At 68.7% G+C, this 51,180-nt stretch carries 56 protein-coding genes and 2 pseudogenes; 27 read left to right on the top strand and 31 right to left on the bottom strand.

What is annotated here, in order from left to right:
* Nucleotides 1–91 precede the first annotated feature (91 nt).
* Both DI276_RS20920 and DI276_RS20915 read left to right on the top strand, forming a co-directional pair.
* Nucleotides 92–952 (top strand): TIGR03619 family F420-dependent LLM class oxidoreductase, encoded by an 861-nt coding sequence (locus DI276_RS20920; RefSeq protein ID WP_112265969.1) that lies wholly within the window; start codon nucleotides 92–94, stop codon nucleotides 950–952.
* Complete coding sequence (locus DI276_RS20915) at nucleotides 949–1,389, top strand: nuclear transport factor 2 family protein (RefSeq protein WP_112265967.1); 441 nt, start codon at nucleotides 949–951, stop codon at nucleotides 1,387–1,389. Before DI276_RS20920 ends, DI276_RS20915 begins: the two co-directional genes overlap by 4 nt.
* Nucleotides 1,390–1,430: 41 nt before the next feature.
* Here the strand turns inward: DI276_RS20915 and DI276_RS20910 are convergent, their stop codons facing one another.
* Nucleotides 1,431–1,784 (bottom strand): hypothetical protein, encoded by a 354-nt coding sequence (locus tag DI276_RS20910; RefSeq protein ID WP_112265965.1) that lies wholly within the window; start codon nucleotides 1,782–1,784, stop codon nucleotides 1,431–1,433.
* Between the two features lie 70 nt (nucleotides 1,785–1,854).
* Nucleotides 1,855–3,081, bottom strand: a complete 1,227-nt coding sequence (locus DI276_RS20905; protein WP_112265963.1) for a cytochrome P450 — start codon at nucleotides 3,079–3,081, stop codon at nucleotides 1,855–1,857.
* A 123-nt stretch (nucleotides 3,082–3,204) separates the two neighbouring features.
* Here DI276_RS20905 and DI276_RS20900 point away from each other — a divergent pair, with 123 nt between their 5' ends.
* Complete coding sequence (locus tag DI276_RS20900; protein WP_112265961.1) at nucleotides 3,205–4,332, top strand: steroid 3-ketoacyl-CoA thiolase; 1,128 nt, start codon at nucleotides 3,205–3,207, stop codon at nucleotides 4,330–4,332.
* Nucleotides 4,333–4,530: 198 nt separating this feature from the next.
* On the opposite strand, the gene DI276_RS20895 is transcribed toward DI276_RS20900, so the two are convergent.
* The 4 genes from DI276_RS20895 to DI276_RS20880 form a co-directional block, all read right to left on the bottom strand.
* A complete protein-coding gene (locus DI276_RS20895; RefSeq protein ID WP_232836798.1) occupies nucleotides 4,531–5,013 on the bottom strand; it encodes an RICIN domain-containing protein in 483 nt (160 codons plus the stop codon).
* A gap of 450 nt (nucleotides 5,014–5,463) precedes the next feature.
* Entirely contained in the window at nucleotides 5,464–5,868 is a 405-nt protein-coding gene (locus DI276_RS20890; protein ID WP_198680788.1) for a nuclear transport factor 2 family protein, read from the bottom strand.
* A gap of 167 nt (nucleotides 5,869–6,035) precedes the next feature.
* Nucleotides 6,036–6,899: an SDR family oxidoreductase gene (locus DI276_RS20885; protein WP_112265957.1), complete on the bottom strand. Its 864-nt coding sequence runs from the start codon at nucleotides 6,897–6,899 to the stop codon at nucleotides 6,036–6,038.
* Nucleotides 6,896–7,651 (bottom strand): SDR family oxidoreductase, encoded by a 756-nt coding sequence (locus tag DI276_RS20880; RefSeq protein WP_112265955.1) that lies wholly within the window; start codon nucleotides 7,649–7,651, stop codon nucleotides 6,896–6,898. Before DI276_RS20880 ends, DI276_RS20885 begins: the two co-directional genes overlap by 4 nt.
* Nucleotides 7,652–7,721: 70 nt before the next feature.
* On the opposite strand from DI276_RS20880, the gene DI276_RS20875 reads away from it, so the two are divergent.
* From DI276_RS20875 to DI276_RS20860, 4 genes are read left to right on the top strand one after another with little or no spacing between them, the layout of a single operon-like run.
* Complete coding sequence (locus DI276_RS20875) at nucleotides 7,722–8,489, top strand: enoyl-CoA hydratase family protein (protein WP_112265953.1); 768 nt, start codon at nucleotides 7,722–7,724, stop codon at nucleotides 8,487–8,489.
* Complete coding sequence (locus DI276_RS20870) at nucleotides 8,464–9,261, top strand: CoA transferase subunit A (RefSeq protein WP_112265951.1); 798 nt, start codon at nucleotides 8,464–8,466, stop codon at nucleotides 9,259–9,261. The genes DI276_RS20875 and DI276_RS20870 overlap by 26 nt, the downstream gene beginning before the upstream one ends.
* Nucleotides 9,258–9,971, top strand: coding sequence for a CoA-transferase subunit beta (locus DI276_RS20865; protein ID WP_112265948.1), 714 nt, complete (start codon nucleotides 9,258–9,260; stop codon nucleotides 9,969–9,971). The genes DI276_RS20870 and DI276_RS20865 overlap by 4 nt, the downstream gene beginning before the upstream one ends.
* A complete protein-coding gene (locus tag DI276_RS20860) occupies nucleotides 9,968–11,017 on the top strand; it encodes an NAD(P)H-dependent flavin oxidoreductase (protein WP_112265946.1) in 1,050 nt (349 codons plus the stop codon). Before DI276_RS20865 ends, DI276_RS20860 begins: the two co-directional genes overlap by 4 nt.
* Here the strand turns inward: DI276_RS20860 and DI276_RS20855 are convergent.
* From DI276_RS20855 to DI276_RS20840, 4 genes are read right to left on the bottom strand one after another with little or no spacing between them, the layout of a single operon-like run.
* The gene (locus DI276_RS20855; protein ID WP_112265943.1) at nucleotides 11,001–12,131 is read right to left on the bottom strand and encodes an acetyl-CoA C-acetyltransferase; all 1,131 of its coding nucleotides are present in this window, start codon (nucleotides 12,129–12,131) and stop codon (nucleotides 11,001–11,003) included. The genes DI276_RS20860 and DI276_RS20855 overlap by 17 nt on opposite strands.
* A 14-nt stretch (nucleotides 12,132–12,145) precedes the next feature.
* Nucleotides 12,146–12,742 carry a TetR/AcrR family transcriptional regulator gene (locus tag DI276_RS20850; protein ID WP_112265941.1) on the bottom strand — a complete coding sequence of 199 codons (597 nt, stop codon included), beginning with the start codon at nucleotides 12,740–12,742 and terminating at the stop codon, nucleotides 12,146–12,148.
* Between the two features lie 14 nt (nucleotides 12,743–12,756).
* A complete protein-coding gene (locus DI276_RS20845) occupies nucleotides 12,757–13,500 on the bottom strand; it encodes an SDR family oxidoreductase (protein ID WP_112265939.1) in 744 nt (247 codons plus the stop codon).
* Nucleotides 13,497–14,576, bottom strand: a complete 1,080-nt coding sequence (locus DI276_RS20840) for an acyl-CoA dehydrogenase family protein (RefSeq protein ID WP_112265937.1) — start codon at nucleotides 14,574–14,576, stop codon at nucleotides 13,497–13,499. Before DI276_RS20840 ends, DI276_RS20845 begins: the two co-directional genes overlap by 4 nt.
* Before the next feature lie 43 nt (nucleotides 14,577–14,619).
* On the opposite strand from DI276_RS20840, the gene DI276_RS20835 reads away from it, so the two are divergent.
* From DI276_RS20835 to DI276_RS50110, 6 genes are all read left to right on the top strand, one after another.
* On the top strand, nucleotides 14,620–16,095 hold the full coding sequence (locus DI276_RS20835; RefSeq protein WP_112265935.1) for a FadD3 family acyl-CoA ligase: 1,476 nt from the start codon (nucleotides 14,620–14,622) through the stop codon (nucleotides 16,093–16,095).
* Nucleotides 16,092–16,922: an enoyl-CoA hydratase gene (locus DI276_RS20830; protein ID WP_112265933.1), complete on the top strand. Its 831-nt coding sequence runs from the start codon at nucleotides 16,092–16,094 to the stop codon at nucleotides 16,920–16,922. Before DI276_RS20835 ends, DI276_RS20830 begins: the two co-directional genes overlap by 4 nt.
* Nucleotides 16,922–18,013, top strand: a complete 1,092-nt coding sequence (locus DI276_RS20825; RefSeq protein WP_112265931.1) for an acyl-CoA dehydrogenase family protein — start codon at nucleotides 16,922–16,924, stop codon at nucleotides 18,011–18,013. Before DI276_RS20830 ends, DI276_RS20825 begins: the two co-directional genes overlap by 1 nt.
* Nucleotides 18,010–18,813, top strand: coding sequence for an acyl-CoA dehydrogenase family protein (locus tag DI276_RS20820; RefSeq protein WP_112265929.1), 804 nt, complete (start codon nucleotides 18,010–18,012; stop codon nucleotides 18,811–18,813). The genes DI276_RS20825 and DI276_RS20820 overlap by 4 nt, the downstream gene beginning before the upstream one ends.
* Nucleotides 18,810–19,832: an acyl-CoA dehydrogenase family protein gene (locus DI276_RS20815; protein WP_112265927.1), complete on the top strand. Its 1,023-nt coding sequence runs from the start codon at nucleotides 18,810–18,812 to the stop codon at nucleotides 19,830–19,832. The genes DI276_RS20820 and DI276_RS20815 overlap by 4 nt, the downstream gene beginning before the upstream one ends.
* 77 nt (nucleotides 19,833–19,909) lie before the next feature.
* Nucleotides 19,910–20,083 (top strand): hypothetical protein, encoded by a 174-nt coding sequence (locus tag DI276_RS50110; RefSeq protein ID WP_157984849.1) that lies wholly within the window; start codon nucleotides 19,910–19,912, stop codon nucleotides 20,081–20,083.
* On the opposite strand, the gene DI276_RS20810 is transcribed toward DI276_RS50110, so the two are convergent.
* Nucleotides 20,080–20,469 (bottom strand): helix-turn-helix domain-containing protein, encoded by a 390-nt coding sequence (locus DI276_RS20810; RefSeq protein WP_112265925.1) that lies wholly within the window; start codon nucleotides 20,467–20,469, stop codon nucleotides 20,080–20,082. The genes DI276_RS50110 and DI276_RS20810 overlap by 4 nt on opposite strands.
* A gap of 42 nt (nucleotides 20,470–20,511) precedes the next feature.
* On the opposite strand from DI276_RS20810, the gene DI276_RS20805 reads away from it, so the two are divergent.
* The gene (locus DI276_RS20805) at nucleotides 20,512–21,333 is read left to right on the top strand and encodes a class I SAM-dependent methyltransferase (protein ID WP_112265923.1); all 822 of its coding nucleotides are present in this window, start codon (nucleotides 20,512–20,514) and stop codon (nucleotides 21,331–21,333) included.
* Here DI276_RS20805 and hsaB read toward each other — a convergent pair.
* From hsaB to DI276_RS20765, 8 genes are read right to left on the bottom strand one after another with little or no spacing between them, the layout of a single operon-like run.
* Nucleotides 21,319–21,888 carry a 3-hydroxy-9,10-secoandrosta-1,3,5(10)-triene-9,17-dione monooxygenase reductase subunit gene (gene hsaB / locus DI276_RS20800; protein WP_232836797.1) on the bottom strand — a complete coding sequence of 190 codons (570 nt, stop codon included), beginning with the start codon at nucleotides 21,886–21,888 and terminating at the stop codon, nucleotides 21,319–21,321. The genes DI276_RS20805 and hsaB overlap by 15 nt on opposite strands.
* Nucleotides 21,852–22,754 carry an iron-dependent extradiol dioxygenase HsaC gene (gene hsaC / locus DI276_RS20795; RefSeq protein WP_112265921.1) on the bottom strand — a complete coding sequence of 301 codons (903 nt, stop codon included), beginning with the start codon at nucleotides 22,752–22,754 and terminating at the stop codon, nucleotides 21,852–21,854. The genes hsaB and hsaC overlap by 37 nt, the downstream gene beginning before the upstream one ends.
* Nucleotides 22,754–23,560 carry a 4,5:9,10-diseco-3-hydroxy-5,9,17-trioxoandrosta-1(10),2-diene-4-oate hydrolase gene (gene hsaD, locus DI276_RS20790; RefSeq protein ID WP_112265919.1) on the bottom strand — a complete coding sequence of 269 codons (807 nt, stop codon included), beginning with the start codon at nucleotides 23,558–23,560 and terminating at the stop codon, nucleotides 22,754–22,756. The genes hsaC and hsaD overlap by 1 nt, the downstream gene beginning before the upstream one ends.
* 11 nt (nucleotides 23,561–23,571) lie before the next feature.
* Nucleotides 23,572–24,738, bottom strand: coding sequence for a 3-hydroxy-9,10-secoandrosta-1,3,5(10)-triene-9,17-dione monooxygenase oxygenase subunit (gene hsaA, locus DI276_RS20785; RefSeq protein ID WP_112265917.1), 1,167 nt, complete (start codon nucleotides 24,736–24,738; stop codon nucleotides 23,572–23,574).
* Nucleotides 24,735–25,745 (bottom strand): 4-hydroxy-2-oxovalerate aldolase, encoded by a 1,011-nt coding sequence (gene dmpG, locus DI276_RS20780; RefSeq protein WP_112265915.1) that lies wholly within the window; start codon nucleotides 25,743–25,745, stop codon nucleotides 24,735–24,737. Before dmpG ends, hsaA begins: the two co-directional genes overlap by 4 nt.
* Nucleotides 25,711–26,589 carry an acetaldehyde dehydrogenase (acetylating) gene (locus DI276_RS20775; RefSeq protein WP_112265913.1) on the bottom strand — a complete coding sequence of 293 codons (879 nt, stop codon included), beginning with the start codon at nucleotides 26,587–26,589 and terminating at the stop codon, nucleotides 25,711–25,713. The genes dmpG and DI276_RS20775 overlap by 35 nt, the downstream gene beginning before the upstream one ends.
* Nucleotides 26,590–26,599: 10 nt before the next feature.
* On the bottom strand, nucleotides 26,600–27,370 hold the full coding sequence (locus DI276_RS20770) for a 2-keto-4-pentenoate hydratase (protein ID WP_112265911.1): 771 nt from the start codon (nucleotides 27,368–27,370) through the stop codon (nucleotides 26,600–26,602).
* Nucleotides 27,364–28,824 (bottom strand): FAD-binding protein, encoded by a 1,461-nt coding sequence (locus DI276_RS20765; RefSeq protein WP_112265909.1) that lies wholly within the window; start codon nucleotides 28,822–28,824, stop codon nucleotides 27,364–27,366. The genes DI276_RS20770 and DI276_RS20765 overlap by 7 nt, the downstream gene beginning before the upstream one ends.
* A gap of 117 nt (nucleotides 28,825–28,941) precedes the next feature.
* Here DI276_RS20765 and DI276_RS20760 point away from each other — a divergent pair, with 117 nt between their 5' ends.
* From DI276_RS20760 to DI276_RS20740, 5 genes are read left to right on the top strand one after another with little or no spacing between them, the layout of a single operon-like run.
* Nucleotides 28,942–30,513, top strand: a complete 1,572-nt coding sequence (locus DI276_RS20760) for an FAD-dependent oxidoreductase (RefSeq protein WP_112265907.1) — start codon at nucleotides 28,942–28,944, stop codon at nucleotides 30,511–30,513.
* Entirely contained in the window at nucleotides 30,510–31,652 is a 1,143-nt protein-coding gene (locus DI276_RS20755; protein WP_112265905.1) for a Rieske 2Fe-2S domain-containing protein, read from the top strand. Before DI276_RS20760 ends, DI276_RS20755 begins: the two co-directional genes overlap by 4 nt.
* A complete protein-coding gene (locus DI276_RS20750) occupies nucleotides 31,649–31,888 on the top strand; it encodes a hypothetical protein (protein WP_456298521.1) in 240 nt (79 codons plus the stop codon). The genes DI276_RS20755 and DI276_RS20750 overlap by 4 nt, the downstream gene beginning before the upstream one ends.
* On the top strand, nucleotides 31,881–32,846 hold the full coding sequence (locus DI276_RS20745; RefSeq protein ID WP_112265903.1) for a 2Fe-2S iron-sulfur cluster-binding protein: 966 nt from the start codon (nucleotides 31,881–31,883) through the stop codon (nucleotides 32,844–32,846). Before DI276_RS20750 ends, DI276_RS20745 begins: the two co-directional genes overlap by 8 nt.
* A gap of 11 nt (nucleotides 32,847–32,857) precedes the next feature.
* Entirely contained in the window at nucleotides 32,858–33,688 is an 831-nt protein-coding gene (locus DI276_RS20740) for a MaoC/PaaZ C-terminal domain-containing protein (protein WP_112265901.1), read from the top strand.
* Here DI276_RS20740 and DI276_RS20735 read toward each other — a convergent pair.
* On the bottom strand, nucleotides 33,671–34,795 hold the full coding sequence (locus DI276_RS20735) for a helix-turn-helix transcriptional regulator (protein ID WP_112265899.1): 1,125 nt from the start codon (nucleotides 34,793–34,795) through the stop codon (nucleotides 33,671–33,673). The genes DI276_RS20740 and DI276_RS20735 overlap by 18 nt on opposite strands.
* 136 nt (nucleotides 34,796–34,931) lie before the next feature.
* Here DI276_RS20735 and DI276_RS20730 point away from each other — a divergent pair, with 136 nt between their 5' ends.
* Complete coding sequence (locus DI276_RS20730; protein ID WP_157984848.1) at nucleotides 34,932–35,354, top strand: ester cyclase; 423 nt, start codon at nucleotides 34,932–34,934, stop codon at nucleotides 35,352–35,354.
* On the opposite strand, the gene DI276_RS20725 is transcribed toward DI276_RS20730, so the two are convergent.
* A complete protein-coding gene (locus DI276_RS20725) occupies nucleotides 35,333–36,304 on the bottom strand; it encodes a DUF1835 domain-containing protein (RefSeq protein ID WP_112265895.1) in 972 nt (323 codons plus the stop codon). The genes DI276_RS20730 and DI276_RS20725 overlap by 22 nt on opposite strands.
* A complete protein-coding gene (locus DI276_RS20720) occupies nucleotides 36,301–36,666 on the bottom strand; it encodes an excisionase (protein WP_112265893.1) in 366 nt (121 codons plus the stop codon). Before DI276_RS20720 ends, DI276_RS20725 begins: the two co-directional genes overlap by 4 nt.
* Nucleotides 36,667–36,732: 66 nt before the next feature.
* Between DI276_RS20720 and DI276_RS52200 the strand changes: the two are divergent.
* Both DI276_RS52200 and DI276_RS52195 read left to right on the top strand, forming a co-directional pair.
* Nucleotides 36,733–37,152: pseudogene (locus DI276_RS52200) on the top strand (Clp protease N-terminal domain-containing protein); the annotation flags it as partial.
* Nucleotides 37,135–37,683 carry a Clp protease N-terminal domain-containing protein gene (locus DI276_RS52195; protein ID WP_269814282.1) on the top strand — a complete coding sequence of 183 codons (549 nt, stop codon included), beginning with the start codon at nucleotides 37,135–37,137 and terminating at the stop codon, nucleotides 37,681–37,683. The pseudogene DI276_RS52200 and the gene DI276_RS52195, both read left to right, overlap by 18 nt.
* A 99-nt stretch (nucleotides 37,684–37,782) precedes the next feature.
* On the opposite strand, the gene DI276_RS20710 is transcribed toward DI276_RS52195, so the two are convergent.
* From DI276_RS20710 to DI276_RS20680, 7 genes are all read right to left on the bottom strand, one after another.
* A complete protein-coding gene (locus tag DI276_RS20710) occupies nucleotides 37,783–39,228 on the bottom strand; it encodes an arabinofuranosidase catalytic domain-containing protein (RefSeq protein WP_112265889.1) in 1,446 nt (481 codons plus the stop codon).
* A 138-nt stretch (nucleotides 39,229–39,366) separates the two neighbouring features.
* Complete coding sequence (locus DI276_RS20705; protein ID WP_112265887.1) at nucleotides 39,367–40,527, bottom strand: lipid-transfer protein; 1,161 nt, start codon at nucleotides 40,525–40,527, stop codon at nucleotides 39,367–39,369.
* Nucleotides 40,524–40,907: a MaoC family dehydratase gene (locus DI276_RS20700; protein WP_112265885.1), complete on the bottom strand. Its 384-nt coding sequence runs from the start codon at nucleotides 40,905–40,907 to the stop codon at nucleotides 40,524–40,526. Before DI276_RS20700 ends, DI276_RS20705 begins: the two co-directional genes overlap by 4 nt.
* Nucleotides 40,894–41,778, bottom strand: coding sequence for a bifunctional MaoC family dehydratase N-terminal/OB-fold nucleic acid binding domain-containing protein (locus tag DI276_RS20695; RefSeq protein ID WP_112265977.1), 885 nt, complete (start codon nucleotides 41,776–41,778; stop codon nucleotides 40,894–40,896). The genes DI276_RS20700 and DI276_RS20695 overlap by 14 nt, the downstream gene beginning before the upstream one ends.
* Nucleotides 41,778–42,905: an acyl-CoA dehydrogenase family protein gene (locus tag DI276_RS20690; protein ID WP_112265883.1), complete on the bottom strand. Its 1,128-nt coding sequence runs from the start codon at nucleotides 42,903–42,905 to the stop codon at nucleotides 41,778–41,780. The genes DI276_RS20695 and DI276_RS20690 overlap by 1 nt, the downstream gene beginning before the upstream one ends.
* Nucleotides 42,895–43,851 carry an acyl-CoA dehydrogenase family protein gene (locus DI276_RS20685; RefSeq protein WP_112265881.1) on the bottom strand — a complete coding sequence of 319 codons (957 nt, stop codon included), beginning with the start codon at nucleotides 43,849–43,851 and terminating at the stop codon, nucleotides 42,895–42,897. The genes DI276_RS20690 and DI276_RS20685 overlap by 11 nt, the downstream gene beginning before the upstream one ends.
* Entirely contained in the window at nucleotides 43,851–45,752 is a 1,902-nt protein-coding gene (locus DI276_RS20680) for an acyl-CoA dehydrogenase family protein (RefSeq protein WP_112265879.1), read from the bottom strand. The genes DI276_RS20685 and DI276_RS20680 overlap by 1 nt, the downstream gene beginning before the upstream one ends.
* A gap of 159 nt (nucleotides 45,753–45,911) precedes the next feature.
* Here DI276_RS20680 and kstR point away from each other — a divergent pair, with 159 nt between their 5' ends.
* Nucleotides 45,912–46,487 carry a cholesterol catabolism transcriptional regulator KstR gene (gene kstR, locus DI276_RS20675; RefSeq protein ID WP_232836801.1) on the top strand — a complete coding sequence of 192 codons (576 nt, stop codon included), beginning with the start codon at nucleotides 45,912–45,914 and terminating at the stop codon, nucleotides 46,485–46,487.
* Between the two features lie 76 nt (nucleotides 46,488–46,563).
* Nucleotides 46,564–46,968, top strand: coding sequence for a hypothetical protein (locus DI276_RS20670; protein WP_112265875.1), 405 nt, complete (start codon nucleotides 46,564–46,566; stop codon nucleotides 46,966–46,968).
* A gap of 2 nt (nucleotides 46,969–46,970) precedes the next feature.
* Here the strand turns inward: DI276_RS20670 and DI276_RS20665 are convergent, their stop codons facing one another.
* Nucleotides 46,971–47,267 (bottom strand): hypothetical protein, encoded by a 297-nt coding sequence (locus DI276_RS20665; protein ID WP_112265873.1) that lies wholly within the window; start codon nucleotides 47,265–47,267, stop codon nucleotides 46,971–46,973.
* 119 nt (nucleotides 47,268–47,386) lie between these two features.
* On the bottom strand, nucleotides 47,387–48,988 hold the full coding sequence (locus DI276_RS20660; RefSeq protein ID WP_198680787.1) for a helix-turn-helix transcriptional regulator: 1,602 nt from the start codon (nucleotides 48,986–48,988) through the stop codon (nucleotides 47,387–47,389).
* A 205-nt stretch (nucleotides 48,989–49,193) separates the two neighbouring features.
* On the opposite strand from DI276_RS20660, the gene DI276_RS20655 reads away from it, so the two are divergent.
* From DI276_RS20655 to DI276_RS53430, 3 genes and pseudogenes are all read left to right on the top strand, one after another.
* The gene (locus DI276_RS20655) at nucleotides 49,194–49,772 is read left to right on the top strand and encodes a (2Fe-2S)-binding protein (protein WP_112265869.1); all 579 of its coding nucleotides are present in this window, start codon (nucleotides 49,194–49,196) and stop codon (nucleotides 49,770–49,772) included.
* Entirely contained in the window at nucleotides 49,772–50,749 is a 978-nt protein-coding gene (locus DI276_RS20650) for an FAD binding domain-containing protein (protein WP_112265867.1), read from the top strand. Before DI276_RS20655 ends, DI276_RS20650 begins: the two co-directional genes overlap by 1 nt.
* Nucleotides 50,746–51,180 (top strand): annotated as a pseudogene (locus DI276_RS53430) (xanthine dehydrogenase family protein molybdopterin-binding subunit); the annotation flags it as partial. The gene DI276_RS20650 and the pseudogene DI276_RS53430, both read left to right, overlap by 4 nt.

The following is a 51,180-nucleotide window of genomic DNA, read 5'->3' as shown; positions in this document are numbered from 1 at the left end:
CACCCAACGGCAAGAAGCCATCAGCCACACCCCGCCGTCCCGGGCATCCAGAACACCCCGTCCTGGACATCAACAATCTTATGGAGAAGCCATGAAGTTCACCGTCGGCATCGCCATGAGCCCGCTCGACCAGCTGACCGAACTCGCCCAGTGCGCCGAAGAGTGCGGCTACGCCTCGATCGCCCTGCCGGACTCCCTCTTCTTCTCCGAGAAGGTCTCCGCCGACTATCCCTACACGCCAGACGGCTCCCGCATGTGGAACGCCGATACCCCGTGGGTCGACCCGTTCGTCGCCGCGGCCGCGATGGGCGCGGTGACGTCCCGGATCCACTTCTACACGCAGGTCCTGAAACTGGGCTCCCGCAACCCGTTGCTGCTCGCGCGGCAGATCGGCTCGGTCGCGCACATGACCGGCAACCGGTTCGGTTTGGGCGTGGGGTTGGGTTGGTCGCCGGAGGAGTTCGAGTGGTGCGGGGCGCCGTTCAAGAACCGCGGCCCGCGGGTGGACGAGATGATCGACGTCCTGAAGCTGGTGCTGGGCGGCGGCATGGTCGAGTACCACGGCAAGTACTTCGACTTCGACCGCCTGCAGATGTCGCCGGCGCCCACCTCGCCCGTCCCGTTCTACGTCGGCGGCCACTCCCCCGCCGCCCTGAAGCGCGCGGCCCGCGTCGGTGACGGCTGGACTTCCGCGATGATCAAGTTCGCCGACCTCAAGTCGGTCATCGCACAACTGACGGACCTCGGCGCGTTCGAGCGGCCGTTCGAGATCCAGGCCGTGTGCGTCGACCGGTTCGGGCTGGACGGCTACCGGCAGCTCGACGAGATCGGCGTGACGGACGTGATCGTGGTGCCGTGGCTGTTCTACGGCGTCGGTTTCGACGGCAGCCTGCAGGCCAAGAAGGACGGACTTCGGCGCTTCGCCGACGAGGTGATCGGAGAGTTCGCATGACCGCGGTGACCTGGAAGGCCTCCAACACCGAGACTCCCGCGCGGGTCGCCTCGTGGCGCTCGATGGACGCCGTGACGCGGGGCGCGAAGGACGAGTGGCTGGCGTTGTTCGCCGAGGACGCCGTGGTCGAGGACCCGGTCGGCCCGTCGATGTTCGACGCCGAGGGCAAGGGGCACCACGGCAAGGCAGCGATCGCCGCGTTCTGGGACCTCGCGATCGCAGGCGTCGAACGGTTCGAGTTCGCGATGCACGACTCGTTCGCGGCCGGGTCCGAGTGCGCCAACGTCGGCACCATTTCCGCGTTTCTGCCGGGTGGCATGCGGGTCGACACCGAGGGCGTGTTCGTCTACCGCGTCGGCGAGGACGGGCTGATCCGGTCGGTGCGAGCGTTCTGGGAGACGGAACGCGCGATGGGCACCCTGCGCCAGGACGGCTGAAAGGGACTGGCACGACCTCCAGACGTGCCAGTCCCCGGCTTTCACTCGTTGTCGATCACGCCGACCGCCCCGGCGCTGCAGCGCCGCAGTTCCAGCTGGTAACGGCCGGACAGACCGGTCACCCGCCCGCGGGCGGCGACGCCGGGGTCGGCCGTGCCCCTGCCCACGAGCACCCCGGAGCTCACCTCGCGCAGTTGGTACGAGCACGCCGTCGGGCGCAGGCGGTTGTCGACGAAGTAGTCGATGAACTGCTCGGCCGGGATCGCGGCGGTGGTGCAGTTGCCGCTCGAACCGACCACGCAGCGCGAGCTGGCGGCCGACGCCGGCGTGGCCGTGCTCGCCGCCGCAGCGGCGAGCACCACGACCAAGCCCGCCTTCTTGAGCACTGAGAGCATTCCGAATTCCCCCTCGGATGTGATTCGCCGTATTCGTCCCGGCGAGCTCTCAGTCTGCTCCGATCTCCGCCTACGCGTACTGGACTTGGAACTCTTTGATGCCGTTCAGCCAGCCCGACCGCAGCCGCCGAGGTTCCTCGAGCTGCCGGATGTTCGGCATCGCGTCGGCGATCGCGTTGAAGATCAGGTCGATCTCCAGCCGCGCCAGGTTCGCGCCGATGCAGAAGTGCGCGCCACTGCCGCCGAAGCCGAGGTGCGGGTTGGGGTCGCGGGTGATGTCGAACTTCTGCGGCTCGCTGAACACCTCTTCGTCGAAGTTCGCGGACGAGTAGAACATCCCGACCCGCTGTCCTTGCTTGATCTCCACGCCGCTCAGCACGGTGTCCACCATTGCGGTGCGCTGGAACGACATCACCGGCGTGGCCCACCGGACGATCTCGTCGCAGGCCGTCGCGGGCCGTTGCGCCTTGAACAGCTCCCACTGATCGGGATGGTCGAAGAACGCCTTCATGCCGTGCGTGATCGCGTTGCGCGTGGTCTCGTTGCCGGCCACGGCAAGCAGCAGCACGAAGAAGCCGAACTCTTCCGACGCGAGGAACGCACCGTCCGCGTCAGCCTGGACGAGCTTGGTGACGATGTCCGAGCGCGGGCACTTGCGCCGGTCCTCCGCCATCGTCCACGAGTAGCCCAGCAGCTCGGTGGCCGCGGTGAGCGGTTCGATCTCGAACTCGGGGTCGTCGTAGGCGATCATCTGGTTGGACCAGTCGAAGATCTTGCGGCGGTCGTCCTGCGGGATGCCGATGAGCTCCGCGATCGCCTGCAGCGGGAGTTCGCACGCCACGTCCGTGACGAAGTCACCGCTTCCCTTGACCACCGCCTCCGCCACGATCCGCTCGGCACGCGCGGTGAGGGCTTCACGCAAGGCGTTGACCGCCTTGGGGGTGAAGCCGCGGGAGACGATGCCGCGCTGCTTGGTGTGCGTCGGCGGATCCATGTTGAGCAGGAGCAGCCGCTGCATCTCGATGTTGTCGCGCGGCATGTCGTCCTTGAACCGGATGATCGCGGTGTTCTCGCGGCTGGAGAACACCTCGCTGTTGCGCGAGACCTCCTTGACGTCGTGGTGCTTGGTCACCACCCAGTAGCCCTCGTCGGGGAAACCGCCCTGGCCGTGCGGTTTGGAGTTCCACCAGATCGGCGCGGTCCGGCGCAGTTCGGCGAGCTCGTCGACCGGCAGGCGACTCGCGTACATGTCGGGGTCGGTGAAGTCGAAGCCTTCCGGGATGCGCGGCTTGCCCACAGGCACCTCCTAGGTGGAACGCGTTCTATCTGATTCAAACACGCTTGCGCCTTGTGTTGAAGCCCCCAGGCCGCCAATCTGGAGCCCTACAGGAACGTGTTCTAGTTTCCAGAGGAGGCTCGCGTGGGCAGTCCGGTGATCGTGGGAGCGGTGCGCACGCCCATCGGCAGGCGCAACGGCTGGTTGTCCGGCCTGCACGCCGCCGAGCTCCTCGGTGCGGCACAACAAGGTCTTCTTGACCGAACCGGTGTTGATCCGTCCACTGTCGAACAAGTGATCGGCGGCACCGTGACCCAGGCGGGCGAGCAGTCCAACAACATCGCCCGCACCTCCTGGTTGCACGCAGGCCTGCCGCAAACCACCGGCGGCACCACCATCGACGCCCAGTGCGGCTCGGCGCAGCAGTCCACCCACCTGATCGCCGGCCTGATCGCTGTGGGCGCGATCTCCTGCGGCATCGCGTGCGGAGTCGAAGCCATGAGCCGCGTCCCTCTGCGCAGCAACATCGGTGACGCCGGCTCACCCCGCCCCGAGTCGTGGAGCATCGACCAGCCCAACCAGTTCGTCGGCGCGGAACGCATCGCGGCCCGGCGCGGCATCGGCCGCGAGGAGGTGGACCGGTTCGGTGTCCAGTCGCAGACCCGAGCCCAGCGCGCCTGGGCCGAAGGACGGTTCACCGCCGAGGTCGTCCCGGTGAAGGTCGGCGAGGAACTGGTGGAGACCGACCAGGGCCTGCGCGAAACCTCGCTCGAGGCGCTGGCCGCGTTGAAGCCGGTCATGCCGGACGGGGTCCACACGGCGGGCACGTCGTCACAGATCTCGGACGGCGCCTCGGCCGTGATGGTCGTGGACGAGGACTTCGCGCGGGCGCACGGCCTGAAGCCTCGGGCCCGGATCGTGTCGCAGTGCCTCGTCGGCGCGGACCCGTACTACCTGTTGGACGGGCCGATCGACGCCACGGCGCGGTTGCTGCAGCGCAGTGGGATGAAGATGGCGGACATCGACCTGTTCGAGGTCAACGAGGCGTTCGCGTCGGTCGTCTTGTCGTGGGCCTCCGTGCACCGGCCGAACCTGGACCGGGTCAACGTCAACGGTGGGGCGATCGCTCTCGGTCACCCGGTGGGCAGCACGGGCACGCGGCTCATCACTACGGCGTTGCACGAGTTGGAGCGCAGAGATGCGACGACTGCGCTGATCACGATGTGCGCCGGCGGGGCGATGGCCAGCGGCACGATCATCGAACGGATCTAGTGGCGTGGGACGTGGGTTGCGTGACGCGGTGATCAGGTGTTCCGGCGGAACGTGCAGGGCGTGCTCGACCCGGTGGCGCCACCCGCCGGAAAGGTGCTCTGAACTGGTTCGGACATGACCATCGACAAAGTCGTGTCCTCACAATTCAGAGCACCTTCGCCGCGATCGGCAACCAGCAGCATGAAGCGAAGGGTTAGCTCAGCCCTTGCGCCAGCGCTGGTTGAGGCCGGCGTGACAGGTCCACTGGATCACCGCGGCGCCGTTCTGCTGGCTCGCACCGCTCACGTCCAGGCACTTGCCGCTGTGGGACGCCACCAGGCGGAAGTAGCCGCCGCCTACGTCGACCTTTCGCCAACGCTGGTTGCCGCCACCGTGGCAGGGCCACTGGATCACCGCAGCACCCTTCTGCTGGCTCACACCGCTCACGTCCAGGCACATGCCGCTGTGTTGAACGATCAGCTGCACGTGCTGGCCACCGGCGGGCACGATCACCCACTGCTGGTTGCCGCCGCCGTGGCAGGACCACTGGATCACCGCGGCGCCGTTCTGCTGGCTCACACCGCTCACGTCCAGGCACTTGTCGCTGTGGGCGGCGACGACCGGCCGGAACTGCGACGCGGCGCTCGCCGAGCCGGTCCCCGTGAGCATCATCGCCGCGAACACGCAAAGAACAGCGCTCACGCCGACAATTCTTGCTCTCGAGGGCCGTCGACTACGTACCGACATAATTGCGGTAACGGGCTGCATTGGCACGACACCTTTCTCCTGGCGAAATTCGAGCGTTGTTCGGCTCGACCAAAAGGATGTCGGCGGGGCCTCGTGCGGACAAGCAAGGCGGCCTGGTTGCACCGGAAGGTGTCAGTTTAACAAGTGATTCTCCCGCATCCGTTGCCGCAGGGCGCAGCACACCACGTGCCACGCCCCGCACGGCTAAGGTTTTTTATCCTTTCGAGTATTGGTTGGTTGCGCGCTGTGTCACACCAGCCGGCCGAACGGCGGCCGCGCGCCTCAACCCCAGCTCGTCGTTGGCTGCGTCCGGTTCATTGACATGGTCGCGCTGGTGACGGCGCGCCATTTCGAGGGTGCAACCGCGTGCGAACAGATCGGACTTCATTCGATCGTGAAATGGAGTCAGCAGTCGTCAATCCGCCAGACACCGTTCTCCCGAACCCATGGCTCGCTCCGCTGATTCAATTCGGAATTCGCGTAGGTGGAGGTCACCCGCCCCAGGTCGCCGGAAATCTGGTCGACCTTGAGCGACACGATTTCCTGCGGTCCGTACAATTGGCTCGCCGCCGCGAGCACCTGAAGAAATCCGGCGCGTGGCATACGTTCCTTGCAGCGCTGTGAAAGCAGCTCATACGCCTCGCTTCTCCCGGAGAGGAACGCTGCTGAGTACGCACGCACCGCTGCTTCCAGCTCTGCTGACGAACCCCTTGTCACTGTCGGCGCCACTGTTGTCGCACCTGTTTCGTCGCGCGTGTTTGTTGCCGTCGGCTGTTCTTTGCTCCCGCAGCCTGCGAGGGCCGCGAGCACGCCCAAGACCGTCACTAAGGACGCCAATCGAGTCACATCTGGCGGTCGGGTACCGGTGGCGCTGCGTTACCCGTTGCCGCAGGCATTCACTCGATCTCGCGACGCCGCACGGCCTGCAAGCCACACACGGCAGAAGACCGACATGGGCCGCTCCTGGCAGCTCCTGCTCAGGCGCCGTACACCGGTACCGGGTGATCGTCCGCGACCAGCTGGTGCACCACCCCGCCCAGCTCCTCCGGCGACCACCGCGCCCCCTTGTCGATCTCCGGCCCTCGCCGCCACCCGTGAGCGACGCAGATCCGCCCGCCGTCGACCTCGAACATCCGCCCGGTCACGTCCCCTGCCTCCGCAGAACCCAGCCACACCACCAGCGGCGACACGTTCTCCGGCGCCATCGCGTCAAACCCGTCGTCCGGCGCAGCCATCGTGTCCGCGAACGTCGCCTCCGTCATCCGCGTCCGCGCGGCCGGAGCGATCGCGTTGACCGTCACGCCGTACCGCGCCAGCTCTGCGGCGGCCACGAGCGTCATCGCGGCGATCCCCGCCTTGGCCGCCGAGTAGTTCGCCTGCCCCACGCTCCCGAACAACCCGGCCCCGGACGACGTGTTGATCACCCGGCCCGACACGCTGCCGCCGGCCTTCACCACGCCCCGCCAGTACGCCGCGGCGTGGTGCAGCGGCGCGAAGTGGCCCTTGAGGTGCACGCGCACTACCTCGTCCCACTCGTCCTCGCCGCAGCTCACGATCATCCGGTCGCGCACGATCCCGGCGTTGTTCACCAGCACGTCGAGCCCGCCGAAGGCTTCCAACGCAGCATCGACCACCCGCGCGGCGCCGGCCCAGGTGCCCACGTCGTCGGTGTTCACGACCGCGCGCGGACCGATCAACGAGGCCACCTCGCCCGCCACCGCCGCAGACAGGTCGTTCACCACCACCCGTGCCCCAGCCGCGGCGAACGCCAGCGCGTGCGCTCGCCCGATGCCGCGACCGGCACCGGTCACGATGACGACCCGGTCCTCGCACAAGCTCATGACGAACCCCCATCGGTGTCGGCCGCTGCCAGGAACGGGGGTACCTCGCCCCCGCCGTGCACAACCAAGGTCGAGCCGGTCACGTACGAAGCCAGCGGCGAAGCGAGGAACACCGCGCACGCGCCGATTTCGTCGGGCGTCGCCAGCCGCCCCAGCGGCACAGTCCGCTCAACAGCCGCGATGCCCTCCGCAGACCCGTAATGCAGGTGAGACTGCTCGGTCCGCACCATCCCGACCGCCAAAGCGTTGACCCGCACCCGCGGCGCCCACTCGACGGCCAGCGACGCGGTCAGGTTGTCCAACCCGGCCTTCGCGGCGCCATAAGCAGCAGTTCCAGGTGACGGGCGACGGCCAGAAACACTGCTGACCATCACGATCGAACCGCCGGAGTCCTTCATCACCCCGTAAGCGGCCTGCGACACCAGCAACGGCGCCAGCAGGTTCAGCTCGACGATCTTCTGGTGGAACCGCGGCGAAGCCTTGTCCGCCAACGCGTACGGCGCCCCGCCCGCGTTGTTCACCACGACGTCGAGCCGCCCGAAACGATCAACCACGGAGGACACCAGCGACGAAACCTGCTCAAAATCCCGCACGTCGCACGGCATGAACACCGCACCAGGCACGTCAGCAGGACGGCGAGCACAGGTCACCACCACAGCCCCAGCGGACAGGAACGCGCGAGTGATCCCGAGACCGACACCTCGCACGCCGCCCGTCACCAGGACAACGCTTCCGTCGAGGGACAGTTCCACGATGCACCTACCCCGGTCGCTCCGGCGCTGCTAAATTACCAAGCAATCGCTTGGTTCGGAAGGCGGCGCGATGGGAATCTCCAGCAGCCACACCGAAAACGGCATCATCGAGGTCACGATCGACTATCCCCCGGTCAACGCCATCCCCTCGGCCGGCTGGTTCGAGCTGGCGAAGACGATCACGGGGGCGGGCGAGGACCCGGAGGCGCGGGTCGTCATCCTGCGCGCCGAGAACCGCGGCTTCTGCGCGGGCGTCGATCTCAAGGAGATGCAACGCACGCCCGGCCACGCGGCTCTCCTCGCGGCGAACCGGGGCTGCGCCAAGGCGTTCGCGGCCGTGTACGACTGCGAGGTGCCGGTCATCGTCGCGGTCAACGGCTTCTGCCTCGGCGGCGGCGTCGGACTGGTCGGCAACGCGGACGTCATCGTCGCCTCGGACGACGCCACGTTCGGCCTGCCCGAGGTCGACCGGGGCGCCCTGGGAGCCGCGACCCACCTGGCCAGGCTCGTCCCGCAGCACCTCATGCGGACGCTGTACTACACGGCCAGGAACGTCAGCGCGCAAACCCTGCACCACCACGGCAGCGTCTTCGAGATAGCCCCGCGCGCGCAGCTCGACGACGCGGCCCGCGAGATCGCCAGGGACATCGCCAAGAAGGACCCGACGGTGATCCGCGCGGCCAAGGAGGCGATCAACGGCATCGACACCCAGCGCGTGCACCAGAGCTACCGCTTCGAGCAGGGCTTCACCTTCGAGCTGAACCTCACCGGTGTGTCGGACCACGCCCGGCAGGCCTTCCTGGACGGAAACCATGCGCGACAAGCGAATGACAGCTGACGAGGTCGGCAGCGAGATCAAGGACGGCATGACCGTCGGCATCGGCGGCTGGGGCTCGCGGCGCAAGCCGATGGCCCTGGTCAAAGCAATTCTCAAGAGCAACGCCAAGGACCTCACCGTCGTCACGTACGGCGGCCCGGACGTCGGGCTGCTGTGCGCGGCCGGCAAGGTCCGCAAGCTGGTTTACGGGTTCGTCTCGCTCGACACGATCCCGTACGACCCGTGGTTCAAACGGGCCAGGGAGACCGGTGCGATCGAGGTGCTGGAGCTGGACGAGGGCATGTTCCAGACCGGCCTCAAAGCCGCCGCACACCGGCTGCCGTTCCTGCCGATCAGGGCTGGGCTGGGCTCGGACGTGCTCAAGTACGCCCCGGAGCTCAAGACCGTCCGCTCACCCTACGACGACGGCGAAGAGCTGGTCGCCATGCCTGCGTTGAAACTCGACGTCGCGCTGGTCCACCTCAACCGCGCGGACCGGCACGGCAACGCCCAGTACCTCGGCCCGGACCCGTACTTCGACGACCTGTTCTGCCTGGCCGCAGATCGCCGTTACGTCTCATGCGAGCAGATCGTCGAAACGTTCGACGGGCCGCCGCAAACCTTGCTGCTCAACCGGATGATGGTCGACGGCGTCGTGGAAGCACCGGGTGGCGCGGGGTTCACGAGCTGCGTGCCCGACTACCCGCGCGACGAAGCCCGGCAGCGCGAATACGCCGAAGCAGCGGCAGACCTGGAGAAATGGGCCGACTTCGAGAAGAGGCTGCTGGCATGAGCGACATCACCAGGGCCGAGATCTGCGTGACCGCCTGCGCCGACCTGTTCGCCGGAGCCGGTGAGACGCTCGCCAGCCCGATGGGCCTCATCCCGTCCCTCGGCGCGAAGCTGGCCCGCCTCACCACCGAGCCCGATCTGCTGCTCTCCGACGGCGAGGCCTTCCTGCTCACGCCCGAGTCCACTGTGGAGGGGTGGCTGCCGTACCGGCAGGTGTTCGACGTCGTCGCGCACGGCCGACGGCACGTCGTGATGGGCGCGAACCAGGTCGACCGGTTCGGCAACCAGAACATCTCCGCGATCGGCGACCACGCCAAGCCCACCCGGCAGCTGCTCGGGTTCCGCGGCGCGCCCGGCAACACGATCAACCACCGCACCAGCTACTGGGTGCCGCGGCACAGTCCGCGCGTGCTGGTCGAGGCGGTCGACGTGGTCTCCGGCGTCGGCTACGACCGCGCTGTCGGCCCGTTCCACGACATCCACCGCGTCGTCACGAACCTAGCCGTGCTCGACTTCAACACCCCGGACCACTCGATGCGGCTGGTCTCCACGCATCCCGGCGTGTCCGTCGACGAGGTCCAGAAGCAGACGTCGTTCCCGCTCACCGCAACGGACGTCGTGGAAACGCGGCTCCCGACCGACGAAGAACTCGAGCTCATCAGAACGAAGCTCGACCCGGATGCCAAGCGGGACAAGGAAGTCCCGTCATGAGAACCGCCCTGACCGAACTGGTCGGTGTCAAGCATCCGGTGGTGCAGACCGGCATGGGCTGGGTCGCCGGGCCACGTCTGGTCTCCGCGACCGCCGAAGCAGGCGGGCTCGGCATTCTGGCCTCGGCCACGATGACCTACGCCGAACTCGAAGCCGCCATCAAGGAGACCCGTTCCCGCACGTCCCAACCGTTCGGCGTGAACCTCCGCGCCGACGCGCAGGACGCCCAGGAACGCGTCGACCTGCTCATCCGCGAACAGGTCAAGGTCGCTTCCTTCGCACTGGCCCCGAAACCCGACATGATCGCCAAGCTGACCGACGCCGGCGTGGTCGTGATCCCGTCGATCGGCGCGGCCAGGCACGCGGAGAAGGTCGCCAAGTGGGGCGCTCACGCGGTGATCGTCCAGGGCGGCGAGGGCGGCGGCCACACCGGTGGTGTGGCAACGACTCTGCTGCTCCCGAGCGTGCTGGACGCCGTGGACATCCCGGTGATCGCGGCGGGCGGCTTCTTCGACGGCCGAGGTCTCGCGGCCGCACTCGCGTACGGCGCGGCGGGAATCGCGATGGGCACGAGGTTCCTGCTCACCCAGGAGAGCACGGTGCCACAAGCGGTCAAAGCCGCCTACCTGCAACGAGACCTCAACGGCACAGTCGTGACCACCCGCGTCGACGGCCTGCCGCACCGGGTCCTGCGCACCGACCTCGTCAACCACCTCGAGCAGTCCGGCAAGATCAGCAGCCTCACCAGAGCGATCACCAACGCCGCCAGGTTCCGGCAGCTCACCGGACTGTCGTGGCGCGCGATGATCCGCGAGGGCCTGGCCATGAAGCACGGCAAGGACCTCACCTGGGCCCAGGTGATCATGGCCGCGAACACGCCGATGCTGCTGCGCGCCGGACTCGTCGAGGGCAGGACCGACGCGGGCGTGCTCGCCTCCGGTCAGGTCGCCGGTCTGCTCGACGACCTGCCCACCTGCGAACAGCTGATCACCACCATCGTCGCCGACGCCGAGAAGATCATCGACCAGCTCAGAGACGTTCGATGATGGTCACGTTCGCCTGACCGCCGCCCTCGCACATCGTCTGCAACCCGTACCGGCCGCCGGTCCGTTCCAGCTCGTGCAGCAACGTCGTGAACAGCTTCGTGCCGGTCGCGCCGATCGGGTGCCCGAGTGCCAGCGCTCCCCCGTTGACGTTGACCCGCCCGAGATCGACCTTGAGCTCCTTCGCCCAGGCCAGCGGCACGGACGCGAACGCCTCGTTGATCTCGAACAGGTCGATGTCCGAAATGGACATGCCGGCCCGTTCCAACGCGTACTTGGTGGCACGGATCGGCGCGGTCAGCATGTAGATCGGGTCGGATCCGCGGGCCGAGATGTGGTGCACCCGTGCCCGCGGCGTCAACCGGTGCTCGCGCACCGCCCGTTCCGACACGACCAGCACCGCCGAGGCACCGTCGGAGATCTGCGACGACAGCGCGGCGGTCGTCCGGCCACCCGGCCGCAACGGTTGCAGCGCCGCCATCTTCTCGGCACTCGTGTCCGGCCGCGGGCACTCGTCGTGCACGACCCCGTCGACCGGCGCGATCTCCCGGTCGAACCGGCCCTCCTTGATCGCGGTGATCGCCCGCAGATGGCTCTGCAGCGCGAACTCCTCCATCTCGCGCCGCGACAGGTCCCACCGCACCGCGATCAGGTCGGCGGCGCGGAACTGGTTGACCTCCTCGTCGCCGTACCGGTGCTGCCAGCCCTCGCAGCCCTCGAACGGGCTCACCGTCATGGCGGAGGAGATCGGCACCTGCGACATGTTCTGCACGCCACCCGCGACGATCACGTCGGCCGTACCGCTCATGACCGCCTGCGCCGCGAAGTGCAGCGCCTGCTGGCTCGACCCGCACTGCCGGTCGACCGTCACGCCCGGCACCTGCTCCGGGAACCCCGCCGCCAGCCACGCTGTGCGCGCGATGTCGCCGGCCTGCGGGCCGACGGTGTCCACGCAGCCGAAGATCACGTCGTCCACGTCGGTCGGGTCGACGTCGACCCGGTTGAGCAGCGCGGTGATCACGTGCGCGCCGAGATCGGCTGGGTGGACGTGACTGAGCTCGCCGCCACGCCTGCCCGCCGGGGTCCGCACAGCCTCGATGATGTACGCCTCGGCCACGAGGGCCCTCCTTCTTACGTCTTCGAGTTCTTTCGGCGACCCGTCGCGATGCCGTCGAGCAGGATCGCGAGATATTGGTCGGCGACGGCGTCCGCGGACAGGCCGCCGTCCGGCCGGTACCAGCGCACGGCCACCCACACCGTGTCGCGGATGAACCGGTAGGCGAGATCCACGTCGAGATCGGCGCGGAACACGCCCGCGCCCATGCCGTCCTCCAGCAGCACCGTCCAGAGCTTGCGGAACTCCACGTTGCGGTCGTGGAGATACGCGAACCGCTCCAGCGGCATCAGGTGCTTGGACTCGTTCTGGTAGATCGCGACCTCGGCGTGCCGGGCGTCGATCGCCTCGAACGACGCCACGACCAGCGCCTTCAGCGTCTGCTTGGGCTCGAGGCCGGCGTCGACGATCTCCCGGTACCGCTCGAACAGCTCGTCGAGGAAGGTCCGCAGGATCTCGTCGACCATCGACTCCTTGGAGTCGAAGTGGTGGTAGAGGCTGCCGGACAGGATGCCCGCCGCGTCCGCGATGTCGCGCACGGTCGTCTGCCCGTACCCGCGTTCGGCGAACATCTGCGCCGCCAACGCGAGCAGCTCCTGCCTGCGGCCACTCATCGGTCGTTCCTTCCTCACGGGTGCTGACTGCTCACCGAGACGACCTCGCCCGTCAGGTACGACGAGTAGTCGCTGGCGAGGAACACGATCACATTCGCGACCTCCCACGGCTCGGCGGCGCGCCCGAAAGCCTCGCGGGACGCCAGCTCCGTCAGCAACTCCTCACTGGTGACCTTGGCGAGGAACGGGTGCGCAGCCAAGCTGGGGGCGACCGCGTTCACCCGGATGCCGTGCTCGGCCACGTCCATCGCGGCGCACCGCGTCAACGCCATGACGCCCGCTTTCGCCGCCGCGTAATGGGCTTGACCCTGCTGGGCCCGCCAGCCGATCACACTGGAGTTGTTAACAACGACACCGCTTCGCTGGGCGACCATTTGGCGTAGTGCGGCCCTGGTGCAGCGGAAGGTGCCGTTCAACGTCACGTCGAGCACTCGTGACCACTCGTCGTCGGTCATGTCCAGCACCGACTTCTCACCGCCGAGGCCCGCGTTGTTGACCATCACGTCGATGCGGCCGTAGCGCTCGACTGTTTCGTCAACGAGCGTCTGCACCTGCTGCTCGTTCGTGACGTCGCACGGGATCGCGTGCGCGGTGCCGAGCGCCTCGTGGGTTTCCTTGAGGCGACGCTCGTGCCAGTCGCTGATGATCACCGTCGCGCCCTCTTCGAGGCACCGTCTCGCGGTGGCCGAGCCGATTCCAGTGCCGGCAGCGGCCGTCACGACGACAACTTTGTCCTTGAGCAGGTCATGACCGTTCATCGCGGCAACCCCAGGATTCGGTGGGCGATGATCTCGCGCTGGATCTCGTCCGAGCCGCCGTAGATCGTCTCCGCGCGGCTGAACAGGAACATGCGCTGCCACTCGCTGTCGTCGAGCATCGACGCGGGACCGAGCGACTCCATCGCGAGCTCACCGAGCCTGCGGTGCCAGCCGCCCCAGAACAGCTTCAGCACGGACGCCTCCGGGCCTGGTTCGTCGTTGAGGGTTCTGAGGGTGTGCGAGCGCATCACGTGCAGTTCCAGCCACGCTCTCGTCAGCTTCTCCCGCATCTCGTCCGGTGCCTGCGCCATGATCGCGTCGAGTTGGCGGCGGAAGCTCACCTGGTGGCCGAGCATCGCGGTGCCGCGTTCGAAGCCGAGCGTGGCCATGGCGATCTTCCAGCCCTCGCCCGGCTGCCCGACGATGTTGTCGCGTGCCGTGACCGCGCCGTCGAAGAACACCTCGTTGAACTCGGACGTGCCGGTGAGCTGGCGGATCGGCCGGACTTCGATGCCGGCCTGGTTCATGGGCACCAGCAGGTACGAGAGGCCCTGGTGGCGTTGCGATCCGGGCTCGGTCCGGCACAGGACGAAGATCCAGTCGGAGTAGTGCGCGTTCGACGTCCAGATCTTCTGGCCGTCGATCACCCACTGGTCGCCTTCGAGCCTCGCCCTGGTTTGCACGCTTGCGAGGTCCGAGCCCGCGCCGGGCTCGGAGTAACCCTGGCACCACAGCTCGTCGAGGCTGCGGATCTTCGGCAGGAAGCGTTCCTTCTGCTCTTTCGTGCCGAACGCGATGAGCGTCGGGCCGAGCAGCCCCTCGCCCACGATGTCGACCTTGGCCGGTGCGTCGGCCTCCGCGTACTCCTCGTGGAAGACGACCTGCTCCTCGACGCTGCGCTCGCCGGGCCAGCCGAGGCAGGTCCACCCGTGAGCCGCCAGGTGCCGGTGCCACCGCAGCCGTCCCTCGAACGCCTCGTGCTCGCGGCCTGGCCCGCCGAGACCGCGCAGCTCGGCGAACTCACCGACGAGGTTGGCGGACAACCATTCCCGCACCTCGCGCCGGAAGGACTCCATGCGCCATACTCTAACCTACCAAGCACTTGCTTTGGAGGGGCTCATGGCCGGTGATCCAAGCAGGCAAACGGTTTCAGCCGTGCTCGACCGCGCCGCTGCGCTCTTCGGCGACGCGGAGGCGTTGGTGGACGGCGAGGTTCGCCTCACCTACACCGCGCTGCGGGCACAGGTGCACACCGCGGCGCGCGCACTCATCGGGATGGGTGTGCAGCCGGGCGATCGGGTCGCCCTGTGCGCGCCGAACTCGCGGCATTGGGTCGTCGCGGCGCTCGGGGCGTTGCACGCCGGTGCCGCGCTCGTGCCGATCAACACCAGGTTCACCGCGACCGAGACGCTCGACGTGCTGCAGCGCAGCAAGGCCCGTGCGTTCCTGGTGGAGGGCTCGTTCCTGGGCCGCGACCGGCTCGCCGAACTGCAGGGCCAGTCGCTGCCCGAGATCATCGTCCGACTACCCGTCGAGTGGCTCGACTGGGCCACGAACCTGCCGTCGCTCGATCCGGACCAGCTGTGCGACGTCATGTTCACGTCCGGCACGACGGGGCGCAGCAAGGGTGCGATGAGCGCGCACCGGCAGTCGCTCGGCGTGGCGGAGGCGTGGGCGTCGTGCGGCGAGCTGTCGTCGGCGGACCGGTATCTGATCGTCAACCCGTTCTTCCACACGTTCGGCTACAAGGCGGGGATCCTCGCCTGTCTGCTGCGCGGCGCGACGATGGTGCCGCAGCCGGTGTTCGACGTCGCCGAGACGATGCGGCTGATCGAACGGGAACGCATCACCGTGCTGCCCGGCCCGCCGACGATCTACCAGACTCTGCTCGACCACCCGGATCGTTCGTCTTTCGACCTGTCCAGCCTGCGACTCGCGGTGACCGGGGCGGCAGTCGTGCCGGTGGCTCTGGTGGAGCGGATGCAGTCGGAGCTGTCGTTCTCGACCGTGCTCACCGCGTACGGGCTCACCGAGGCCGTGGTGGCGACCATGTGCCGTCCCGACGATCCGCCGTCGGTCGTCGCGCACACGTGCGGGCGGCCGATGGCGGACTTCGAGCTCCGGCTGGGCGAGCAGGACGAGGTGTTGCTGCGAGGGCCGAACGTGATGCTCGGCTACCTCGACGACCCGGAGGCGACTTCGGCGGCAGTTGACTCCGAGGGCTGGCTGCACACCGGCGATGTCGGCCGGATCGACGAACGGGGATATTTGTCGATCACGGACCGGCTCAAGGACATGTACATCTGCGGCGGGTTCAACGTGTACCCGGCCGAGATCGAGCAGGCGCTGGCCCGGCTGCCGGGGGTCGCCGAATCGGCCGTGGTGGGAATGGCGGACGCGCGGCTCGGCGAGGTCGGCGTCGCGCACGTCGTGACGTCGCCCGGCTTCTCCTTGACCTCGGACGACGTGATCGAGTTCTGCCGCTCGCGACTGGCGAACTACAAGGTGCCTCGCGCCGTCGAGTTCCACCCCGTGCTCCCCCGCAACGCCGGCGGCAAGGTCCTCAAACACCTACTGCGCAAGGAGAACGCGTGACAGTCTCGTATGAACGGCGGGACGCGGTCGCCGTCGTGACCATGAACCGGCCGGAGTACCGCAACGCGCAGAACTCGGCGATGACCTACGCGTTGGACGAGGCTTTCACCCGTGCCGTCAACGACTCGTCGGTGAAGGTGATCGTCCTCGCCGGTGCGGGCGACCACTTCTCGGCGGGCCACGACATCGGCTCGCCCGGCCGCGACGTCGACGTGTCGTTCGAGCGCAAAGCCGTGCTGTGGTGGGACCACGTGGGTCGTGAGGGCGGAGATCTCCGGTTCGCCCGTGAGATGGAGGTCTACCTCGGCATGTGCCGGCGGTGGCGGGAGATCCCGAAGCCGATGATCGCGATGGTGCAGGGCGCCTGCGTGGCGGGCGGCCTGATGCTGGCGTGGGTGTGCGACCTGATCGTGGCCGCCGAGGACGCGTTCTTCGCCGATCCCGTGGTGCGCATGGGAATTCCGGGCGTCGAGTACTTCGCCCACCCGTGGGTGCTCGGCCCGCGCGCCGCGAAGGAGGTGCTCTTCACCGGCGACCGGTTCTCGGCCCAGCGCGCCTACGAGTGGGGCATGGTCTCGCGCGTCGTGCCGCGCTCGTCGTTGGAGTCGTCCGTCTTCGAGCTGGCCGGGCGGATTTCCGCGATGCCGCAGTTCGGGCTGGCGCTGGCCAAGAAGGCGGTCAACCAGTCCGAGGACCTGATGGGGATGCGAGCCGGGATGGACTCCGTGTTCGGCCTGCACCACCTCGCGCACGCGCACAACGCCGAGGTCAGCCCCGACGCGCTGGCCGGCATGGATGCCCGGTCCATGAAGAAGGCCTCCGGCTGATGGATCTCGATCTGGACGCCGCGACCCTGGAGTTCCAGGCCGAAGTGCGGTCGTGGCTGGCTGCTCACGTCCGGCCGCTGTCCTCAATGGACACCTCGGCTGGCTTCGAAGAACATCGCGCGTGGGAGCGGGAGCTCGCCGACGCTCGGTTGTCGGTGGTGTCGTGGCCTTCGTCGTTCGGCGGGCGCGATCTCGGCTTGCTGCAGTGGCTGATCTTCGAAGAGGAGTACCACGCTGCGGGCGCTCCCGGCCGTGTCTCGCAGAACGGCATCTTTCTCCTGGCACCGACGTTGTTCTCGCACGGGACTCCGGAGCAGCAGGCCCGGATCTTGCCGCCGATGGCCCGTGGCGACGAGGTGTGGGCGCAGGCCTGGTCGGAGCCCGAGGCCGGATCAGACCTGGCGTCGTTGCGCAGCACGGCGGCACGTGTGGACGGCGGCTGGCTGTTGCGCGGTCAGAAGACCTGGAGCTCACGGGCGGCGTTCGCGGACCGGGCGTTCGGCCTCTTCCGGACGTCTGCGGAGGGACGGCACCGCGGCCTGACCTATCTGATGTTCGACCTGCGCGCTGACGGTGTTTCCGTCCGGCCCATCGCCCAACTCGACGGCGAACCGGGCTTCGCCGAGATCTTCCTGGACGACGTGTTCGTGCCGGACCACGACGTGATCGGCGCCGTCGGCGACGGCTGGCGGGTGGCGATGAGCACGGCCGGCAACGAGCGCGGGCTCTCCCTGCGCAGTCCTGGCCGGTTCGTCGCGGCCGCCGGACGTCTGGTCGAGTTGTACCGCAAGAACCCGGATCCGGCCTTGCGCGACCGGGTCGTCGACGCGTGGATCGGGGCGCAGGCCTACCGGCTGCACACGTTCGGCGCCTTGGGGAACCCGCCTACCGGGCCGGCGGCCAGCGTCACGAAGGTGTTCTGGTCGGAGCTGGACGTGGCGTTGCACGAGACCGCGCTGGACCTGCTGGGCGAGGTTCCCGGTGGGTGGCTGGACGGCTGGCTCTTCTCGCTGGCGGGGCCGATCTACGCCGGTACCAACGAGATCCAGCGCAACGTGATCGCCGAACGGATCCTGGGGTTGCCGCGATGATGTTCACGCTGTCGCCGGAACAGACGGACTTCGCGTCGGTGCTGCACGGGTTTCTCGGGGCGGGGAAGACCGATCTGGCCTCGCTCGGGGTCGACGAGGTCACCGACCCGGTGGACCTGGTCGTGGTGTTCGAGGAACTGGGGCACCACGCGGTGGCCGGGCCGCTGATCGAGTCGCTGGCCGTCCTGCCTTTCCTGGGCGTTGGTCCTGGTTCCGTGGCATTCCCGCCCGATGTTCCGCATGCGGTGGAGGCGGACCGCTACTTCCTCGTCGAGGGCGACGCCCTTCATGAAGCCTCGCCCGCCGCCGAACTGTCCTCGGTGGACCCCGCCCGTCGCCTCGTCGAACTGACCGCAGGCGCGACCATCGCCATCGGAATCCCTTCCGCCCGCGCCTTCGACCTCGGCGTCCTCACCTGCTCGGCCCAACTCCTCGGGCTGGGCCGGGCAATGCTGGAGATGACCACCGCCCACGTCCAGGCCCGCACCCAGTTCGGCAAGCCCATCGGCCAGTTCCAGGCGGTCAAACACCACCTGGCCAACGTCCTCATCGGACTGGAACTCGCCAGGCCACTGGTCTTCGGCGCCGCGGTGACCAGGACGACCCGCGACGTCTCCGCCGCCAAGGTCGCCACCTCCGACGCAGCCTGGCAGGCCGCCCGCACCGCCCTGCAGGTGCACGGCGCGATCGGCTACACCGCCGAGCACCCGCTCAGCCGGTTCCTGCTGCAGACCCGAGCCCTGCGCACCGCGTGGGGCAGCCCGTCGATGCACCGAGCGCGCGTGCTGGAGGCGTTGTGACACCGGAACAGGAAGCACTCCGCGACGCCGTCCGCAGCCTGCTCGAGAAGCACTCCGACGTCCGCGCGGCCATCGAGACGCCGCACGGCTACGACAAGGACCTGTGGGCCCGGTTGTGCGACATCGGGGTGCTGCCGATCCCCGAGGAATACGGCGGGTCCGGCGCCGGCCTCGCGGAAACCTGCATCGCACTGGAGGAACTCGGCCGCACCCTGACGCCGGCACCGTTGCTCTCGTCGACGATCGCCGCACAGGCTCTGGTGGCGACCGGCGACGAGGAGGCGTGCGGCCGACTGCTGCCGCGGATCGCGGACGGGGCGGTCGCCGCACTCGTCTGGCCCTGGGGCACCACCGAGATCACGGCAACCCCGGTCCTCGACCACCCCGAGATCACCACCGCCACCGCGGCACACGTCCTCGACGGCACCGCCCGCTACGTCCTGGACGGCGACGAAGCCGAAGTCCTGCTGGTGACGGACGGCGTCTCGGTGTTCGAAGCCGGCCAATCCGGCGTCACCCGCGAGCACACGCCGACGATGGATCCGACCCGCCGCCTCGCCACCATCCGCCTGAGCAATGCCGCCGCCACGCGTCTCGGCCCGTGGAAACACCAGGTCCGTGACGTCGCCCTGGCCGCACTCAGCGCGGAACAGGTCGGCGCGGCGACCAAAGCCCTGGAGCTCACCGTCGACCACACCAAGACCAGGGTTCAGTTCGGCCGACCGCTGGCGTCGTTCCAGGCGTTGAAGCACCGCATGGCCGACCTGCACGTCCTGGTGGAGACCGCGCGGTCAGCCGCGCTGGCCGCCACCGACGAGGTGTCGGCGGCGGTCGCGAAGGTGTACTGCTCGGAGGCGTTCTTCAAGGTCGCGGCCGAGATGGTCCAGCTGCACGGCGGCATCGCGATCACCTGGGAACACGACGCGCACCTGTACTTCAAGCGCGCGCACGGCAGCGCCCAGTTGTTCGGCAGTCCTCAAGATCACATCGGCCGCCTCTCCCGTTTCGCCCACCGGTAGTCGTTCCGCTACCTGCGCTCCGGCGTCGTGGACGAACGAATCCTGGATCCGGACGGCGCGCGTGATTGGCTGGCCGAGTGAAGACCTGCGCGACGGTCACCGACCTGTGTGCGCGGCTCGCGGGCCGGTTGGAGGACGACACGCTGCGTTCGGTGCGCGAGGACTACTTCGGCGGCGAGCCCGCGCAGGCCGAGGCGACGCTGCTGCCGGCCGCCGCGGTGACGGTGGCGCCGCAGATCTGGAGCGTCTAACCGGTCAGTCGCTCCAGCAGGCGCCGGAACTTCGGGCACTCCATGTGGGACGGTGCCGGGCAGGACGCGGCGTGCCGCAGCCCGTCCCGCATGACGGTCAACCGGCGGATCGTCGCGTCCAGTTCGTCCGCCTTGGCCGTGAGCAGCGCACGATCCAGGCGCGGGCTGCCGTCCGGGGCGAACATCACCGCGATCTCGTCGAGGGTGAACCCGGCCGCGCGGCCGACGGAGATCAGCGCCAGCCGCTGGAAAACGGCCTGGTCGAACACCCGCGTGAGGCCGCGCCGCCCGACCGAGCCGATCAGGCCGCGCTCCTCGTAGTAGCGCAGGGTGGAGGCGGGCACGCCGGACCGCCGGACCACCTCGCCGATTCCGAGTTCACCCATCACACTTGACCTCAAGCCGACTTGAAGTAGGACGGTACGAGCATGACACCAGAGGTCAACAGCGAACAGGCGGCACTGTGGAACGGCCCCGGTGGCCACGGCTGGGCCGCGGCACGGGACATGGTCGACGTGGTTCTCCAGCCGTACGAAGACCTGCTCGTCGCCGCGGCGAAGGAACGCCCGCGCACCGGCGTGCTCGACGTCGGGTGCGGGACCGGCGGCGTGATCAGGGCGATCGCGGCGGCGCTCGGTGACGTGCCGTGCGTCGGCGTCGACATCTCCGGCCCGCAGATCGCGGTGGCGCAGGAGACCGAGAACACGCGGTTCTTCCAGGCGGACGCGCAGGTGCACGCGTTCGAGCCGGAGTTCGACCTGATCGTCTCGCGGTTCGGGGTCATGTTCTTCGACGACCCGGTGGCGGCGTTCGGCAACCTCAGGACGGCCGCGAAACCCGGTGGCGAGCTGCGCGCTGTCGTGTGGCGCAGCAAGGACGAAAACCCGTTCATGACGACCGCCGAACGTGCCGTCACGACGCTGATCCCGGACCTGCCGGCGTTCGATCCCGACGGACCGGGACCGCATTCGCTCGCGGATCCCGACCGGGTGCGGCAGGTGCTCGGCGACAGCGGCTGGACCGCGATCGACCTCCGCGAGGTCGAACTGGACTGCACGATGCCCGAGGACGTGCTGCCGACGTACCTGACGATGCTCGGCCCGGTGGGGCGGGCCCTCCAGACCATGGCGGAGCAGGAGCGCGAAGAGATCCTGCGGACCGTGCTCCGGGAGTTCGACCCGTTCGTGCGGGACGGGGAAGTCCGCTTCCCGACGGCCTCGTGGGAGATCAGGGGTTCAGCTCCACTCTGATTGGCGTTGCCAGGTCATCAGGTTGTCGAGGACTTCGCCGGACCAGCCACGGGTGTCCAGCTCGGCGTGCACGGCGTAGCGGCCGCGGTAGAAAAGCAGCGGCTGCGCGTCGCGCACCGGGCCGAGCTCCACCACCGAGCCGACGACCATGTGGTGATCACCGCCGTCGTGCACCGCGGCGACCTGGCAGTCCACCCACGTGAGGGCGCCGTCGAGCACCGGGGCACCGGTGGCCGACGGCGTCCACGAGATGCCCGCGAACTTGTCCGCGCCTGCCTTGCCGAACACCGTCGACACGTCGCGCTGGTCCTCGGCCAGGACGTTCACGCAGAACGCACCGCTTTCCGACATGGCCGCCCAGCTGCCCGAAGTCCGTTGTGGACAGAACAGCACCAGCGGCGGGTCCAGGGACAGCGCCGCGAAGGCCTGGCAGGCGAACCCGACCGGACCTTCGGACGACATGCCAGTCACCACGGTCACCCCGGTGCAGAAGTGACCGAGCACCGAACGATAGCGGGCTACTTCTGGTAGCCCACGCTGAAGTCGTGTCCCCACAGGCTCACCGCCGTGCTCTCGCGTGCGATCCAGTCCTCATCGGACACCTGCCGTCCCTCGCAGCCGAACTCGACGTCGAACCCGCCAGGTGTCTTCATGTAGAACGACAGCATCAGGTCGTTGACGTGCCGGCCGAGCGTCGCCGACATCGGTACCTTGCGCCGCATCGCCCGGTCCAGCGTCAGGCCCACGTCGTCGGTGTTCTCCACCTCGACCATCAGGTGGACGATGCCGGAAGGCGTCGGCATCGGCAGGAACGCGAGGCTGTGGTGGCGCGGGTTGCAGCCGAAGAACCGCAGCCACGCCGGCGGCCCGTCAGCGGGTCGGCCGACGAACTGCGGAGGCAGCCGCATCGAGTCGCGCAACCGGAAGCCGAGCACGTCCCGGTAGAAGTGCAACGCCGCCTCGTCGTCCGAAGTGGACAGCACGACGTGCCCGAGGCCCTGCTCCTCGGTCACGAACCGGTGCCCGTACGGCGACACCACCCGCCGATGTTCCAAAGCCGCGCCGTGGAACACCTCCAGCACGTTGCCGGACGGGTCCTCGAACCGGATCAGCCCGTTCACCCGCCGTTCCGCCAGCTCGTCGGCGGATCCCTCGACGTAGGAGACACCCGCCGAGGCCAGGCGTTTCGCCACCTCTTCCAGCTCGGCCTCGGTGGCGGCCTCCCACCCGGAGGCCTGCAACCGGTCGCTCTCCCCCGGCACGATCACCAGCCGCGCCGGGAAGTCGTCCATCCGCAGGTACAGCGCACCCGGCGTAGAACCCTTGCCCTCGACCATGCCGAGGACCTTCAGTCCGAACTCACGCCACCGGTCCATGTCGGTGGCCTCGATCCGGAGATACCCCAGGGAACGGATACCCATCACGCCTCCGTCAGGAAGTCGGTGGCCAGGCGGTTGAACTCGTCGAACTTCTCCAGCTGCGCCCAGTGCCCGCATCCACCGAACACGTGCAGCTGCGCCCGCGGGATCAGCTTCAACGCCAGCAACGCGCCGTCCAGCGGGTTCACCCGGTCTTCCCGGCCCCAGACGAGCAGCACCCGTTGGCGCAACTTGTAAGCCTCCCGCCAGAGCATCCCCTGCTCGAAGTCGGGCCCGGCGAACGACTTGCCCAAAGCAGCCATGGCGCGCAACGACTCCGGCTGACGAGCCGCCTCGAACCGTTCGTCGATCAGCTCGTCGGTGATCAGCGACTGGTCGAACACCATGATCCGCAGGAACTCCTCGATCTTCTCCCGCGTGGGCGTCCGGGCGAACGCGCTGAGCTTCCGCACGCCCTCGGTCGGGTCCGGCGAGAACACGTTGAGGGACAACCCGCCCGGCCCCATCAGCACGAGCCTGCCCGCTCGTTTGCCGTGGTCCAGGGCGAACCGGACCGCGGTACCGCCGCCGAGCGAGTTGCCCAGGATGTGTGCCCGCTCGACGCCCAGCTCGTCGAGCAGGTCCTTCAAGGCCCTTGCCGCGAAGGTGAAGTACTGGTCGTGCTCCGCGGGTTTGTCGGACTGGCCGTAGCCGGGCAGGTCGACGGCCAGCACGCGGAACGACTTCGCGAACACCGGGATGTTGCGACCGAAGTTGCTCATCGCCGACGCACCGGGCCCGCCGCCGTGCAGCAGGACCAGCGTCTCCGCGTGGTCGGTCCCCGCTTCGTGGTAGTGCAACCTCGTCATCGAAAGTCCCCTCAGAACAGCCCGTCGCGGACCTGGATACCGAGCTCGTTCTTGCCGTACAGCACGAGCACGCGCTCCGGGTCGTTCGCCGCGTGCACCCGCGCGGCGTGCGCGTCACGCCAGAACCGCGGCAGCGGCAGACCGGCGTTGATCGCCTTGCCGCCGGCGCTCTCGAAGAGCCGGTCGATCGCGGAGATCGCCCGCGCGCTGCCCAGCACCTGGTCCCGGCGCGCCCGCAGCCGCATCTCGATCGGGATCTTGGTGCCGGCGACGGCGTGTTCCCACTCGTCGTTGATGTCCTTCTCCAGCTGCCACCACGCGGTGTCGATGTCGCTGGCCGCCGTGGCGATCCGCACCTGCGCGAACGGGTCGTCGACCGACTTCTCGCCCAGGTAAGCGGCCCGGACGCGCTCACGGGTCGCGCTGACGTGCACGTCGTAGGCGCCGGCCGCCATGCCGATCATCGGCGCGGTGATCGCGTACGGGTGGATCGTCCCGTACGGCATGCGGAACAACGGGCCGGGATTGACGTCCTGGCCGGGGCAGATGCACCGCGCGGTGTGCATCATGCTCAACGTGCGGTGTTCCGGCACGAACACGTCCGACACCACGATGTCGTTGCTGCCCGTGCCGCGCAGGCCGACCGTGTCCCAGACGTCGTTGATCGTGTAGTCGGCGATCGGCAGCAGGAACGTGCGGAAGTCGACCGGCTTGCCCTCGTCGTTCATCACCAGGCCGCCGAGCAGCACCCAGGTGGCGTGGTCGCAGCCGGACGAGAAGCTCCACTTGCCGCTGAACCGGAAGCCGCCGTCGACCGGCGTCGCGCGGCCCGTCGGCGCGTACGACGAGGAGATGCGCGTGTCCTGGTCCTCACCGAACACCTCGTCCTGCGCCTGCGCGTCGAACAGCCCGACGTGCCACGGGTGCACGCCCAGCACGGACGCGACCCAGCCCGTCGACCCGCACGCGCTCGCGATCAGCTTGACCGCCTCGTAGAACGCCAGCGGATGCGTCTCGAACCCGCCGTGCCGCACCGGCTGCAGCATCCGGAAGAACCCGGTCTCCTGCAACGCCTTCACCGACTCCGGCGGCACCTTGCGCAGCTCTTCCGCCTCCGCCGCGCGGTCCCGCAACGCAGGAAGCAGCTCCCGCACCTTGCCGAGGATTTCCTCGCTCATCGGACGTTCTCCCTGCTCAGCTCCAGTGCGATATCGATCAGCTGGTCCTCTTGCCCGCCGACGAGCTTGCGCTCCCCCGCCCGGACGAGGATCTGCGCGCCCGACACGCCATAGCGGTTCGCCTGCGTGTACGCGTGTTTGAGGAAGCTCGAGTAGACGCCCGCGTAACCCATCATCAGCGCCATCCGGTCGAGCAGGCACTCCTCCGGCATGACGGGCCGGACGACGTCCTCGGCCGCGTCCACGATCTTGAAGAAGTCGACGCCCGTCTCGAAACCGAGCTTGTCGCACACCCCGACGAACGCCTCCAACGGCGTGTTTCCCGCGCCCGCACCGAATCCGCGCACGCTGCCGTCGATCTGCTTCGCGCCGGCCCGTGCCGCGGCGACCGAGTTCGCGACGCTCAGCCCGAGGTTCTCGTGCCCGTGGAACCCGACCTGCGCGTCCTCACCCAGTTCGGCGACCAGCGCTTCGACCCGATCCGAAACCTGTTCCAGCACAAGCGCTCCGGCCGAGTCGACCACGTACACGCACTGGCATCCGGCGTCGGCCATGATCCTTGCCTGCTTCGCCAACGCTTCCGGCGGTTGCGAGTGCGCCATCATCAGGAACCCGACGGTCTCCAGGCCCCGCTCGCGAGCCAATGCGAAGTGCTGCACGGAGACGTCGGCTTCGGTGCAGTGCGTGGCGATCCGGACGATCGACGCGCCGTTGTCCTGCGAAACAAGAATGTCGTCCTTGACGCCCACGCCCGGCAGCATCAGCACGGCGATCTTGGCCTGCTGGGCCGTCTCGACCGCGACCTTGATCAGCTCTTGTTCGGGCGTGTGGCTGAAGCCGTAGTTGAACGACGACCCGCCGAGCCCGTCGCCGTGCGTCACCTCGATCACCGGCACCCCGGCGCCGTCGAGTGCCGCGACGATCGACCGCACGTCCTCGACCGTGAACTGGTGCCGCTTGTGGTGCGAGCCGTCACGCAGTGACGTGTCGGTCAGCCGCAGCTGCATTGGCGATCTCCTCCCCCACCTTGGTCGCGGCGGCCGTCATGATGTCGAGGTTCCCGGCGTACGTCGGCAGGAAGTCACCGGCACCCTCGATCTCCACGAAGATCGCCACTCGCCCGGCGTCGAACTGCGGTTCCCTCAACAACCGGAAACCCGGCACGTACGAACGGATGGCGGTTTCCATCCTCGCGATCGAGTCCGTGATCAGGTCCGGATCGGCGTCCTCGGGGATCGCGCAGAAGATCGTGTCGCGCATGATCATCGGCGGGTCCGCCGGGTTCAGCACGATGATCGCCTTGCCGCGCTCGGCTCCCCCGATCTCCTCGATGCCACGACTGGTCGTGCGGGTGAACTCGTCGATGTTGGCCCGCGTCCCGGGTCCCGCCGACACCGACGCCACACTCGCCACGATCTCCGCGTACGACACCGGCACCACCCGGGACACCGAATGCACCATCGGAATCGTGGCCTGGCCACCACACGTGATCAGGTTGATGTTGGGCGCGTCCTGGTGCGCGCCGAGGTTGACCGGCGGCACCACGTACGGCCCGACCGCCGCCGGCGTCAGGTCGATCGCCCGGATGCCCGCCTCCGCGTAGCGCGGCGCGTTGGCCCGGTGCACCGCCGCGGACGTCGCCTCGAACACGATGTCCGGCAGCTCGTCCTGACGCAGCAACCACTCCGCGCCGTCGACCGACACCTCCAGGCCCAGCGACGCCGCGCGTTTGAGGCCCTCGCTGGCCGGGTCGATGCCCACCATCCAACGCGGTTCCAACGCCGGCGAGCGCAGGAGCTTGTAGAGCAGGTCGGTGCCGATGTTGCCGGAGCCGACGATGGCCGCCTTCACACAGTCACCCCTATTCGAATTTCAGGTCGACAGAACCAAGTCCGGCGAACTCGGCGTGGAACTCGTCGCCCGGCCGCGCGTCGATCGCCCGCGTGCACGAACCCGGCAGCACGATGTCGCCGGCCAGCAGCCGGACGCCGAACGAGGCGACCTTCTCCGCGAGCCACGCCACCGCGATCGCCGGATCGCCCAGCACCGCGTCACCACGTCCTTCGGCAACCACTTCACCGTTGCGCCGCAAGGTGGCCGCGACCGCGCCGATGTCCAGATCGGACGGACGAACGCGCTCGGTGCCCAGCATGAACCCGGCCGACGACGCGTTGTCCGCGATCGTGTCCTGCAAGCCGATCTTCCAGTCGATGATCCGGCTGTCGATCAGCTCGATCGCCGGTGCGACGAACTCGGTGGCCGCCAGCACGTCCTCGACCGTGCAGCCCTCCCCAGGCAGGTCCTGGGCCAGCAGGAACGCGATCTCCACCTCGACCCGCGGGTACAGGTACGCCGAGGCGTCCGCCGTTCCGGCCAGTTGCATGTCGTCGAGCAGGTGGCCGTAGTCCGGTTCGTCGACGCCCATCATCTGCTGCATCGCCAACGACGACAGGCCGACCTTGTGGCCGATCACGTCGCGGTTGCGGTGCCGGACGTTGAGCAGCTGGATCTCGTACGCGTCCACCACGTCGATCTCCGGGTACAGCTCGACCAGCGGCTTGATCGGCACGCGGTCCCGTTCCGCCACGCGCAGCAGCTCGGCGGCGGCCTCCCTCTTCTGGATCGTCAGCACCTGGCCTCCTTCACGACGTGCATCCCCGCGCGGCGGCCGGAGAAGACGCAGTCGGCGAGCGCGAGCCCGCTGACGTAGGACTCCGAGCACACCCCGACGGCCGACCGGCCCGCCGCGTACAGGCCGGGAACTCCGGGCACCTGCCCGGTTTCCTCGTCGACGACGAGTCCGCCGAGCGTCAGCATCGGGCAGGGGTAACCGAACCCGGCCCGCACCGACACGTTGATCAGCGAGTAGGGCGGCGTTCCGAACGGTTCAGGCGTGCCGATCCCTGCCTTGGCCGCCGCTTCCTCGATCGTCGGCGCGCTGACCAGCCCGCGGTTCAGGAAGTAGCGGACCTGCCACCGCTGGAACCGCGCTGTCTGGGTGCGGACTTGAGCACGTGCCACGCGCAGGATGTCGTCGTCGATCAGCAGCCACGCCTTGCCGTCGCGCCGCACGATCTCGCTGCCGATGGCCGCGCCGTACCTGGTCGGATCACCAAAGCTCTGACCAGCGGAATCCACGAGCACACCGCGTTGCAACGCGCTGGGCGGCGTGATGAACCGCCACACCGAGACCTTGTCCATCCGCGCGGTCTTGCCGCCGGCAGCGACCCCGAGCCTGATCCCGGCACCGTCGTCGCCAGGCGTGCCGAGCGCGAGGCCACCGCGATGCGCAGGAGCGTTCTCGTGCACCATCGGCCGGTTCGCGATGAACCCACCGGCCGAGATGACGACGCCTTGCCGCGCGGTGACCACCAGAGACCGCGCAAAACGCCGTTCCAGCCACGCCGCCAGCGCGAACAGCCTCCTGCCGAGCGGCGGGTAGTAGAGCCAGGGCTTGGCTCCCGCACTGGACAACATCCCGTGGAGGGCTCGCGGCAGGCCGGAGAGAGTCCGGCACCGGACGCCGGTGACCCGGCCGTCAGCAGTGATCAACTCGGTGGCGCGGCTCTGCGGCATGATCCGCACGCCTGCCCGCCGGGTCGCCTCGGCCAAGCGGGCGAAGAAGACCTTGCCGGACGTGCCTTTCGCCCTGGTCCGGTGCCCGCGCGGCGCAGGGTCCGGGTAGGCGTCCTCGCTGCCGGACTGGTACAGGTAGTAGTCGTCCGTCGGATATGAGGTCTTGAACGGGCAGACGCTCGCGGAGAACGGCACGCCCTGGTCCTCCAGCCAGGCCAGCATCTTGGCGCTGTCCTCGCAGAACCGGCGCAACGTCGCCGCGGACACCGCGTCCCCGACCTCGTGCTTCAGGTACTCGAACATCGCGTCGGGCGTGTCGGTCACCCCGGCCTCGACCTGCTGCCGCGTCCCACCGCCCGCGTAGACGACGCCGCCGGACAACGCCGTCGCGCCGCCACCCGCGAACCGGTCCAGGACCACCACGGACGCACCGGCCGCCGCAGCCTCGATGGCGGCGCACGCGCCGGCAGCACCGAAACCGATGACGACCACGTCCGCGGAGACCTCCACGCTTAACCCTCCCGAAACGTGTTCTCGGTGAGTCGACTTGCCTGGAACTCCTACACCATAGCGCCAAACCCGCTCAGAACTATAACCTGTTCTAGTCTGAGTCACCGGGGAGGTGCGATGTACGACGTGATCGTCGTCGGCAGCGGCGCGGCAGGCATGACAGCCGCGCTCTGCACCGCTCAGCACGGCCTGCGCACCCTCGTCATCGAGAAGGCCCAGCACTTCGGCGGCTCGACCGCGCGGTCCGGCGGCGGCGTCTGGGTGCCGAACAACCACGTCCTCACCGCGGCCGGCCCGGCGGACTCGCCCGAGCAGGCCAACGCCTATCTGGAGCACATCGCCGGGGACGTGCCGGCCGACCTGCGCGCGGCGTTCCTGGACGCCGGACCGGCGATGCTGGCGTTCGTCGCCGCGCACACCCCGTTGAAGTTCCGCTGGGTCCGCGACTACGCCGACTACTACCCCGAGGCCCCCGGCGGGCAACCCCGCGGACGCTCGGTCGAGCCCTTGCCGTTCAACCCGAAGCTGCTGGGTGACGACATCAAAAACCTGGAGCCGCCGTACGTGCCGACCCCGGCGGGCATCATCATCACCCAGAGCGACTACAAGTGGTTGACGCTGATCGGCCGACACCCTCGCGGCCTGCTCACCGCCATGAAGGTCTTCGCCCGCCGGTTCCTTCCGGGCAACCGGCTCACGATGGGCCAGGCGCTGGCGGCGGGACTCCGCGCGGGTCTCAAAGCGCTGAACGTCGAGGTGCGCCTCAACACCGCCATGACCGACCTGCACTACGAGAACGGCCGGATCGCCGGAGTTCTCGTCTGCGAGAAGCTGATCCTGGCGAAGCACGTCGTGCTGGCGTCCGGCGGGTTCGAGAACAACGAGCAGATGCGCAAGCAGCACCAGGACATCGGTACTGAATGGACAGTCGGCGCCAAGGCCAACACGGGTGACGGCATCGAGGCCGGCGTGCGCGCGGGCGCGGCCGTCGGGCTGATGGACGAAGCCTGGTGGGGGCCATCGGTTCCGTTGCCGCGCGGCCCGTTCTTCCTGCTGGCCGAACGTTCACTGCCCGGATGCGTGCTGGTCGACAGCACCGGTCGCCGGTTCGTCAACGAGGCCGCGCCGTACATCGACGTGGTGAAGGCGATGAACGGCAAGACCTGGCTGGTGTTCGACCACGCCTACCGCAGCCGCTACCCGTTCTGCGGCGTCCCGCCACGCAGGCCTTTGCCACGCCGCTGGAAGGACTCCGTGCTCACCGCTCCCAGTCTGGAAGAACTGGCTCAGGAAGCCGACCTCCCCGAGCTCACCGAGACCATCCGCCGGTTCAACACCCTCACCGTGGACGGCAAGGACACCGACTTCCACCGCGGCGAAAGCGCGTACGACCGCTACTACGGCGATCCGCGCAACCACCCGAATCCCAACCTCGCGCCGTTGACGACCGGACCGTTCTACGCGGTCAAGATCGTGCCCGGCGATCTCGGCACCAAGGGCGGCCTGCGCACCGACGCCAACGCGAGAGTGCTGCGCGAGGACGGTTCGGTGATCGAGGGCCTGTACGCGGCGGGCAACACCATGGCTTCCGTGATGGGCCACACCTACGCGGGCGCCGGCGCCACCCTCGGACCGGCGATGACGTTCGGATACCTCGCCGGCCTCGACATCTCTGGAGGAACGCGATGACGCAGGACGCCGTACGCACGATCGACACCGGCGCGCCTCCAGCGCGGTTCGCGCGCGGCTGGCACTGCCTCGGCCTGGCCTCCCACTTCCGCGACGGCAAACCGCACGCGGTCGAGGCGTTCGGCACGAAGCTCGTCGTCTTCGCGACCGAGGACGGCAAGATCAACGTCCTCGACGGCTACTGCCGGCACATGGGCGGCGACCTCACCCAGGGCACGGTCAAGGGCAACGCGGTGGCCTGCCCGTTCCACGACTGGCGCTGGGCGGGCAACGGCAAGTGCGTCGAGATTCCTTACGCCAAACGGGTTCCGCTGCGGGCACGCACCCGCTCGTGGATCACGATGGAGGAGAACAAGCAGCTCTTCGTGTGGAACGACCCGCAGGGCAACCCGCCGCCGGAGCACGTGACGATCCCGCGCATCGACGCCGCGTTCAGCGACGAGTGGAGCAACTGGACGTGGGACTCGGTGGTGATCGACAACGCCAACTGCCGCGAGATCATCGACAACGTCGTCGACATGGCCCACTTCTTCTACATCCACTTCGCGTTCCCGACGTACTTCAAGAACGTGATGGAGGGCCACGTCGCGTCGCAGTACCTCACCACGCGCGGACGGCCGGACGTCGCGATGGGCTCGAACTACACCGGTGATGTGGAAGTCCGTTCGGAGGCCTCGTACTACGGGCCGTCGTACATGATCGACTACCTGTGGAACGACTACAAGGGCCTCGAGATCGAGACGGTGCTGATCAACTGCCACTACCCGATCTCGCCGACGTCGTTCCGGTTGCAGTGGGGCGCGATCGTGAAGAAGCTGCCCGGTGTGTCCGACGAGCACGCCGACAAGATCGCCGCGAAGTTCGCGCGGGGCATCGGCGTCGGGTTCATGCAGGACGTGGAGATCTGGCAGAACAAGACGCGGATCGACAACCCGTTGCTGTGCGAGGAGGACGGGCCGGTCTACCAGCTGCGGCGCTGGTACGAGCAGTTCTACGTGGACGTGGAGGACGTCACCGACGACATGGTGCGGCGCTTCGAGTTCGAGGTCGACACCAGCCGCGCGGTCGAGGTGTGGGAGAAGGAGGTCGCCGAGAACCTCGCCAGGAGGGAACCAGCACCTCAGGAGACGGCCACGTGAGCGAGCGCGACGAGTTTCTCGTCGGTGGCATGGTTCCCGTGCGGTGCGACTGCGGGAACCGGGTGCTGGTGAAGAAGAACAGCCCGCAGCACACGAGCGTGCAGTGGTTGTCCGACACCAGCTCGTGTCCTGAGCTGTGCGGGCCGCGCTCGGCGTTCGTGCCGACGTGCCTGCGGCTGCGGGACAGCATCGAGAAGGCCGTGCGCGATGGGACGCTGGAGGTCGCCGATGGCTGAGGTGCACCGGCTGCGGGTCGACGCCGTGATCGAGGAGACCGCCGACGCGCGCTCGTTCGTGCTGTCGGGCGTGGACTTCGCGGTGCGGCCGGGCCAGTTCCTGACCGTGCGGGCGGGTGACGTGGCGCGCTGCTACTCCCTGTCCAGCGCGCCGGGTGAGCCGTTGAAGATCACGGTCAAGCGCACACCGGACGGCTACGGGTCGCACTGGATGTGCGACCAGCTCAGCGAGGGGTGCGAGCTGGACGTGCTCGCACCCGCCGGAGTCTTCACTCCCGCGTCTTTGGACGGGTCGCTGCTCGCGTTCGCGGCCGGCAGCGGGATCACGCCGGTCATGTCGATCATCAGGGCCGTGCTCGGGGCTTCTGGCCGCGTGTTCCTGTTCTACGCCAACCGGGACGAGAGCTCGGTGATCTTCGCCCGCGAGCTCGACTCGTTGTGCCGCGAGCACCCGGATCGGCTGACCGTGGTGCACTGGCTGGAGTCGGTCCAGGGGTTGCCTCATCTCGGTGCGCTGCGGGCGTTCGTGCGGGAGTGCGACGAGGCGTTCGTGTGCGGGCCCGGGCCGTTCATGGAGGCTGCCCGGAAAGCTCTGCACGACGTTCCGGTCGTGCACGTCGAGAAGTTCGTGTCGTTGTCCAGCGATCCGTTCTCGGACGTCGAACCCGTGGCCGACGACCGGCCGGACGCCGTGGTCGAGGTCTCGCTGGACGGCGCCGAGCACCGATTTCCGTGGCCCGCGCGGCAAAAGCTGCTCGACCTGTTGCTGGAGAAGGGACTCGACGCGCCGTACTCGTGCCGGGAGGGTGCGTGCAGCGCGTGTGCGTGCCGGCTGGTCGAGGGCGAGGTCAAGATGCTCAACAACGACGTGCTCGACTCCGAGGACATCGCCGACGGCATCGTGCTGGCGTGCCAGTCGGTTCCGGTCACCGACACGGTGAAGATCACCTACGAGTGAGGGGTTGCTTCATGCCGATCGACCCGGACGTCGCGATCGGGGCGGAACTTCCCGAGATCAAGTTCTCCTGGACGCACTCGGACGTGCTGCTCTACCACCTGGCTTTGGGCGCGACGGAACTCCGCTACGTGTATGAAGAGGGCTTGCGGGTGCTGCCGACGTTCGGCGTCGTCGCGCCCCGGTTCCACGAGACCGCGCCGCCGGTCGTGTCGTTCCCCGGCGTCGACATCGACCTCGCTCGGGTACTCCACGGCACGCAGGAGATCACCGTGCACGCGGCCCTCCCGGCCGAGGGCGAGGCGGTGCTGCGAACGCGGATCGCGGACGTCTGGGACAAGGGCAAGGCGGCAGTGATCGTGCAGGAGTCGACGGCCGTGACGCCGGACGGCACCGCCTTGTACACCACGCGGTCCAGCATCTTCGCGCGTGGCGAGGGCGGGTTCGGCGGTGAACGCGGGCCGTCCGGCAAGGTCGAGCTGCCGGACCGCGAGCCGGATGACGTGATCGAGACCGCGACGCTGCCGCAGCAGGCTTACCTGTATCGGCTGTGCGGGGACCGGAACCCGTTGCACGCCGATCCGGAGTTCGCTGCCCGGGCTGGCTTCGACCAGCCGATCCTGCACGGGCTCTGCACGTACGGGGTGGTGTGCAAGGCGGTGATCGACGCGCTGCTGGACGGACCGGAGCAGGTGCTGTCGTTCGGGGCGAAGTTCGCGGGCGTGGTGTTCCCCGGCGAGACGCTGACGACTCGGGTGTGGCGGAACGGCTCGCAGCTGGTGCTGACGACTTCCGCGGCAGACCGGCCCGTGCTCACCGACGCCGTGCTAACCCTGACGGGGTGACACCGGGCCCCCGCGAGCCGGCAGCGCGGCGACCCGTCGATCCTCGTTGTCCCGCACCCGAGGCTCGTAGTGGTCGTGGAAGACCGTGCACACGAGGTCCCGTCGACTGTGGACGCCGGTCTTCGCGAAGATGCTCTTGAGGTGCTGCTGGACCGTGACCGGGGAGATGACCAGTGCTTCGGCGATCTTCGCGGTGGCCAGTCCCTGCAGCACGAGCCTCGTGATCTCGCGCTCACGAGGCGTGAGCCCGTAGGCCGCCATCAGGACCGTCGCGATCCGAGCACGCGCGACGGGTTCGATGATCACGGCCGCTCGGGTGCCCTCCGGCAGCGCCATGCGGGTGCCGTGGAGCAGGAACCACCTGCCCGAGCCGGCACGCACCCGCGCCACGGCTCGTTCCTCATCTGTGTGTGCGCGAGCCGCGACCGACAGGACGGCGGCCGGAACGCCGCCATCGCGGGTGTTCAGCTCGTCGAGCCAGCGGATCGCGTTGGGAGACGCCGACTCGAGCGCCAGCCCGTCGCCCACGACCACCAGCCCGGGTCCGTCCGGCCAGTCGGGCTCGGCTGCCTCGCCGATCAGCAGTCCACGCCGCACCCCGCCGGCCAGGTGCGGTGCGATGCAGCGCAGGAAGGCGAGCTCGGCGGCGTCGAACTCCGGCTGGCCCGGTGCCCGGTTGAGCCGCAGGGTGCCCCAGTTCTGGCCGGTCGGGTCGCGCAGCGCCACCGCGGCCTCCTGCTCGATGCCCCTCGGGCGCAGGTACTCGCGGAAGACCGTGCTGCGTTCCGGCTGCCCACCGGTCACCTCGTGCAGCGTCTGGACGCCACTCGGGTTCTCGATCACGTCCGCGGTCTTGTTCACGTCATCCGCGACGTACTCCCAGCGCGTTTGCTCACCGGCGTCGAAGAAGCAGTCGCCTTCGAAGTGGACGCTGGTGATGAGGTGCGACGCCGGGTCGACGGTGTTCCAGAACGGCGGCGCGCCACCGATCGGGACAGCGCGGGCCACCGTCACGCCCGCCGCCTCGAAGAAGGCGTGCGTGTCGAGTCCCGCGCCGGCCAGCCGGCGAACGCGTTCGCCGGCCTGCTCCTTCGACAGCCGTGCCATGCGGTCTCCCAGTCGCCGGGACGACTTCACGGTAAGCCGGACGGGCCGGCTCTGCCAGATTTCTGGAATGGACCGAGGCCCTGGTCAGGGCGACATTCGAGGGGTCCTGTTCCGTTCGAGACCGAGGAGACGTGACATGGCCGGAGCAGACCTGGTGCGCAGGTACGTCGACGCCTTCAACGCTGGTGACCTCTCCGCCCTCGGTCCGTTGTACGCCGAGGACGTGCTGCTCACCGACCCGCTCTCGCCGCAGCCGACCAAGGGCCGCGACGCCGTGGTCGCCACGGCCGCCACGTTCAGACAGGCCTTCCCGGACATGGTGTGGACGCTCACCTGGGAGCCGGTGGTCGCGCACGACGGACTCGCGTGGGAGGCGCACGCGACGGGAACCATGCTCGGCCCGATGCCCGGCCCCGGCGGTGAGATTCCACCGACCGGCAAGGGGTTCGCCGTGGACATGGGCATCTTCTGGACGCTCGGGCCCGACGACCTGATCGCCGAGGAACGCGCGTACTTCGACGGTTCCGGAATGATGGCTCAGGTCGGACTGTCCGGCTGACCGCTCCCTGCGCTGACGACGGCCTCGATCCCCTCGTCCCAGCGGTGCTGTCCCCGCAGGTGCACTCCCCCGATCCACCGGTCGACGCCGTTCAGCGCCACGTGATCCGCCCGCCCGGCAAGCACTTCCGCTCCGGCGGGCGTGAGCTTGAGGGTCGTGTGCCGGTCGATCGGGCCGGACGCGGCGTCGAGCAGCGGGACGGTCGCGCGCGCCAGCCGTTCCATGATCGCGAAGCACCACGTGTCGCCCAGGTAGGGACGCGTCTCCCTGGCAGCGGCGCGAACGAACGCGGTGCCGGCGTCGGACGCACCACCGGCGACGGCGGCCAGCACGCGCCGTTCGGTCAGCGCCAGACCGTCGCGAGTGGACGGATACTCGCGGCCCAGGCGGTCGAACGCCTCGCCGAGGAACCGGAGCTCGCCCGAGCGGGTGGCGGCGATGGCGGCCAGGCCTTTCGGGGCCGGTGCGCGGAATGCGGCCCACGCCCGTGCCGCGAGTTCCAGCGCGGGCGGTGTCAGCCGTGCGCATGCTTTCGTGGCGGGCAGCTCGCGCAACTGGTCCGCGGTCAGCTCGCCGAGACCGCCAAAACGGGCGATGCCCGGATACTCACCGATGCAGATCAGCGTGATGCGTTCGGCCGGCACACCGAGATCCGCCAGCCGGTCGAGGATCTGGATGATCTGCAGCTGGTCGTAGAGGTCCGCCTCGAACCACAGCACGTACTCGCCGTCCCTGGCCGCCTCCAGGGTGCGGTCCCGCTCGGCGAACATGGCCGCGCCCTCGTCGGCGTTGTTCTGCGCGAGGAACTCGGCCCTGATCCGGCGGAGCTCCTCCGGCCCCACGGCAGGCACCGGTCCTTCGTGCAGGGAGTCGCGCCAGTAGACGACCTGCCGCGCGGGCACGTCGGTGCTGTCGCCGTTGCTCACGTGCAACGCCTCGTCGAACGTCATGTCGGTGGTGACCTCCGTTCCAGTGCTGCCAGCCGCAGTTCTAGCTGGTCGATCCGGTGACGCAACAGGGTCACCTGGGCTTCGAGGCCGATCTCGCGCTCGGCCCGCCGCTGGATCCGGGGCGACTTCGCGGCCCGCTCCACGACGGCGTCGAGCGGCACCAGGCGCTGCGGCCCGTTCGGACCGTCGACCAGGCGCGACTCGATCTCGCCGTTGCGGTACCAGGAGCGCAGGGCCGAGCGCGACACCCCGGTCTCCGCCTCGGCCTGCGCGAGCGACACCCACGGCGTCTCGTCCAGCTGCGCGAACAGCCGCAGTTCGTCCTGCCAGCGGGAGAGCCGGTCTTCCCATTCGCCTGACATTGCCACCCCACCCTGTCAGTGACACAGCATTGACATGGTCAATCATAGGCGCGCACGCTGGGTTTCATGTTTGAGAGATTCACCGGGGAGGCCCGCCAGGTCGTCGTCCACGCACAGGAGATCTCGCGGGGGTTGCAGCACAACTACATCGGGACCGAGCACGTGCTGCTCGGCCTGTTCGACGCGCCGGCCGGAGTCGCGGCCAGGGTGCTCCACCGCGCCGGGCTGACCAAGGAGTCGGTGCGGGCCGACGTGATCGAGATCGTCGGCGCCGGCACCGAGCCGCGAAAAGAAGGGCACATCCCCTTCACGCCGCGGGCGAAGAAAGTGCTCGAGCTGTCGTTGCGCGAGGCGCTCGCCCTCAACCACAACCACATCGGCCCGGAACACATCCTGCTGGGCCTGATCAGGGAGGGCGAGGGGGTCGCGGCCAAGGTCCTCGTCCGGCAGGCCGACGACCTGGACCGCGTGCGCAGGCTGGTGCTGGCGGAGATCGCCGAACCGTCCGCCCGCACCCAGAAGTCCACGACGGCGGCGGAAGAGGCGTTCTCCGCCGCATCGGCGCTCGCGGGTGCGGGCCCGGTCGGCAGCCACCACCTGCTGGAGGCGCTGGTCCGCTCCGAGGGCAGCATGGCGGCTCGCGTGCTCGCCGACCTCGGTGTCGACCCGGAAGCCATCGCCGCGAAGATCGACGAGCTCGATCCCGAAGGCACCACGGACGCCACGCCGGAAGAGGCCGCGGCGCGCAAGATGGAGGTGCGGCTGACCGAGGACGAGGTGCAGCTCGTGTTCCGCGACGAACAGACCCTAGACCTGGTCCGGCGCATCACCGAGGTGACCGGCGGCCCGATCCGCGGCACCGGCCCGGTCGCCGGCGACTTCGTGCCGCTGTGGACGTCGACCAACGAGCTGCTGCACAAGCTGCTCGGGTACCTCCAGCCGGTGCAGGAGGAGGAGCCCAAGGGGCTGCTGACCATGATGCGCAAGGTGATGCGGGACCGCCTACGACGCGCCTAGGCCGCTCGTCGGAACGCCGGTTCCCGCGGTGACCAGGACGTGGTTGACCTCAGCCACCTGGTTCACCGCGGGACCGTCCCGTGCTCGCCAACGCGGTGCTCAGCCTCGGAGAGCCCACCGCTGGTTCGTTCCGCCGTGACACGACCAGAGAATGACTTTCGTGCCGTTGGTCGTGCCGCCGCCGTTGGCGTCCAGGCACAGACCTGACTGCACGCCGGAGATGGTGCCGTTCGAGTTGACGTTCCACTGCTGGTTCGCACCGCCGTGGCAGTCCCAGATGATCACCTGGGTGCCGTTGGTGGTGCCCTGGCCGTTGGCGTCAAGGCACTTGTTGCCGTAGATCTGCAACCTCTTGTCCGCCGTCTGGGTCCAGCGCTGCCGGTCGGCGCCCTGGCAGTCCGCCAGTTGCGTCTGGGTGCCGTTCGTGCCGGCCGGCGCGTCGACGCACCGGTTGGACTGGCTGCCGACGATCTGCACGCCCGGCCGCGAGTTGGCTGGTGCGTAGCCGGCCGCGGTGATGTTGGCCTGCACGGCGTCCTCGGTGGCGTTCGACGGATAGCCGGAGGTGAGCACCCCCTCGAAGAACGTGCCGGCGCCGGTGACGCTGTTGTCGCCGCCGATGCCGAGGAGGATCGCGCCCTGCTTCTTCATCGGGTGGTAGCCGTTGGGACGCGGGCCGTCGAACATCGTCGACAGGCCGCCCGACTGCGCGTTGCCGCCGCGGATCGCCCAGTGGTTCGGCTCGCCCTTGACGATCGCCGTCACGAAGCGGTGGTTGATGGTCGGGTTCCTGTTGTACCCGGCGTTCACACCGGAGAACAGCCCCCACTCCAGGTCGGCCATGATCCACGGGCCGGGACCGTCGCCGTAGCCCCACTGCTTGCTGGATCCGAAGTAGACGGTCTCCATGATGGCGGGGCTGTCGGCGGTGTTGGTCGTCTGCGCGTTGCCGTAGTCGAAGCAGCACCACTGGTTGTAGTGCTGGCCGTCGACGACCGCGTAGATGCCTTCCGGCTGGTCACCGGTCGCGACGCCGTTCGTCCTGTTGTTGCGGTAGCCGGTGCCTGGCGAGATGCGGACGCCATAGGCCTTCTGACCGCCGACGCTGATCGGTGCGGCCTTCGCGTCGGCGAGCTTGTCCCATCCGCCGGGCTCGGGCCCCTTCCAGTAGCCAGGAGGTGCCTGGGTGAGGTGGTTACCCCGGCCCGACTGGTCGTAGATGATGCCGATGAGACAGGTCGCGGTGGCGCAGAACGCGTCCTGGGCGGCGCTGTCGGCCACACCGCCCGCGCTGAGCACACCGACGTCCCGCGTGGCGTTGTCCGAGGACCTTCTGACTTGGTAGAGCGGGCCGTTGTAGTTGCCGTACAACGCCCTAGTGGTGCTGTGCGCGGCCACGCAGGGCGTGCCGCCGGTGGCATAGATGTCGCACGGACCGGATGCTGCCGCCCGTGCGCTCGGCTCTTCGGGAAGAGCGATGGCGGAGGCGGTGAGCGCGAGTGACGCCGCAACGGCGATGGTGAAGCGGCTTGATCGACCCTTCATACCTGTCGATGCCTTCCATTGGGATGCCCCAGATCGAACCGGTTCGTCGAAACCCGAGGAGTGGGCTGAGTACCGTCAACTGCTCAACATCCCTCAGTTGACGGTACCCGGCAAGGCGCACCCGTCGAACGAAGACGTCTATGGTCGAACCGATTCGATGGAGTCGGCCAGTACCAGGCCGCTGGTCGGGACGCCGGTGCCCGCGGTGACCAGGACGTGGTTCACCTCAGCCACCTGGTTCACCGCGGTGCCGCGCACCTGCCGGACACCCTCGGCGATGCCGTTCATGCCGTGCAGGTAGGCCTCACCGAGCTGACCGCCGTGCGGGTTGAGCGGCAACGTCCCGTCCAGTTCCAGCGCACCCGACGCCACGAAGTCCTTGGCCTCGCCCCTTCCGCAGAAACCCAGCTCTTCGAGTTGAACGAGGACGAACGGTGTGAAGTGGTCGTAGAGCACCGCGACGTCCACATCGGACGGACCGATGCCCGACTTCTCCCACAGGCCTCGCGCCACCACGCCCATCTCGGGCAACCTGGTCAGGTCGTCGCGGTAGTAGCTGGTCATCGTGAACTGGTCCACGCTGCTGCCCTGCGTGGCAGCCTTGATGTGCGCGGGCTTGTTCGGCAGGTCGCGGGCGCGTTCTGGTGAAGTGACGACGATGGCCACGCCACCGTCGGTCTCCTGACAACAGTCGAGCAACCGCAACGGTTCCGAAATCCACCGAGACGCCTGGTGGTCGTCGAGCGTGATCGGCCGGTTGTGGAACCAGGCGTGCGGGTTGGTGGCGGCGTGCTTGCGGTCGATCACGGCGATCCGGCCGAAGTCTTCGCTCGTGGCGCCGTACTCGTGCATGTACCGCCGGGCGAACATCGCGACCATCGCGGCCGGCGTGCCCAGCCCCATCGGATACGACCAGCTGTTGTCGATGTTCACCGCCGCCGCCGTCTGCACCTGGCCGAACCGGTGCCCGGACCGTTCGTTGAACGCGCGGTAGCACACGACGACCTTCGCCGCACCGGTCTCGACCGCCATCGCGGCCTGCTGCACCGTCGCGCAGGCCGCGCCGCCGCCGTAGTGGACGCGGCTGAAGAACGTCAGCTCCGGGATGCCCAGCTCGCGCGCCACCGCGATCTCGGCGTTGGTGTCCATGGTGAAGCTGACCAGACCGTCCACATCAGACGGTTCCAGCCCGGCGTCCTGCAGTGCGGCCCGGACAGCTTCCGCGGCCAGCTGCAGTTCGCTGCGCCCGGAGTCCTTGGAGAAGTCGGTCGCGCCGATTCCCACGATCGCGGCGGTCATGCCGGCACCTCGATCTTCACTGTTCCGGTGACGTGGTCACCGTGCCCGGTCCTGCCGACGACCTCGATGGTCAGGTCCTGATCGCTTCTGCCTATCACCTGGCCGAAGAACTTCAGCGTGTCGTAGGCGTAGCAGGGCGCGCCGAGCCGGATGTTCACCTGACGCACCAACGCCTCCGGGCCCGCCCAGTCCGTGACGTACCGCTGCACCAGGCCGGTGGTGGTCAGGATGTTGATGAAGATGTCCTTCGACCCGCGCTGGATCGCCAGGTCGCGGTCGTGGTGCACGTCCTGGAAGTCCCGCGTCGCGATCGCGGTGCTGATCACGAACGTGGGCGTGGCCTCGACGTGCCACTCCGGCAGGGAATCACCGATCCGCACGGGGCCTCCAGCTCGGCATCGTCAGTTCGTCGTCGACCTTCGTGAACACGACCTCGACCGGTAGCCCGATGCTCGGTTCGCCGTCGAGCTCGCCGAGCATCCGCACGCCCTCGTCCAGTTCGACCAGGGCGACGACGAACGGGGTCTGCTTGCCCGGCACCTGCGGGTGGTGGTGCACGACGTAGCTGTAGACCACGCCGCGGCCGTCCGAGACGAGGTACTTCGGTTTGGTGGCACCGCATTCCGGGCACATCGGGCCGGGTGGGTGGCGCAGCAGGCCGCAACCGCCGCAGCGTTGGATGCGCAGCTCACCTTCCCGGCAGCCGTCCCAGAAGTACTCGGTGTCGCGGTTGATCGAGGGCCTGATCGCCTGTGCTTTTGGTGCTTCTGGTTGCTGCACCGCTTTCTCGGCCGGGCGGAACTTCAACACCCGGAACCGCATCTCGGCCACCGGCTCGTCCCCGACGTACCAGGTACTCCTCGTCGTGACGAACCAACCCTCGCCCAGCGCCGTCTTCTTCGGCCCCGTCACGTCCTCCAACGTCGACGTCACCGACAGGTGCTCACCCACGCGCAAATACCGGTGGTACGTCTGGTCGCTGTTCGTCGCCACGACCGACGTGAACCCGGCCTCGTCCAGGATCTTCATCATCGCGCCGAGCGGGTCGTCCAGCGTGCGCTGCCCGTGCAGCCCACCCATCGTCCACACCTGGACCATCGCGGGCGGCGCGACCTCGGTGTAGCCGGGATGCCGGTCGCCGAGCGCCTCCAGCCAGTTGTTGATCATCGGCAGGTTGACCGGATCCCGCGCCAGCCGTGGCGCCGACTCGCCCTGTTCGGCGATGCGCGCCGCTTCTTTCTCGATGTCGATCATCGCACCACCCGTGGTAGGCCGAGCCCGATGTTCGCGATCAGCTCGCGCTGGATCTCGTTCACGCCCCCGCCGAACGTGAGCACGAGGTTGCGGCGCGCCTGCACGTCCAGCCACCGCACCAGTTCCGCGTCGGCGCCGTGCCGTCCGACCAGCTCGTCCAGCAGCCTGCCGACGCGCTGGGTGCGGTCCGCGGCGAACACCTTGGTCGCCGAAGCGTCCGCAACCGACACCTCGCCGCTCGCGACCTGCCAGTTGAGCAGCTCGTTCACCCGGTGCACGGCCCGCGCCTCCGCCAACGCCCGGCGCACGTCCGGCAGATCGAGCAACTCGCGTTCGGCGGCCCAGCTGTGGACCCGCTCGAGCAGCGCGCCGAGCCTGCCGGACGGCCCGAGCATCACGCGCTCGTGGTTGAGCTGGGTGGTGATCAGCCGCCAGCCCTTGTCCTCCTCGCCCACTCGCCTGTTCAAAGGCACTCGCACGTCGTTGTAGTAGGTCGCGTTGACGTGATGTGCGCCGTCGCACGTGATGATCGGCGTCCACGAGTAGCCGGGGTCCTGGGTGTCGACGATCAGGATCGTGATGCCCTTGTGCCGCGAGTCCGGCGCACCGGTGCGGCAGGCCAGCCACACGTAGTCGGCGTCGTGCCCGCCCGTCGTGAACGTCTTCTGCCCGTTGACGACGTAGTGATCACCATCGCGAACCGCCTTGGTGCGCAACGCGGCCAGGTCGGTGCCCGCCTCCGGTTCGGTGTAGCCGATGGCGAAGTGGAGGTCGCCGCTGAGGATGCGCGGCAGGAAGAAGTCCTTCTGCTCCTGCGTGCCGAACGCCTGCAACGTCGGCCCGACCGTCTGCAGCGTCACGTACGGCAGCGGGACGTCCGCGCGCGCCGCCTCGTTGACGAAGATCTGCTGCTCGACCGGCCCGAAGCCGAGGCCCCCGTACTCGACCGGCCACCCGACGCCGAGCCTGCCGTCGCGTCCGAGCCTGCGCACCAGCTCGCGGTAGGTCGCGCCGTGCCGTTCGGTCAGCATCGCCTCGCGTTCCAGCGGCGACATGACGCCGGCGAAGTACTCGCGCAGCTCGTCGCGCAGTTTCCGTTGTGCGGCGGTGAGATCAATGAACATCGATGGCCCCCAAGCGGTGCTCCACTCCGCCGACGAACCGCGTCAGCTCCTTGGCCATGCCGTAGTAGCGGTGCATCGGGTAGGTGATGTCGAGACCGAGTCCGCCGTGCAGGTGGTGGCAGGTGTGAACGGCGGGCAGCGCTTCCGCCGCCAACCAGTACGCCGCAACATCAAGATCGCCCTCGTCGAGGCTCCAGCACGCAGTCAACGTCGCCAGGTGCAGGGTGCGGGACGCGATGTAGACGTCCGCGACCTGGCACGCAGCTGCTTGGAACGTCGACAGCGGCTTGCCGAACTGGTGGCGGGTGCCAACGTGCTGCACGGTCAGATCAAGCGCTCCGGCAAGCACACCGTCCGCCACCGCACACGCCCCGGCCAGGGCGAACCGGCGCAAATCCGCGCCGTGCAACTCGTCCCCGCGGGCACCGTCGAGGCGCACCGTTCCGTCCGAAATGGACACACCTGACTGCGCCGGATCCACGACGAAGACCCCGGCGTCGGTGCTGACGAGAATCCGTCGCGCCTCGGCTGCGTGCGGCACGTTGATCTTCACACCGGAAATGCCGTCCGGTCCCGCCGTCGTGCTCGGCCGGGCCGGTAGCGGTGCCGACGGCTCGCTCAATGCGGCCGTCAGCACGCCGTGCTGCTCGCTCACCAGCGGCAGCAACTCGTCCTGCTGCTCGGGAGTGCCGTGTGCGACGATCGGCAGCACGCCCAACGCGAGCGTCGCCAGCGCCGGCACGTCCACTGCCCGCCGCCCGACCTCGGTGAGCAGCACGGCGGTTTCCAGCACGCCGAGCCCATCGCCACCCAGTCGTTCCGGTACGGCCAGGGACAGCAATCCCGCCTCTCCCAAGGCTTTCCAGGGGGTGTCGCTCTCCCTGCCCAGCACGTCGGCCGCCAACCGCGCGATCTCCAGTTGGGTTTCATCAAGACTGAAGTCCATCAAGGCTCCCTCGGCAGACCGAGAATTCGCTCTCCCGCCAGGTTCATCAGCACCTGCGTGGTCCCGCCCGCGATGCTCAGACACCGCGTGAGCAGGAACTCGTAGATCTCCTGACCGTTCACCGCACCGTCCGGCCCGAGCAGCTCGACCGCGAACTCCGCGACGTCCTGCCGTTGCCGCACCCCGACCAGCTTCCGCACGCTGGACTCCGCGCCCGGCTCCTGTCCGCTCAGCACCCGCAGACTCGCGCGCTGGTCCAGCGTCGCGACCGCGAGCCCTTGCGCCACCAGCTCTCCCAGCCGTTCCGCGTGGTCAGCGGCAACGTCCGACTGCAAAACCCGTTCGAGCGACTCGCCCAGGGACGACCCCATCGCGACCCGTTCGTTCGCGAGGGTCGTGCGCGCCAGCCGCCACCCGTCGTTCACGGAACCGACCACGCACGAGTCGGGCACGAACACGTCGTCCAGGAAGACCTCGTTGAACCGGGCGTCGCCGGTGATCTCCCGCAACGGCCGGATCTCGACGCCGGACGACCGCATGTCCACCAGGAAGTACGTGATGCCCTTGTGCTTCGGCACCGACGAGTCCGTGCGGGCCAGGCAGATCGCCCAGTCGGCCTCGTGCGCGAGTGACGTCCACACCTTCTGCCCGGTGATCCGCCAGCCGCCGTCCACCCGGACGGCCTTGGTGCGCAACGACGCCAGGTCCGACCCGGCCTCCGGCTCGCTGAACAGCTGACACCAGGTGAGCGAGCCGCGCAGGGTCGGCCGCACGAACCGTTCCTGCTGCTCAGGCGTTCCGTGCCGGAGGATCGTCGGCCCTGCCCAGCCGCCGATCACCAGGTCCGGCCGGCGCACCCCGGCGCGAGCGAACTCGTCGTCGATCACCAACTGCCGGGCCGGGTCGGCGTCCAGCCCGTACGGCCGCGGCCAGTGCGGCACGAGATAACCGCTGTCCGCCAGCCGTTCCCGCTGCTCCGCCACGTCCAACTGAGCGAGCTCCGCTGCGAACGCCCGCACCTCGGGATCACCCGAGAACTCGACCGCGTGCGACCGCCGCATCCCCTGCAACGCCAGTTCCGCGACGCGCCGCCGCCACCGCGCGACACCGCCCGCCAACTGCTGCAAGGCCAACGCCCGGCGCAGATAGCGGTGCGCGTCGTGCTCCCAGGTGAAACCGATTCCACCCAGGACCTGGATGCAGTCCTTGGCATTCCGGACCGCCGCGTCCAGGGCGACGGCCGCCGCAACCGCGGCAGCCAGCGGATGTTCGTCCTCACCGACCGACGAAGCCGCGTCCCACGCGACCGACGAAGCCTGCTCGGCCCGGCACAGCATCTCCACGCACAGGTGCTTCACGGCCTGGAACGACCCGATCGCACGCCCGAACTGCTGACGCTGCTTGGCATACGAGACCGCGGTGTTCAGGCACCACGCCGCGACGCCGCTCGCCTCGGTCGCCATCAACGTCACCGCGAGGTCCGTCGGATCAGCGACCGCAACCCCCGGCGAGTTCACCACCACCGACCCCAGCGACCGCGAGAGGTCCACCGCGTCCAGCGGCGTCACGGTCACGTCAGCAGCCGGCACGAGCATCCAGGAGTCCGTCCGCACCAGCAGATGCGTCGCCTCGGCCGCACCGATCACGTGTTGAGACGAAAATCCGAACCCGGCGACTCCCTCGAAACCGGGCTGCAGCACCGACACCAGCGCCGTGGGCAGCAACGGCCCCGGCACCAGGTTCTCGGCCGCCCGCTCCAGCATCACCGCGAGATCGGCGACCGTGCCGCCCTCCCGCGTCACCTCGAAGAACCCGACCCGGACGAGGTCGGCCCACTCGCCCTTGGCCGCGTCCACGCTGTCGCGCAACGCGCGTTGTTCCCCGGTCGTGGCGATCGGCATGCAGCCTCCTCCAATACGTGAAGGAGTTTATAGAACGTGTTCTAATTCTAGCAACAGATCATGGCCGGGATACCGATCGAGTATGATGCGGAGGCAGCTGCAACACGTTTCAGGAGGATCATCTCCGTGTCACCTTCGAAGTCGCGCACGGACGCGCTCATGGCGGGCGAGGAGCTCAGCTCCGCGGCCCAGCGCGAGCGCCGCAAGCGGATCGTCGACGCGACCATCGCGCTGGCGTCCAAGGGCGGGTTCGACGCCGTCCAGATGCGCGCCGTGGCCGACCGGGCGGACGTCGCCCTGGGCACGTTGTACCGCTACTTCCCGTCGAAGGTCCACCTGCTCGTGTCCAGCCTCGGCGTGGAACTGGAGCGCGCCCAGGAGAAGATGGACCGCGCCACCGTCCCCGGCGACAGCCCCTACGAGCGCGTGCTGTTCGTGCTCGGCCGCATCACCCGCGGCCTGCAGCGCAACCCGCACCTCACCGAGGCGATGACGCGCGCGTTCACCTTCGCCGACGCCTCCGCGGGCGCCGAGGTCGACCGCGTGGCGTGGCTGATGGAGAGCATGTTCACCCGCGCGATGAGCGACGAGGAGCCGACCGACGAGCAGAAGGCCATCGCGCGCGTGATCGGCGACGTGTGGCTGTCGAACCTGGTCGCCTGGGTCACCCGTCGCGCCACGGCCACCGACGTCGCGAACCGCCTCGAGCTCACGGTGCGCCTGCTGCTGAAGTAGGTCGTCCTGCGGGATGACCCCGGAGTCACACCCCCGAACGATGCCGGTGCACGCCGTGCGCCCTACCGTCTGTCCTATGAAGACGCTCGTGGTGGTACTCGGCCTGCTGGCCGTGATCGCCGGTGGCACGGTTTTCCTGGTGCAGCAGTTCGGTGGCTGGAACACGCTGGTCGGCAAGGCCTGGGCCGTCACCTACGAGGTGACGACCGAACCGGCCGCCGACCTGCCCATGCGGATCGAGTACCTGGAGAACCCCGACCGCTACCGGAAGGAATCGCCGCACGTCATCTCGAAGGCCACCACCGTCCCGTTCCAGTACGAGGCGGTCATCAACGCCGGTGAGAAGGCAGAAGTCAGCGCGACTCCTGCCGGCAACCAGGTGCTGACGTGCCGCATCCTGCTCGACGGCGTGAAGGTGCTCACGAGCGCGACGGCCAAACCCGGCGAGAAGGTTACCTGCGAGACGGTGACCGCGAGCTGAGCTCACGCGGGCAGCATCGGTGCGGCCGCGAGGCCGAGTGGACGTTCGGCGAACGCCCGCTCCGCATCCACGGCGTAGCAGCGGTTCTCGCTCGCGTCGCCCAGGACCGAGTCGACCCAGCCCTGGACCGACGCGAGAGTGTCCGCCTCCCACAGGCAGGTCACGAGGCTCAGGTCCTGGGCAGGGTAGAACTGGAGCACCTTGACGCTCGTGGGAGCGCCGTCGCCGGAGATGAGCCGCTGCCCGCGCTGCAAGGCGTTCTCGGGGTTCTTGATGTGGTGGTGGACGATGACGTACATGACGTGCCTCCTCGTGCTGGAACCGATGGGCACGACGCTAGGCAGGACGGACCAGGGCCCGCCTCGCTCGGACTGACCAATCCCGGTTCGAGGCCGGTCACCAGGATTGACCACGAGCCTCACGCGAGGTGGTGCTCGTGGGCGAACGCGCTCGCGGCCGTCCGCGACGAGACTCCGAGCTTGCCGAAGATGTTCTGCAGGTGCCGGGCGACGGTGTGCTCGCTCAGGAACAGCGTCGCGGCGATCTGGCGGTTGCTGCGGCCGGTCGCCACCAGGCGGAGCACCTCGACCTCGCGGTCGCTGAGGCCGTGCCGGTCGTCCGGCGCGAGCGCGGCGAGCTCCGGTCGTGCGCCGAGTGCCGTGAACGTCTCCAGTGCCGCTTGCAGTTCCAGGGCGCAGGACTCGGGGTCGCCCAGCGAGGCGCACGCCCGTGCGATCAGCACCCGGCTGCGGGCAGCGTCGTGCGGCGCCTCGATCTGGTGCCAGGTCTGCCACGCCCGGCGTGCCTCGGTCAGCGCGGCCTCGAAGTCGCCCGTCGCCAACGCCAACGCCGCGCGGGCGTGCCAGAACATCGCGTTGATGGCCTCGTTCTCCTGCTGCTGAGCGATCTCGCGGAGGTCGCGGCACGCACCGGCAGCCGCGTCGAGGTCGCCTGCGGCCAGCATGATCTCGACGTAAGCCGGCAGGAGTGCGACGCGCGGCAGCCCGCGGGTCGTCTCCGCCACGGCCCTGCGGACCATCGCGGCCGCGACGTCGGGTTTCCCCTGCGCCAGCCGCAAGAGCGCGTGCCCGGGTTGCGGTTCCCTGCCCAGGGAACTGGCCCGGCGGTACGACTCCTCGGCCGCGCCGAACTCCCCGCGCAGGCGGTGCACCTCACCTTCGCGATAAGCCGCGTCACCTCGCGCCCGCTCGTTCAGGGCACCCCGAGTCAGCTCCTCGCCCACCCGGCCGAGCTCCACGAGCGCCTCGTCCCACGCTCCGCACACCGTCATGACCTCGGCGCGGTGCACCAGACAGACACCCTTGTGCGCCACCATGTTCGGCTGCCGCGCGCACCACCGGGTGAGCGCGGCCGTCCATTCCCTGACCCGGCGCAGCTGGTAGACCTCGCGGCAGAAGGAGATCGTGTTGCAGTAGACGATGCCGGCGACGATCGGCGAGAGTTCGCCCGTGGTGACGGCGACCATCGTCTCGTCGATCAACCGCAGGCCGTCCGGTGCGCGCCCGGCCCGGACGAGCGAATGCCCCTGTTCCATCATGCCCAGCGCGACCAGGTCGTCGTCACCGAAGCGCTCCCCCACCTCGATGATCTCGGCGGCCACCGCGCCCGCCGCTGCGGCCTCGCCGTTGATCAGGTGGTTCAGCATGTCCGTGATCAGCACGTAGCCGCGTTCGGCCACGTCGCGCTGCTCTCGTTCGAGCAGGCGCCGTGCCCGGCCGAACCAGCCCAGTGCGGGCGCCAGCTGCCCGTGGAACAGCAGGCTGTGGCCGATCCAGAACGCGCACCGCAGCGCCCGCATCGGCGCACCGGCCCGCAGGTGGGCCTGATGTGCCTGTTCCAGCGCGTTCACGTACTCGTCGTCGCGGCCGAGCATGTAGGCGGTCTGGGCGAACAGCTCCAGGTCCGCCGCGTCCAGGGGTCCTCCGGTGAACGCGGCGTAGGCGTCCCGCCAGTTCGCCTCGGCGAAGCACCGGCGTCCGAGCTCGAGGTCAGGTTCCACGACCACCTCCGACCGCCGCGTCATCCTGGCACAGGTCACGCCTTTCAGCCGGGTGAAACGACACGGCAGGGCGAACCAGACAAAACGCCCCGATACATCGGATCTCTGGTACTGCAACTCACGTCAACGGCCCCAGATTCGGCATGTTGGCGCATTGACCCATCGGAGCAGTACTGCTTGTGTGGCCCCGAGCACAGGGGGTCACATGACGACCAGCAGACGGCAGTTCTTCGGTCAGGCGGCCGCGGTCTCGGCCGGAGTCGCGTTGACGTCGCCGGCCGTGGAGGCGATCGCGGCGGTCGACGCACCGGCTCCCGGTGTTGTCGAGGTGGCGTTCAGGGTCAACGGCGAGCGGCAGAAGCTCAGCATCGATCCTCGGGTCACGCTGCTCGACGCGCTCAGGGAACGCCTCCAGCTCACCGGCACGAAGAAGGGCTGCGACCGCGGACAGTGCGGCGCGTGCACGGTCCACGTCGACGACCGGCGCGTGCTGTCGTGCCTCACGCTGGCGGCGACGTTGCAGGGCAAGGAAGTCACCACGATCGAGGGCATCGCCGACGGCGACGACCTGCACCCGGTGCAGCGGGCGTTCATCGACCACGACGGCTTCCAGTGCGGGTTCTGCACGTCCGGGCAGATCATGTCGGCGGTCAAGGTGGTCGAGGAACGCGAGGTGCGCACCGACGACCAGATCCGGGAAGCCATGTCCGGCAACATCTGCCGCTGCGGCGCCTACCCGAACATCCTCGACGCGATCAAGCAGGCCAAGGGCGGTGAACGCTGATGCGCGCGTTCGACTACGCCACCCCGTCGTCCGTCACCGACGCGTTGAAGCTCGCCAGGCCGGGGTCCGCGTTCCTGGCCGGCGGCACGACGCTGGTCGACCTGATGAAGCTCGACGTCCTGACGCCGGACCGGGTGATCGACGTCAACGGCCTGCCGCTCAAGGGCATTCGGCTGCACGCCGGCGCGTTGCGGATCGGGGCGCTGGAGCGGATGAGCGACGTGGCCGCGCATCCCGTCGTCACCGCCACCCACCCGATGATCTCGAAAGCACTGCTGCTCAGCGCGTCCGGCCAGCTGCGGAACATGGCGAGCATCGGCGGCAACCTGATGCAGCGCACCCGATGCGACTACTTCCGCGACGTCACGTCGGCCTGCAACAAGCGACTGCCCGGCAGCGGCTGTCCCGCACTGACCGGGATCAACCGCGGCCACGCCATCCTCGGCACGAGCGACTCCTGCGTCGCGACCCACGCCAGCGACGTCGCGGTCGCGTTCGTCGCGCTGGAGGCCCAGGTGGTGCTGCGCGGCAAGGACGGCGACCGGACCGTGCCGCTCGAGGACTTCTACCGCCTGCCCGGCAGCACACCGGAACGCGAGAACGTGCTCGGGCCCGGTGAGCTGATCGCCGAGGTCGTCGTGCCCGTGCTGCCCTGGGCCAGGCACTCGACCTACCTCAAGATCCGCGACCGGCAGTCCTACGAGTTCGCGCTCACGTCCGTCGCGGCCGCGGTCAACCTCAAACGCGGTGTGGTCCAGGACGTCCGGCTCGCCGCGGGCGGTGTCGGCACGAAACCGTGGAGGTTACGGGCGGTCGAGGAAGCGTTGCAGGGCAACGTGGCCGTCGAACGAACCTTCGCCGACGCCGCCGAGTCCGCTGTGGACGGAGTACGGACGTTGCCGCACAACGCGTTCAAGACCAGTCTGTTGAAGCGCACGATCGTCCGCGCCCTGCTCGACGCGGCAGGTGTGCGATGATCGGGCGCTCGGTCGACCGGGTCGACGGCCGCATCAAGGTCACCGGCGCGGCACCGTACGCCGCCGACACCAAGATTCCCGGTGTCGCCTACGGCTACCTGGTCACGAGCACCATCGGCCGCGGCCAGGTCACCGCGATGGACACCGCAGCGGCAATGGCTTCCCCCGGCGTGCTGGCTGTGTACACGCCGTTCAACCCGCTCAAGCTGTTCGCGTACGTCCAGGAGCAGAGCGACGAGCGCTTCCCGCCGTTGCAGGACAAGGAGGTGCGGTTCTTCGGGCAGGCCATCGGGTTCGTCGTCGCGGAGACCTTCGAACAGGCCCGCGACGCCGCCGGGCTGGTCACCGCGACCTACCAGCACCAGCCGCCGGTCACCGAGTTTCCCGGCCGGACCGTCCAGAAATTCGAGGAGGTCGAAGAAGTCGTCGGC

The organism is Lentzea terrae, assembly GCF_003265345.1.
GTDB lineage: Bacteria > Actinomycetota > Actinomycetes > Mycobacteriales > Pseudonocardiaceae > Lentzea > Lentzea terrae.
Note: the sequence above shows the minus strand (reverse complement) of the source record. Positions and strands in the feature narration are given on the sequence as shown.

Excerpts from the sequence above, each read along its gene's own strand:
- DI276_RS20920 (WP_112265969.1), top strand. The coding sequence starts at position 92 with ATGAAGTTCACCGTCGGCATCGCCATGAGCCCGCTCGACCAGCTGACC.
- DI276_RS20915 (WP_112265967.1), top strand. The coding sequence starts at position 949 with ATGACCGCGGTGACCTGGAAGGCCTCCAACACCGAGACTCCCGCGCGG.
- DI276_RS20910 (WP_112265965.1), bottom strand. The coding sequence starts at position 1,784 with ATGCTCTCAGTGCTCAAGAAGGCGGGCTTGGTCGTGGTGCTCGCCGCT.
- DI276_RS20885 (WP_112265957.1), bottom strand. The coding sequence starts at position 6,899 with ATGAGCTTGTGCGAGGACCGGGTCGTCATCGTGACCGGTGCCGGTCGC.
- DI276_RS20875 (WP_112265953.1), top strand. The coding sequence starts at position 7,722 with ATGGGAATCTCCAGCAGCCACACCGAAAACGGCATCATCGAGGTCACG.
- DI276_RS20870 (WP_112265951.1), top strand. The coding sequence starts at position 8,464 with ATGCGCGACAAGCGAATGACAGCTGACGAGGTCGGCAGCGAGATCAAG.
- DI276_RS20865 (WP_112265948.1), top strand. The coding sequence starts at position 9,258 with ATGAGCGACATCACCAGGGCCGAGATCTGCGTGACCGCCTGCGCCGAC.
- DI276_RS20860 (WP_112265946.1), top strand. The coding sequence starts at position 9,968 with ATGAGAACCGCCCTGACCGAACTGGTCGGTGTCAAGCATCCGGTGGTG.
- DI276_RS20850 (WP_112265941.1), bottom strand. The coding sequence starts at position 12,742 with ATGAGTGGCCGCAGGCAGGAGCTGCTCGCGTTGGCGGCGCAGATGTTC.
- DI276_RS20845 (WP_112265939.1), bottom strand. The coding sequence starts at position 13,500 with ATGAACGGTCATGACCTGCTCAAGGACAAAGTTGTCGTCGTGACGGCC.
- DI276_RS20840 (WP_112265937.1), bottom strand. The coding sequence starts at position 14,576 with ATGGAGTCCTTCCGGCGCGAGGTGCGGGAATGGTTGTCCGCCAACCTC.
- DI276_RS20835 (WP_112265935.1), top strand. The coding sequence starts at position 14,620 with ATGGCCGGTGATCCAAGCAGGCAAACGGTTTCAGCCGTGCTCGACCGC.
- DI276_RS20825 (WP_112265931.1), top strand. The coding sequence starts at position 16,922 with ATGGATCTCGATCTGGACGCCGCGACCCTGGAGTTCCAGGCCGAAGTG.
- DI276_RS20820 (WP_112265929.1), top strand. The coding sequence starts at position 18,010 with ATGATGTTCACGCTGTCGCCGGAACAGACGGACTTCGCGTCGGTGCTG.
- DI276_RS20810 (WP_112265925.1), bottom strand. The coding sequence starts at position 20,469 with ATGGGTGAACTCGGAATCGGCGAGGTGGTCCGGCGGTCCGGCGTGCCC.
- DI276_RS20805 (WP_112265923.1), top strand. The coding sequence starts at position 20,512 with ATGACACCAGAGGTCAACAGCGAACAGGCGGCACTGTGGAACGGCCCC.
- hsaC (WP_112265921.1), bottom strand. The coding sequence starts at position 22,754 with ATGGGTATCCGTTCCCTGGGGTATCTCCGGATCGAGGCCACCGACATG.
- hsaD (WP_112265919.1), bottom strand. The coding sequence starts at position 23,560 with ATGACGAGGTTGCACTACCACGAAGCGGGGACCGACCACGCGGAGACG.
- hsaA (WP_112265917.1), bottom strand. The coding sequence starts at position 24,738 with ATGAGCGAGGAAATCCTCGGCAAGGTGCGGGAGCTGCTTCCTGCGTTG.
- dmpG (WP_112265915.1), bottom strand. The coding sequence starts at position 25,745 with ATGCAGCTGCGGCTGACCGACACGTCACTGCGTGACGGCTCGCACCAC.
- DI276_RS20760 (WP_112265907.1), top strand. The coding sequence starts at position 28,942 with ATGTACGACGTGATCGTCGTCGGCAGCGGCGCGGCAGGCATGACAGCC.
- DI276_RS20755 (WP_112265905.1), top strand. The coding sequence starts at position 30,510 with ATGACGCAGGACGCCGTACGCACGATCGACACCGGCGCGCCTCCAGCG.
- DI276_RS20745 (WP_112265903.1), top strand. The coding sequence starts at position 31,881 with ATGGCTGAGGTGCACCGGCTGCGGGTCGACGCCGTGATCGAGGAGACC.
- DI276_RS20740 (WP_112265901.1), top strand. The coding sequence starts at position 32,858 with ATGCCGATCGACCCGGACGTCGCGATCGGGGCGGAACTTCCCGAGATC.
- DI276_RS20735 (WP_112265899.1), bottom strand. The coding sequence starts at position 34,795 with ATGGCACGGCTGTCGAAGGAGCAGGCCGGCGAACGCGTTCGCCGGCTG.
- DI276_RS20730 (WP_157984848.1), top strand. The coding sequence starts at position 34,932 with ATGGCCGGAGCAGACCTGGTGCGCAGGTACGTCGACGCCTTCAACGCT.
- DI276_RS20725 (WP_112265895.1), bottom strand. The coding sequence starts at position 36,304 with ATGACGTTCGACGAGGCGTTGCACGTGAGCAACGGCGACAGCACCGAC.
- DI276_RS20720 (WP_112265893.1), bottom strand. The coding sequence starts at position 36,666 with ATGTCAGGCGAATGGGAAGACCGGCTCTCCCGCTGGCAGGACGAACTG.
- DI276_RS20710 (WP_112265889.1), bottom strand. The coding sequence starts at position 39,228 with ATGAAGGGTCGATCAAGCCGCTTCACCATCGCCGTTGCGGCGTCACTC.
- DI276_RS20705 (WP_112265887.1), bottom strand. The coding sequence starts at position 40,527 with ATGACCGCCGCGATCGTGGGAATCGGCGCGACCGACTTCTCCAAGGAC.
- DI276_RS20690 (WP_112265883.1), bottom strand. The coding sequence starts at position 42,905 with ATGTTCATTGATCTCACCGCCGCACAACGGAAACTGCGCGACGAGCTG.
- DI276_RS20685 (WP_112265881.1), bottom strand. The coding sequence starts at position 43,851 with ATGGACTTCAGTCTTGATGAAACCCAACTGGAGATCGCGCGGTTGGCG.
- DI276_RS20680 (WP_112265879.1), bottom strand. The coding sequence starts at position 45,752 with ATGCCGATCGCCACGACCGGGGAACAACGCGCGTTGCGCGACAGCGTG.
- kstR (WP_232836801.1), top strand. The coding sequence starts at position 45,912 with ATGGCGGGCGAGGAGCTCAGCTCCGCGGCCCAGCGCGAGCGCCGCAAG.
- DI276_RS20670 (WP_112265875.1), top strand. The coding sequence starts at position 46,564 with ATGAAGACGCTCGTGGTGGTACTCGGCCTGCTGGCCGTGATCGCCGGT.
- DI276_RS20665 (WP_112265873.1), bottom strand. The coding sequence starts at position 47,267 with ATGTACGTCATCGTCCACCACCACATCAAGAACCCCGAGAACGCCTTG.
- DI276_RS20655 (WP_112265869.1), top strand. The coding sequence starts at position 49,194 with ATGACGACCAGCAGACGGCAGTTCTTCGGTCAGGCGGCCGCGGTCTCG.
- DI276_RS20650 (WP_112265867.1), top strand. The coding sequence starts at position 49,772 with ATGCGCGCGTTCGACTACGCCACCCCGTCGTCCGTCACCGACGCGTTG.